Below are 56,722 nucleotides of genomic sequence, written 5' to 3'. Positions count from 1 at the left end.
GGCGCCGGACAGGATCAGCTCGTACCGGGTGTTGACGCTGTTGGTCCCGAGGCCGTTCCGCGGGCGGCCCTGGAACCACTTCAGGTCGGGCTCCGGGGTCTCCTGGCCCTTCTTCAGCGGCAGGTTGTAGGCCTGGCCGATGAGCGAGGAGCCGACGACCCTGCCGTCCGCCTCGATCTCCGAGCCGTTCGCCCTGCCGGGGAGAACACCCTGGGCGACACCGGTGACGGCCAGCGGATAGACGACGCCGGTGACCAGGGTCAGCACGAGCAGGGCCCGCAGACCGGCCCAGAGCAACCGGGCCGTGCTGGTTGCCGAGTTGTTCATGAGGATCAGCACGCTTTCAGGGAGTTACAGCCCGGGAAGGAGGGAGACGAGCAGGTCGATGATCTTGATGCCGACGAAGGGCGCGACAAGGCCGCCGAGTCCGTAGATCCCGAGGTTGCGGCGCAGCATCCGGTCGGCGCTCATCGGCCGGTAGCGCACACCCCGCAGGGCGAGCGGGACCAGCGCGATGATGATCAGTGCGTTGAAGACGACGGCGGAGAGGATCGCGGAGTCGGGCGAGGACAGGTGCATGACGTTGAGCTTGTCCAGGCCCGGATAGACGGCGGCGAACAGCGCCGGGATGATCGCGAAGTACTTGGCGACGTCGTTGGCGATGGAGAAGGTCGTCAACGCGCCCCGGGTGATCAGCAGTTGCTTGCCGATCTCGACGATCTCGATGAGCTTGGTGGGGTTGGAGTCCAGGTCCACCATGTTCCCGGCCTCCTTGGCGGCCGAGGTCCCGGTGTTCATGGCCACGCCCACGTCCGCCTGGGCCAGCGCGGGGGCGTCGTTGGTGCCGTCACCGGTCATCGCGACGAGTTTGCCGCCCGCCTGCTCCCGCTTGATGAGCGCCATCTTGTCCTCGGGGGTCGCCTCGGCGAGGAAGTCGTCGACGCCCGCCTCCTCGGCGATCGCCTTGGCGGTCAGCGGGTTGTCGCCCGTGATCATGACGGTCCTGATGCCCATGCGGCGCAGTTCCTCGAACCGCTCCCGCATACCGTCCTTGACGACGTCCTTCAGGTGGACGACGCCCAGCACGCGGGCGCCGTCCGTGTCCTCGACGGCGACCAGCAGCGGAGTGCCGCCCGCCTCGGAGATCCGGTCCGCCAGGACGCCGGCGTCCGGGGAGACCGTGCCGCCCCGCTCCCCGACCCAGGCGACGACCGAACCGGCGGCCCCCTTGCGGATCTTGCGTCCGCCGACGTCGACGCCGGACATCCGGGTCTGGGCGGTGAAGGCGATCCACTCGGCGCCCGCGAGTTCGCCCTGGTGGCGCTCGCGCAGCCCGTACTTCTCCTTGGCCAGGACGACGACGGAACGGCCCTCGGGTGTCTCGTCGGCCAGCGAGGAGAGCTGGGCCGCGTCCGCGACCTCGGCCCCGGTCGTCCCCGTGACCGGCACGAACTCCGACGCCTGCCGGTTGCCCAGCGTGATGGTGCCGGTCTTGTCCAGCAGCAGCGTCGACACGTCGCCCGCCGCCTCGACCGCGCGGCCGGACATGGCCAGGACGTTGCGCTGGACCAGCCGGTCCATGCCCGCGATGCCGATCGCGGAGAGGAGGGCGCCGATGGTGGTCGGGATCAGGCAGACCAGCAGGGCCACCAGGACGACCATCGTCAGACGCGTTCCGGCGTAGTCGGCGAACGGCGGCAGGGTCGCCACCGCGAGCAGGAAGGCGACGGTCAGGGAGGCGAGGAGGATGTTCAGCGCGATCTCGTTGGGCGTCTTCTGCCGTGCCGCGCCCTCGACCAGGGCGATCATCCGGTCGATGAAGGTCTCGCCGGGCTTCGTCGTGATCTTGACGACGATCCGGTCGGAGAGGACCTTCGTGCCGCCGGTGACGGCCGAGCGGTCGCCGCCGGACTCGCGGATGACCGGGGCCGATTCGCCGGTGATCGCCGACTCGTCCACGGACGCGACGCCTTCGACCACGTCACCGTCGCCGGGGATGACGTCCCCGGCCTCGCAGACGACCAGGTCGCCCACGCGCAGGTCGGTGCCGGGCACCCGTTCCTCGGATCCGCCGTCCCGGGAGAGCCGGCGGGCGACCGTGTCGGTCTTGGCCCTGCGCAGGGTGTCGGCCTGCGCCTTGCCGCGTCCCTCGGCCACCGCCTCCGCGAGGTTGGCGAAGACGACGGTGAGCCACAGCCAGGCGCTGATCGCCCAGCCGAACCCGTCGCCCGGGTTCTTGAAGGAGAAGACCGTGGTCAGCACCGAGCCGACGAGGACCACGAACATGACGGGCGACTTGACCATCACCCGCGGGTCGAGCTTGCGGAAGGCGTCCGGCAGCGACCTGAGGAGCTGCCCGGGGTCGAACAGACCCGCGCCGGCCCTCCCTTCGTCCTGGTGGCCGGTGGGCACGTCGTCGTGCGGCGCCCGGGCCGGGGTGACTGTGGACATCGCGTCCTCTTGGTTCTCCGTATGAGCGGTACGAGCGGTATGAGCAGTGCGAGGGGTGTGAGAGGTCATGACGCCAGCCCCTCGGCCAGCGGGCCCAGGGCGAGGGCCGGGAAGTAGGTCAGGCCGGTGATGATGAGGATCGCGCCCACCAACAGCCCCGCGAACAGCGGCTTCTCGGTGCGCAGGGTGCCCGCGGTCGCCGGGACCGGCTTCTGCCCGGCGAGCGAACCGGCCAGCGCGAGGACGAACACCATCGGTACGAAACGGCCGAGCAGCATGGCCAGCCCGATGGTGGTGTTGAACCACTGCGTGTCGGCGTTCAGGCCGGCGAAGGCCGAGCCGTTGTTGTTGGCGCCCGAGGTGTAGGCGTACAGGATCTCGGAGAAGCCGTGCGCGCCGCTGTTGGTCATCGAGTGGCCCGGGGTGGGCAGGGCCATCGCGGCGGCGGTGAAGACGAGCACCAGCGCCGGGGTGATCAGGATGTACAGGGCCGCGAACTTGATCTCACGGGTGCCGATCTTCTTCCCCAGGTACTCGGGGGTGCGGCCGACCATCAGACCGGCGATGAACACCGCGATGACCGCCATGATCAGCATGCCGTAGAGACCGGATCCGGTGCCGCCGGGCGCGATCTCGCCGAGCTGCATGCCCAGCATCGTGATGCCGCCGCCCAGACCGGTGAAGGAGGAGTGGAAGGAGTCCACCGCGCCCGTCGAGGTCAGGGTCGTCGCCACCGCGAAGATGGACGAGCCGCCGACGCCGAAGCGGGTCTCCTTGCCCTCCATCGCCCCGCCGGCGAGATCGAACGCCGGACCGTGGTGGTGGAACTCGGTCGCCATCATCAGCGCGGTGAACCCGATCCAGATGGTGACCATCGTGGCGAGGATCGCGTAACCCTGCCGGAGGCTGCCGACCATCCGGCCGAAGGTCCGGGTCAGCGCGAACGGGATCAGGAGGATCAGGAAGATCTCGAAGAGGTTGGTGAACGGGGTGGGGTTCTCGAAGGGGTGGGCGCTGTTGGCGTTGAAGTAGCCGCCGCCGTTGGTGCCCAGCTCCTTGATCGCCTCCTGGGAGGCGACCGCGCCGCCGTTCCACTGCTGCGAGCCGCCGAAGAACTGGCCCACCTCGTGGATGCCGGAGAAGTTCTGGATGGCACCGCAGGCGACGAGCACGATCGCGGCGATCACCGCGATCGGCACCAGGATCCGCAGCGTGCCGCGCACCAGGTCGGACCAGAAGTTGCCGAGTTCACCGGTGCGCGACCGTGCGAAGCCCCGTACGAGAGCGACGGCGACCGCCATGCCGACGGCCGCGGAGAGGAAGTTCTGCACCGCGAGGCCGCCAGTCTGCACGACGTGGCCCATGGCCTGCTCGCCGTAGTACGACTGCCAGTTGGTGTTCGACACGAACGACGCGGCGGTGTTGAACGCCTGGTCCGGGTCGATCGAGGAGAAGCCGAGCGAACCGGGCAGATGACCCTGGAGACGCTGGAGGAGGTAGAGGAAGAGGACACTGACGGCGGAGAAGGCGAGGACACCGCGCAGATAGGCGGGCCAGCGCATCCGCGCGTCCGGATCGGCGCCGATGCCCTTGTAGATCCACTTCTCCACGCGCAGGTGCCGGTCGGAGGAGTAGACCCGGGCCATGTGGTCGCCGAGGGGACGGTAGGCGAGTGCCAGTGCCGCTGTGAGAGCCAGCAACTGCAGCACGCCGGCGAGGACGGGGCTCATGTCGGCGCTCAGAACCTCTCCGGGAAGATCAGGGCGAGGACGAGATAGCCCAGCAGGGCGACGGCCACGATCAGGCCGACGCCCATCTCGAAATTGGATGCAGCCTCGGCGGTCACAGCTTCGTCACCCCCTTGGCGACGAGAGCCACCAGCGCGAACACCGCGATCGTGGTGACGACGAAGACCACGTCGGCCATCGCTTGCTCCAGGGGAGAGATTCGGAAAGGAAGGGAACGGTTAGAGAAGAACCCCTCCACGACCGGATTCGGCCGCCGTTGACGGCTCCCATACGGGACACGGCGGGCCTTTGACGCATCCCATACGAGCCACCGCCACGAGCACCTCGGAACCCCCACCGAGCCACCACCACGCGCACCTCGGAACCCCGGCCGAGCCCTGCCCAACGCGGCGCCGGAACCCCGACCGAGCTCTGTCCAAGGCGGCCCGGAGCACCGCGGGCGCCGCTCTCCTGGCGCTCCCGTGATGCGCGACCAGCGGGTCTTAACGCAAGCTTGACGCCTGGGGCCCCTTGGACGCGTGGGCCCATGGATCACTCTCTGCATACGCTGAGGCGCCGTCTCCTCGATGGCCGGAACCGATCGAAGAGCGCACGTCAGGAGAGTCACCGATGGCCAGCACCGAGCCCGCCCCGCCGAGCCGATTGCGGGCGTGGATGCTGGAAGGCCTGTCCGACATCGGCAAGGCCAAGGGCCGCCAGATGCCCAGACCGGCCGAGCCCGCGCCCGTGCACAAGGGGCAGCGCTGGTGGCGGGTCATGTGCCTGACCGGCGTCGACTACTTCTCCACCCTCGGCTACCAGCCGGGCATCGCCGCCCTCGCGGCCGGACTGCTGTCCCCCATCGCGACCATCGTGCTCGTCATCGTCACCCTGGCGGGCGCACTGCCCGTCTACCGCCGGGTCGCGGAGGAGAGCCCGCACGGCGAGGGCTCCATCGCGATGCTGGAACGCCTGCTCTCCTTCTGGAAGGGCAAGCTGTTCGTCCTCACCCTGCTCGGCTTCGCCGCCACCGACTTCCTGATCACCATCACCCTCTCGGCGGCCGACGCCTCCACCCACCTGGTGGAGAACCCCCATCTGAACAGCGCGCTGCACGACAAGCAGATGGTGATCACCCTGTTCCTCGTGGCCCTGCTGGGCGCGGTCTTCCTCAAGGGCTTCCTGGAGGCGATCGGCGTCGCGGTGGTCCTGGTGGCCATCTACCTCGGGCTCAACGTCGTGGTCGCGGTCGCGGGAGTCTGGCAGGTGATCACCCACGAGTACGTCGTCACCGACTGGACCACCGCCCTGACCGCCGAACACGGGAACGCCTTCGCGATGATCGGGGTGTCCCTGCTGGTCTTCCCCAAGCTCGCGCTCGGCCTGTCCGGCTTCGAGACCGGCGTGGCGGTCATGCCGCACGTGGAGGGCGACCCCGGCGACACCGAGGAGAAGCCGACCGGCCGTATCCGCGGCGCGAGGAAACTGCTGACGACCTCCGCCGTGATCATGAGCGTCTTCCTGATCGTGACCAGCTTCATCACCACCGTGCTGATCCCGGAGAAGGAGTTCGAGCCGGGCGGCCAGGCCAACGGCCGCGCCCTCGCCTATCTGGCGCACGAGTACCTCGGCAACGCCTTCGGCACGGTCTACGACGTCTCCACGATCTGCATCCTGTGGTTCGCCGGCGCCTCCGCCATGGCCGGGCTGCTCAACCTCATGCCGCGCTACCTCCCGCGCTACGGCATGGCCCCGCACTGGGCCCGCGCCGTCCGCCCCATGGTGATCGTCTTCACCCTGATCGCGTTCCTGGTCACCTGGATCTTCGACGCCGACGTCGACAAGCAGGGCGGCGCGTACGCCACCGGTGTCCTCGTCCTGATCAGCTCCGCCGCCATCGCCGTCACCATCGCCGCCCGCAAGGCGCGTCAGAAACACTGGACCATCGCCTTCGCCACCATCTCGGCGGTCTTCCTCTACACGACCGTCGTCAACATCATCGAACGCCCCGATGGTGTGAAGATCGGCGCCTGCTTCATCGCCGGCATCATGCTCGTCTCCTTCCTCTCCCGGCTCGCCCGCGCCTTCGAGCTGCGGGTGACCAGCATGACCATGGACGACATGGCCGAGCGGTTCGTACGGGACATCGCGAGCCGCCGCATCCGTTTCATCGCCAACGAGCCCGACCAGCGCGACATCACCGAGTACCGCGAGAAGATCGAGCAGATCCGCGCCGACCACGACCTCCCGCCCCAGGAGGACTTCGTCTTCCTGGAGGTCACCGTGCGCGACCCCTCGGAGTTCGAGTCGGTCATGACCGTACGCGGCGAAGTGCTGCACGGCCGCTACCGCGTCCTCACCCTGGAGTCGGCCTCCATCCCCAACGCCCTCGCCGCCCTGCTGCTGCACGTCCGCGACACCACGGGCTGCATCCCGCACATCTACTTCGAGTGGACCGAGGGCAACCCGTTCACCAACTTCCTGCGCTTCTTCCTCTTCGGGCAGGGCGAGGTCGCCCCGGTCACCCGCGAGGTGCTGCGCGAGGCCGAACCCGACCGAGCGCGACGGCCACGGGTGCACGTCGGCTGATCCCGCCCGCGGCCGGGCCCCCGCCACCCCGCCCGCCGGGGCGCGACCTTCCCCGGCGGCCGACACACGGGCAGGCGGTGAGAGGCCGGTAAGAAGGCCGGTGCCGGACCGCTCACCGGCGCGCACCCGCCCGAGGGCTTGGCAGACTGACGAGGTGCCCCAGAACGTGCTGCTCGCCGAGGACGACCGCGCCATCCGCCATGCTCTGGAAAGGGCACTGACCCTGGAGGGCTACGCGGTGACGGCCGTGGCCGACGGGGTGGAGGCGCTCGCCCAGGCCCACCGCACCCCGCCGGACGTCCTCGTCCTCGACGTCATGATGCCGGGCGTCGACGGCCTCCAGGTGTGCCGCGTACTGCGCGCCGAGGGCAACCGCACCCCGATCCTGATGCTCACCGCGCTCGTCGAGACCGCCGACCGTATCGCCGGCCTGGACGCGGGTGCCGACGACTACGTGGTCAAGCCGTTCGACGTCGAGGAGGTCTTCGCCCGGCTGCGGGCCCTGCTGCGCCGCACGGGGAACGGCGCCTTCGACGACGTACCGCCGTCCGCGCCGTCCGCGCCCCGGACGTCCGGGGCGCAGATCTCCGTGGCCGGGCTGCGCATGGACGTCCAGGCCCGCCGGGCCTGGCGCGGGACGCGCGAACTGGAACTGACCCGGACCGAGTTCGAACTCCTCGAACTGCTCATCCGCAACGCGGGCATCGTCCTCGACCACTCCACCATCTACGACCGGATCTGGGGCTACGACTTCGGCCCCGGCTCCAAGAACCTCGCGGTGTACGTGGGCTATCTGCGGCGCAAGCTCGACGAGCCGGGGGCCCCGGCCCTCATCCACACCGTGCGGGGCGTGGGATACGTCCTGAGGGAGGACTGAGTGCCCCCGGCCCTCCCCGGACCGGACGACCCACCGGACCCCGCCCCCACGGACGGCTCCGCCGATCCCACCGGCACGGACGCCTCCCGCGACCCCAACGGCACAGGCGGCCCGCCCCGCCCCACCGGCCAGGGACAGCCTGCCGGGGCCGCCGGGCCGGGCGGGCCGGGATCTCCCGAAGCGCCGGAAAGCGATGCCGGAGTGCCCACCGGGCGTGGCGACGCGGAGCCCACCGGGCCGGACACCCGCCACGGCCCCGGCGACGGCCAGGACGACCCGGGGCCGGACGGGCCCGGCGGGCGGTGGCCGAAGGCCCGGCGAGCCCGGCCCTCCCGGGAGGGCCGGTTCACCGGAGCGTCCCGTCGGCTGCGTCGGCTGTCCTCCCTGCGCGCCACCTTCACCCTGTCGTTCGCGGCCGTGGCCGCCGCCGTCACGGTCCTGGTCGGGTTCCTGAGCTACGACGCGGCCGCCCGGCTGGTGCGCGTCGACCAGCAGACCGTCTTCGCCGAGGTCGTCCAGGACCTGCGCGACCAGGTGCGTGAACACCCCCTGGGGCCGAGCGACTTCGCCCCCACCGACGCCGACCACGACGGCCCTCTCGACGAGATCATCAGGCCCAGCCGCACCGACGTCCAGGTGCTCGGTCCCCACGGCGCGATCGTCGGCCGCGGCAGTCCGCCCCTGCCCGTGAGCGACGGCGACCGGGTGATCGCCGACACCGGCGCGGCGGGGATGCTGGAGGAACACAAGGACGTCGACGTCGCCGGCGACCGCTACCGGCTGGCCACGGTCGCCCTCGGCGGCGGACACGGCGCGGTCCAGATCGCCCAGCAGTTCAGCGACACGGAGGACCTGCTCCGGGAACTCCAGCAGCGGACCGTCCTGCTCGTCGGGGGCGTCGTGATCGCCGCGGGGCTGTTCGGCTGGTGGCTGGCCCGGCGCATCACACGGCGCCTGGTGCGGCTCGCCGGGGCCGCCGAGGACGTGGCACGCACCGGACACCTCGGCATCCAGGTCCCGGTCACCGGGTACGACGAGGTGGCCCGGCTCGGCCGCTCCTTCGACCGGATGCTCGGCCGCCTCGCCCAGTCCGAGGACGACCAGCGCCGTCTGGTCCAGGACGCGGGACACGAACTCCGTACGCCGCTGACCTCCCTGCGGACGAACATCTCCATGCTCCGCCGGATCGACGAACTGCCGCCGGACGCCCGCGAGGAACTCGTCGCCGACCTGGCCCTGGAGTCCCGGGAACTGACGGATCTGGTCAACGAGCTGGTCGCTCTCGCGGCCGGCCGGTCCGACACCGAGCCCGTGCGCCGACTCGACCTCGCGGAACTCGCCGAGGACGCCGCGGTCGTCGCGCGCCGTCGCACCGGCCGGGAGATCACCGTCCGCGTCACCGGCGACACCGTCGTCGACGGCCGCCCGAACGCCCTCCAGCGCGCGATCTCCAACCTCGTGGAGAACGCCGCCAAGTTCGACCACGGCGACGGGTGCCCGATCGAGGTCGTGGTCGCGGGCCCCACCCCGCAGCCGGGAGTCCCCGCCGGACCGGTCCGGGTCGAGGTGCTCGACCGCGGCCCCGGGATCCGCGACGACGACCTGGTCCGCGTCTTCGACCGCTTCTACCGCGCCGCCGACGCCCGCAGCCTGCCCGGCTCGGGCCTGGGCCTGTCCATCGTCCGCGAGGTGGCGACAGCCCACGGAGGCACCCCGTTCGCCCACCCGAGAGAGGGCGGCGGCACGGTGATCGGGCTCACGGTCGGCAGCTGATCCGGAGCCGGGCCCCTTCAGCCCCCGGCCCGGGGAGATTCCAGCCCCTCCGGCGTTCTAGGAGCGGGGTCCGGGGCGGAGCCCCGGGTACGGGACGGGTAGGGGCGGAGGGGGCGAGACGCCCCTACGGCCGCAACGCCGCGAGCCGCTCCTCGAACGGCACGACATGGAACCCGTCCGAGCGCCGGGGCGCACTCCCCTGAGCGGGAACGGCCGAGCCGGACACCGCCCCGGCCGGCGCGGGACCGAGGTCCGGGACACCCGGGCCGACCTCCCCGGGGGCCGGACCCGGGCCGACCTCCCGAGCGGCCGTGCCGAGGCCCGGCACCGGAGCCAGGCCGGATGCAGGCCCGATGTCCGGGACCGAGCCGAGCCCCGGCACCGGAGCCGAACCCCCCGAAGCCGACCAGCCGGTCACCGCGGACATCAGCGACGCCAACTCCCCCGCCGCCCGCTCGACCCGCTCGGCGAGCCCCTCCGCGCCCCAGTCCTCCGAAGCCGCGTACACCCCGGTAGGCACGACCACCGCCCGCAGATACGCGAACAACGGCCGCAGCGCGTGTTCGAGGACCAGCGAGTGCCGCCCGGTCCCCCCGGTCGCCGCGATGAGCACGGGCTTGCCCGCCAGGGCGTCCTTGTCGAGCACGTCGAAGAACGACTTGAACAGGCCGCTGTAGGAGGCGGAGAACACCGGCGTGACGACGATCAGGCCGTCCGCCGAGGTCACCTCGTCGATCGCGGCGGAAAGCGCCCGCCCGGGGAAGCCGTTGGTGAAGTTGTGCGCGATCTCGACGGCGAGGTCGCGCAGTTCGACGACCCGCACGTCCACCGGTCCGGGCGCCCGGCCGGCGGTCGCGGCCGCCAGCCGGTCGGCCAGCAGCCGCGTGGACGACGGGACGCTCAGCCCCGCCGAGACGACGACGAGCTTCATACGGCGGTCACCTCTTCCTTGGCGGCGGCCACCCGGGCCGCGTGGGTCGGCGCGTCCGGAACACCGGCGGGCCGCCCCTTGGCGAACTCCTCGCGCAGCACCGGCACGACCTGCTCACCGAGGAGGTCGAGCTGCTCCAGCACGGTCTTGAGGGGCAGTCCGGCGTGGTCCATCAGGAACAACTGGCGCTGGTAGTCACCCGCGTAGTCGCGGAACGCCAGCGTCTTCTCGATGACCTGCTGCGGCGAGCCGACGGTCAGCGGGGTCTGCTCGGTGAAGTCCTCCAGCGACGGACCGTGTCCGTAGACCGGCGCGTTGTCGAAGTACGGCCGGAACTCCCGTACGGCGTCCTGCGAGTTGGGCCGCATGAAGACCTGGCCGCCGAGACCGACGATGGCCTGCTCCGCCGTGCCGTGACCGTAGTGCGCGTACCGCTCGCGGTAGAGCTCGACCATCTTCCTGGTGTGCTCGGCGGGCCAGAAGATGTTGTTGTGGAAGAAGCCGTCGCCGTAGTACGCGGCCTGTTCGGCGATCTCGGGCGAGCGGATGGAACCGTGCCAGACGAACGGCGCGACCCCGTCCAGCGGGCGCGGCGTCGAGGTGAACGACTGGAGCGGCGTACGGAACTTGCCCTCCCACGTCACCACGTCCTCGCGCCACAGGCGGTGCAGCAGCGCGTAGTTCTCGACGGCGAGGTTGATGCCCTGCCGGATGTCCTTCCCGAACCAGGGATAGACCGGCCCGGTGTTGCCGCGGCCCATCATCAGGTCGACCCGGCCGTCCGCGAGGTGCTGGAGCATCGCGAAGTCCTCGGCGATCTTCACCGGGTCGTTGGTGGTGATCAGCGTCGTGGACGTGGACAGCACGAGCTTCTCGGTGCGTGCCGCGATGTAGCCGAGCATCGTGGTCGGGGACGACGGCACGAACGGCGGGTTGTGGTGCTCACCGGTCGCGAAGACGTCGAGACCGACCTCCTCGGCCTTCTGCGCGATGGCGACCATGGCCTTGATGCGCTCGTGCTCGCTCGGCTCCCGGCCCGTGGTCGGGTCCGGAGTCACATCGCCGACGCTGAAGATCCCGAACTGCATGGTCGCTCACCCTCCATGTTGTTGATTGTTCAACTATACCCTCCCAACCACCACCCCGCCCCCGCTATTCCACGACCACCGACACCCCCGCCCCGACCCCCTCCCGGCACCCACACCCCACCCCTCACCCCCCGATCCCCCACCCCCTCGCGGCAAATCGTTTGACCGGACGGCACCCATGCCCGATATTTATCTGCGTGACGCAGATAATGCATGACGCAGACGTATCCACTGTGCCCCATCCCCCCGCCCGCACCCGCTGGGCGATCCTCGGCGTCGTCCTCGCCGCGGACGTCCTGGACCTCCTCGACGGCACCATCACGAACATCGCCGCCCCGACCATCAGCCACGACCTCGGCGGCGGCACCGCCCTCATCCAGTGGCTCGGCGCCTCCTACGCCCTCGCGCTCGGCGTCCTGCTCGTCCTCGGCGGACGGCTCGGCGACAAGTACGGCCGCCGCCGGCTCTTCCTGACCGGCCTCGCCGGCTTCACCGCGGCCTCGGTCGCCTGCGGCCTCGCACCGACACCGGGAACCCTCGTCGCCGCCCGCCTCGCCCAGGGCGCCTTCGGCGCGCTCGTCATCCCGCAGGGCTTCGGCATCCTCGGCGCCACCTGGCCCAGGAACCAGATCGGCAAGGCCTACAGCCTGTTCGGACCGGTGATGGGCCTGTCCGCCGTCGGTGGCCCGATCCTCGCCGGACTCCTCATCGACGCCGACCTCGGCGGCCTCGGCTGGCGCTCCATGTTCCTCATCAACATCGCGCTCGGCGGCGCCGCGCTCCTCGCGGCGGCCCGACTGCTCCCCCGCGACACCGGCGACCGCGCGACCACCGTCGACGTTCCCGGCTCCGCCCTCCTCGGCGCCACCATGCTCGCCCTGCTCACCGGCCTGATCGAGGGCTCGGCCCACGGCTGGACGGCGCTCCCCGCCCTTCTCCTGATCGCGGGCCTCGCGCTCTTCGCCGCGTTCTGCCACCGCCAGCGCACCGCGGCCGAACCGCTGATCCGGCCCTCACTGCTGCACAACCGCGGCTTCACCTCGGGCCTGGTCATCGGCGTCGTCTTCTTCGCCGCCGTCGCCGGCCTCCTCTACGTCGTCTCCCTCTTCCTCCAGCAGGGCCTCGGCCGCTCGCCGGCGGGCGCCGCGGTCGCCCTGATGCCCCTGTCCGCGGGCATCGTCATCGCCTCGATCGCCTGCTACCGGCTGATCGCCCGCCTGGGCCGCCGCCTGGTGCTCATCGGCTTCCTCGTCACGCTCACCGGAACGGCCCACCTCCTCGTCCTGGTCACCGTCTCCGGCACCGAGACCGGAAGCTGGGCCCTGGTTCCCCCGCTGCTCGTCATCGGTCTGGGCATGGGCGCCTGCTTCGGGTCGCTCTACGACGTCACCATCGGCGACATCGCACCCGAGGAGGCCGGCAGCGCGGGCGGCTCGCTCGGCGCGGTCCAGCAACTCGCCAACGCGACCGGAGCCGCCGCCGTCACCACCGTCTACTTCCGGGCGGGCGGCGGCGAGACCCACGCCACCACCGCGAGCCTCGTCGTCGTGGCCGCGATCACCCTCCTGTGCTGCCCCCTGGTACGCCTGCTGCCGCTCAAGGCCCAGGAGGAGCAGCACCACTAGCTTGATCCCGTAACGCTGTGTTGCGATCAGTTCCGAAGAACAGCCCCCGCTGCCGGTCGAGCGATGCTGCTCCGGGTACGTGGGCAAGGCAGCGAGCGCGAAGATCCCGTCGGAGTCAAGTCATCTGGACCAGCTTGTCACGGTGTACGACGGAGATGCCGGGCAGCGGGATCGGCTGCTGCCCGGTGACGACTGGTTGCGTCGGTGGAGTTCGACGTGGCAGGCGGGTGCGGGTGAGGTCTGCCGGCCGGTCCGGGATATGGCTCACGTACCGGTGCTGTCGTCCCGGCCGAGGCGAGGTGAGGAGCGCCCTCACGGCGTGCGCGGCCCGGCTCCCTCAGGTTGAGTTCATCACCGGGCCCCGCGCCAGACACCCCCGTCACCGTCCCGTCAGCTACGGCCGCGCGGCAGCATGAGGGCCGCGGCCGTGGTGGCTATCAGCATCACAACCGCGACGCACAAGGCGACCCGCAGACCCACGATGAACTCACCCCGGTCCGCGACCAAGGCTCCGAAGACGGCCACGGCGAGCGCGCCGCCCGTCTGCCGGAAGGAATTCAGGATCCCGGCGGCCATTCCGGCCCGATCCGCGGCGATGTCGTTCAGCAGGACGGCGGTCAGGGAAGGTACGAAGAAACCCAGGCCGAGGCCGACCGGGACGAGCATCGCCGCGATCACTGGTCTGCCGGTGCCCTCGTCGATCCAGAGCAGGCCGAACATCGCCAGCGCGAAGACCGCTTGTCCCACGGCGATCGGCATCCGCGGCCCGAAGCGTGCCGCAGCCCTGGCCGAGGCCAGGTTGGCTCCGGCGATCACGGCCATCATCGGCAGGAACATCAGCCCCGCGGCCATGACGGACAGGTTCAGAACGTCCTGGAAGAACAGGCTCAGCACGAACACCAGCCCGTAGAACGCGGCATTGCCGACGAAGCCGATCGCGACCGAAACCGTCACCGTGCGCGAACGGAAGAGGTCGAGCGGGACCAACGGCGCGGCGGTACGTGCCTCGATCATGATGAACGCGGCCGTCGCCACTGCGGCGAGCCCCAGGCAGCCCAGCACCACGGGCTCGCCGAAGCCCTTCTCCCCTCCGTCGATCACCGCGAAGGTGAGCGCCGCGAGCGCGACGATCGCCGTGAGCTGGCCGTACGGATCGAGCGGCGCGGCACGGCGCGGCGAGCGCTCCGCGCGGGTCAACACCGCGAGGGTGGCGATGCCGACGGGCAGGTTGACGACGAAGATCGCCCGCCAGCTCAGAGTGCTGGACAGCACCCCGCCGGCCACCGGGCCGGCGGCGACCGCGACGGCTCCGCCAACGGTCCACAGCGCGATGGCCCGTGCCCGTTCGGCCGTGTCCGGGAAGGCCTGCCGGACGAGGGCCAGCGAGGAGGGCAGCATGATCGCCGCCGCGCTCCCCTGGATCAGGCGGGCGGCGATCAGCTCGCCCAGCCCCGGCGCCAGTCCGCAGGCCGCCGAGGCGACCGTGAAGACCGCGACGCCGGCGCCGAACGCGCGGCTCGCCCCGATGCGGTCGGAGAGCGTGCCCGCGGAAAGCAGGAGTGCGGCGAACATCAGCGTGTAGGCGTCCACGATCCATTGCAGTCCCGCCGTGCTGCCGCCGAAGGTCCGCCCGATCCCGGGCAACGCCACGTTCATCGCCATGGTGTTGAGGTTGAGCAGAAAGATGCCCATGAACGTGGTCGCCAGGATCAGCTTCGGTGCGGCCGTGCGTTGCCGGGCATCCTGTGACGCGCGGGCTGGTTCAAGAGTGGTCATCCGTCCAGACTGGTGAGGCTCGCGAGGGCGAGGCAGACCGTGATCTTCCGGGGCGCGCCATAGGTGGGTGTGACAGGGCCAGGCTCCGGGCTGGACCCCTGATCACACGCTGACAGAATGACGGCATGACCGAGTTCGGGAAATTTCTGCGGGCTCGCCGTGGCGACATACGCCCGGCAGACGTCGGACTGCCCGCCGGAACCGGCACGCGCCGTACGCCGGGTCTGCGCCGGGAGGAGCTGGCGGCGCTGGCCGGTGTGAGCATCGACTACTACATACGTCTGGAACGCGGTAAGGAGACCCGTCCGAGCCCCTCCGTGGTCGAGGCGCTGGCCGACGCGCTCCGCCTCGACCAGGAGGAGAACGGCTTCCTGCACGAGCTGGCGGCGCGGGCGGCGCGGCGTGCGCCCGAGCCCCGTCCCCTGCCGTCACGGCGGGTCCGTCCGACCGTCACGCAGCTTCTGGAGACGCTCCGGCCCAACCCGGCGTACGTCGTGAGCCGCACCAACGACCTGCTGGCGGCCAATCCCGGCGGGCTGCGGCTGCTCCACGGCATCGCCGACTGGCCGGAGCGGCAGCGGAACACCGTCCGGTACACCTTCCTGCACCCAGCTGCCCGCGAGCTGTGGGCGGACTGGGAACAGAAGGCCAAGGGGTGCGTCGCCCAGTTGCGGGCGATCGCCGGCACCGATCCGGACGCCCCGGATCTCGCCGCACTCGTAGGTGAGCTGATCGTCAAGAGCCCCGACTTCAACCGGCTCTGGGAGCGGTACGAGGTGCACACGATCGGCGACGGCGAGAAGACGCTCCGACACCCGGAGGTCGGCACGATGACGCTCTCGCACGAAGGGCTGTCCCTCAACCGCGCACAAGGCCAGCGCCTCATCATCTACATGGCGCCGCCCGGCAGCCCGGACCACGACAAGATGACGCTCCTCGACCTCGCCGCCTCCGGCCCGTCCGTCGGTTCCGGCGAGACGGCGCCCGTCTCACCCTCCCGGAGACAGGGCTGAAAAGTGTTGCACAAGGTCATGATCAGGGCATTTCTCCTGTATGGGTGGGGTGTCGAGGGCTGATCCGCTGTGGGTGGAGACGTTCACCGGGCTGCGGATGGACCGGTTCGCGAAGCTGGTGAAGGTGGTGCGGGAACGGGCCGGGCGGCGGTCGGCCGTGGTGCCTGCCGCTGGCGGACCGGGTCCTGCTGGTGGCCGTCCACTACCGCACCAACCTCACGATGCGCCAGCTCGCCCCGCTGTTCGGCATCTCCTCGGCGACGGTCTGCCGGGTCGTCCAGCGGCTTGGCCCGCTGCTTGCCCTGGAGCCTGCGCCACGGCCGATGGCGGACATCGAACGTCTGTGGATCGTGGACGGCACCCTGATCCCGGTCCGTGACCGGAAGATCGGCGCCTCGAGCCGCAACTACCGGTTCTCGGCGAACGTGCAGGTCGTCATCGACGCCGACACGCGTCTGGTCATCGCCTCGGCCCGGCCCGCGCCGGGCAACAAGGCCGACGCCCACGTCTGGCGCGAGTCGGATCTGCTGGCCGCGGCGGCCGGAGTGACGGTGCTCGCGGACGGCGCCTACCTGGGCACCGGGCTGATCGTCCCGCACCGCAAGAGAGCCGGACGGCCCCTCCTGCGCGGGCAGGAGCAGGACAACGCCGAACACCGACGGGTGAGGGCCCGTGTCGAGCACACCTTCGCCCGCATGAAGAACTGGAAGATCCTTCGCGACTGCCGTCAGAAGGGCGACAGCCTCCACCACGCCGTCCAAGCCGTCGCCACCATGCACAACCTCGCCCTCACCGGGTGAAACACCAGGTCAAGCACCCACTCCGACCTGCTCGAGAAGGACCTTGTGCAACACTCTCCAGATCCCCAGCCACCACGGGCCCTTCCGGACTCGGTCACCCGGTCACTCAGGGAGTGAGCACCAGCCGGCCCCGCAGCCCGCCCTCCGAGAGGCGCGCGTGCGCCTTGACGGCCTCGTCGAGCGCGTACGTCCCGGCCACCCGGGTCGTCAGCGCCCCCTCGTCGACGAGCTCCACCAGCCGGGCGAGCCGGGCCCCGTCGGCGGCCACCTCCACGGCGCCGGTCCGCACGCCGCGCACGGACGCCGGGTGGGCCCCCGGGATGACCCCCAGGAACGCGCCCCCGTCCCGCACCCACTCCAGCGCGTCCGCACCCAGGATCGCCGCGTCGAGCACCGCGTCGACACTCCCCGGGGCCACCGCGCCCGACACGAACCGGTCGGCCCCCAGCGACCGTACGAGCTCCTCGTCGTCCTCCCTGGCCAGCGCGGTCACGCTCACCCCGAGCCGGGCGGCGAGCTGCACGACGTAGCCGCCGACCGCCCCCGCGGCACCCGTGACCAGCAGGCTCTGCCCCGGCTCCAGGGCCAGCCGGTCCAGGGCCTGGGCCGCGGTCAGGGCGTTCAGCGGCAGAGTCGCCGCATGGGCCGCGTCGACCGTGCGCGGGGCCGCGGCCACGGCATCGGCGTCGACCACCACGTACTCGGCGTGCGTACCGAGGGACTTGGCGGTCCCGTAGGCCAGCGCCACCACCTCGTCACCCGCGTTCCACCCCGAGGCGCCCCCGGCCGCCTCCACCACGCCCGCCACGTCCCAGCCGAGACCCAGCCGCTCGCCCGCGCCCCCGAAGACACCGGCACGCGTCCCGGCGTCCACCGGATTGACCGCGGCCGCCGCCACCTTGATCCGCACCTGCCGGGCCCCCGGCTCCGGCACGGCGACCTCGACGATCTCCACCGCTTCCGGACCACCGAACTCCGTCACCACCGCAGCACGCATACCTGCTCACCCCATCCGTAGGCCGTTCGTTCCGGGTCTCTCACCCGCTGCAACAACCCTAGGAAGAGTTACTATCCATAAGTAAGTAGGCACCTGGAAGTGCGTATGTCACCCGGAGGTGAGCCATGGCGACCACGACGGCGGCCGAGCGGCGCCAACAGGCCCGTGTCGAGTACGACGCGTTCATCAAGAGCTGCCCCACCAACCAGCTCCTGGACCGCATCAGCGACAAGTGGGTCAGCCTGATCGTGAGCGCGCTCGCCGACGCCGGCGGGCCCATGCGCTACAGCGGCCTCGGCCGCAAGATCGCGGGCGTCAGCCCCAAGATGCTGACGCAGACCCTGCGTTCCCTGGAGCGCGACGGCATCGTCTCCCGCACGGTCACGCCGTCCGTGCCGGTCCGCGTCGACTACGAACTCACCCCGCTGGGCGCCAACTTGAGCTGCCTGCTCACCGCCGTCAAGGACTGGGCGGAGCACCACATCGAGGAGGTCGTCGAGGCCCGCGAACGCTACGACGGCTCGCCCGAGGGCTCCTGAAACTCCCCGGAACGCAGCCGCGCGACCTGCTCGGCGCTGAAGTCGACGGTGCGCCGCATGTGCCCGATGATGAGGGCGATCTCGTCGTCGCCGAGGCCCTCGAAGAGGCCGTACCAGCCGCCGCCCAGCCGCCGCCACATCCGGCCGAACTCGGCGATCTTCTCGGGCACGGTCGCGACCAGCACGCGCCGCCGGTCGACCACGTCGCGCTCCCGAACGACGTAGCCCGCCTTCTCCAGCCGGTCCACCAGCCGCGTGGCCGACCCCGTCGTCAGCCCCGTCATCGCGGCGATCCGCCCGGTGGTCACCGGCCCTTCCTCCAGACTGAGCAGGTTCACGCACTGCACGTCCGTCGGATGCAGCCCGACATGGTCGGCGAGGGCCTGGTTGAAGAGGGCGTACGAGGCCATGTACCGCCGCGACACGACCGCCAGTTCCCCCAGCAGCCGCTCCCGCGCTTCCCCAGCCATGCCGCCCCTTCCACCGCACCGAACCAAAATCGTACGACGCCACCCCCCGCCCCACCGGCGCCGACCAATGCGGCGAGGGCCCTGCCCCTCCACCTTCCTTCGCCCCGCCGCCCCTGCCCGTCCCGTACCCGGGGCTCCACCCCGGACCCCGCTCCTCGAACGCCGGAGGGGCCGAACCACTCGGACAGCCCGCCACCACGACGCACCCGCGGTCGGGATCCGGCGCGAGGGGCCGTGCCGGTAGTGCATCGCAGGCCCGTCGCCACCGACGCCCCCACCTCACCCGACGGCGACGGGCGGATGCACCGGCACGGCCCCGCCCCAGCCGCCGACGTGAACCGGGCCCTGCCAGAGTGACCCCCATGCTGATCGCCCGCTCCGCGCTCCTCTTCGCCCTCGCCGCACTCCTGGAGATCGGCGGCGCCTGGCTCGTCTGGCAAGGGGTACGCGAACACCGCGGCCGGCTCTGGATCGGCGCCGGCGTGATGGCCCTCGGCCTGTACGGCTTCGTCGCCACCCTCCAGCCGGAGGGCGAGTTCGGCCGCGTCCTCGCCGCGTACGGCGGAGTGTTCGTGGCCGGCTCCATCGCCTGGGGCGTGGTCGCGGACGGCTACCGCCCCGACCGCTGGGACATCACCGGCGCCCTGATCTGCCTGGCCGGAATGGCCGTGATCATGTACGCCCCCCGCGGCGGCAACTGACCCGCCCCCGGAACGCCCGGCCCACGGCGCCCCAGCACCCCGCCCTCGCCCGCACCCCCGCCGATCGACCGCCCCGGCACCCCCACCCCCGCCCACCTATCCTTGCCGGAGAACACCCCGGAGCCACCCGAGCCACCGCCAAGGAGCAGCCGTATGACCCCCGCCGCCGCGTCCCGTATCGCCGTCGTCACCGGTGCAAGCAGCGGAATCGGCGCCGCCACGGCCCGGCAGCTGGCGGCCGCGGGCTACCGCGTCGTCCTCACCGCCCGCCGCAAGGACCGCATCGAGGCGCTGGCGGAGGAGATCACCGCGGCGGGCGGCCAGGCCACCGCGTACGCCCTGGACGTCACGGACCGCACGGCGGTCGACGAGTTCGCGTCGGCGTTCAAGACGATCGGCGTCCTGGTCAACAACGCGGGCGGCGCGCTCGGCGCCGACCCGATCGCGACGGCCGACCCGTCCCAGTGGCGCCAGATGTACGAGACGAACGTCATCGGCACCCTGAACATCACCCAGGCCCTCCTCCCGGCGCTCACCGCGAGCGAGGACGGCACGGTCGTCGTCCTCTCCTCCACCGCGGGCCACGGCACGTACGAGGGCGGTGGCGGCTACGTCGCCGCCAAGCACGCCGAGCACGTCCTCGCGGAGACGCTGCGCCTGGAGATCGTCGGCACGCCCGTCCGGGTCATCGAGGTCGCCCCCGGCATGGTCAAGACCGACGAGTTCGCCCTGACCCGGTTCGGCGGCGACACCGAGAAGGCCGCGAAGGTCTACGCGGGCGTGGCCCAGCCGCTCAGCGCCGACGACGTCGCCGAGACGATCACGTGGGCCGTCACCCGCCCCAGCCACGTGAACATCGACCTCCTCGTCGTCCGCCCCCGAGCGCAGGCGTCCAACACGAAGGTCCACAGGGAACTGTGATGCCGGCCCCGGCGTCCCCCGAGGAGCGCCCCCGCGCGGACGAGGGCGAACAGGCCCGCCTGGCCCTGGAGAAGAAGCGCGAACGGTACGTCTGGTACTACCTCGCGTACTTCCTCTTCGGCATCCACATCGTGGCCTTCGTCATGATCTACGCGGTCCTCCACGCGAAGTGACCCACCGTCAGGGCCACCGGACACCGCTCCGGAGCACACCCCCCGGACACCTGACGCGAAGGGCCCGAGCCGTCAACGGCTCGGGCCCTTCGGGCAGTTCGACTCCGGAAGACCGACTCCCGGCGCCTCAGCCCTTCACACAGACGACCTGCTTGAGCTTCGCCACGACCTCCACCAGGTCGCGCTGCTGCTCGATGACCTGCTCGATCGGCTTGTAGGCGCCCGGGATCTCGTCCACGACGCCGGAGTCCTTGCGGCACTCCACGCCCCGCGTCTGGTCCTCCAGGTCCTTCGTCGAGAAGCGCCGCTTCGCGGCGTTCCGGCTCATGCGCCGACCCGCGCCGTGCGAGGCCGAGTTGAAGGACTTCTCGTTTCCGAGGCCCTTCACGATGTACGAACCGGTCCCCATCGAGCCCGGGATGATCCCGAACTCCCCGGCCCGCGCGCTGATGGCTCCCTTGCGGGTGACGAGCAGGTCCATGCCGTCGTAGCGCTCGACGTTCACGTAGTTGTGGTGGCAGGAGATCTCCGGCTCGAAGATCGGCTTCGCCTTCCTGAACTCCTTGCGGACCACGTCCTTCAGGAGCGCCATCATGAGCGTGCGGTTGTGCTTCGCGTACTCCTGGGCCCAGAAGAGGTCGTTGCGGTACGCCGCCATCTGGGGCGTGTCCGCGACGAAGACGGCGAGGTCCCGGTCGACCAGGCCCTGGTTGTGCGGGAGCTTCTGCGCGACACCGATGTGGTGCTCGGCCAGTTCCTTGCCGATGTTCCGGGAACCGGAGTGCAGCATGAGCCATACCGAATCGGACATATCAACGCAAACCTCTACGAAGTGATTCCCCCCGCCCAGCGTCCCCATCTGCTTGACAGCCCGGTCCTGGCGGAACTTCACCGCCTCCGCCACCCCGTCGAACCGCCCCCAGAAGCCGTCCCACCCGGCCGTGGCGAGCCCGTGGAAGCGGTCCGGGGTGACCGGGGAGTCATGCATCCCCCGGCCCACCGGGATGGCCTCCTCGATCTTCGACCGGAGTCGCGAGAGGTCGCCGGGGAGGTCGTTGGCCGTGAGCGAGGTCCTGACCGCGGACATCCCACAGCCGATGTCGACACCGACCGCGGCCGGGCACACCGCGTCGCGCATCGCGATGACGGAGCCGACCGTGGCGCCCTTGCCGTAGTGGACGTCCGGCATGACGGCGAGCCCCTCGATCCAGGGCAGGGTCGCCACGTTCTGGAGCTGCCGGAGCGCGACATCCTCGACGGACGCGGGATCGGCCCACATGCGGATGGGAACCTTCGCGCCCGGAACCTCTACGTACGACATTTCGCCCTCTACCCCCACGGAAAACAACAGAAGTCTTAAATCGCAAAACCGGCGCCTAGGTCGACGTATGGGACAACGGACCAGCGTCCACGGCCGTGCGTGCGATACACATTGTCTCCAGGTGCCGCCCTCGTGCGGCAACCGAATAACCACAGGACACCCGGGCCGAAGCGCCGTCGGGAACCGTCGAGAGGAGCCTGACCGTGCAGCGGAAGGCGTACGTATCAGGCGCCGCCGTGCTCCTCGCGGCATTGCTCGCGGGCTGCACGGGCGGTTCGGGCGAGGGGAGTTCGGCCCCGGACTCCAAGAGCGGCGACTCCGGCACGACGGCTCCGGCGGCCCAGCCGGGCAGGTACCGCACCCTTCCGCAGGCGTGCGCGGCGGCCGATCACGACACCCTCGACACCCTGCTGCCGGGCATCGCGGAGAGCTCCGACGAGAGGCAGCAGGAGCGGCTGTACGCGGGTGAGGCGACCGTCACGTTCAACACGGACCGGCGTGACGGCTGCAACTGGAAGGTGGAGTCGGCCTCCGCCACCGACCACCTCTTCATCGACTTCGAGCGTGTGGTCTCGTACGACAACGCGGTGAGCGACGACGACAAGGCCGAGGAGCTCTACACCACCCGGCAGACGGCGGCCGACCTTCCCGAGCCCGACGCGTCCGCCTCCGAGGACGGCGCGAGCCCGAGCCCGAGCGACAGTGCCGGCAGCGGCGCGCCGGCCGCCGAAGAGAGCGGCGACAGCGGCGGTGCCGACGACGCCTCCGGCGCTCCTTCCGCGCCCGCCGGCTCCGCCTCCCCCTCGCCCACGCCCGCCGCCCTCCAGCCGCGCGTCCTCGAGAATCTCGGCGAGCAGGCCTACCTCGACGACAGGCTGAGCACCGGCTCCTCGACGGCCCATCAGCGCACGGTGACTGTGGTGTTCCGCACGTCCAACGTGATCGTGACGATCGAATACGCCGAGCAGCCGGCCTCCTCCACGGACACCCCGGACAGCGAAGAACTGCAGGACAGGGCGCTGAAACTGGCGCGGCGGCTGGCCGACGAACTCAACGACTAGCGGCTCGGGCGCACCCGCGGGGGCCCCGGCGCAAACCCCCCGAACAGGAAACGCCCAGGCACCTCACCGCGTACCGTGGCCCCTCGGACCTGACCGGTCGCACGTTCCATGTGCGGCCGTCATCACGAGCGCCACGAGTGAAGGAACCATGCACCGACCAGTACAGCGAGTAGGCCGATCACCGCGACTCACCCGCATCCTCGTCAGCGCAGCCGCCGTCCCGGTGATGCTCGTCGCCGCAGGCTGTTCCTCGGACTCCGACTCCGGTGGCGACGCGCAGAAGAGCGCGAGCGCGGCCCCGGGCGCGACGGTCTCCGAGAGTGCCACCGCCGAAGCCGTCCAGCCCGCCGCCTACGCGGCGCTTCCCGAGCCGTGCTCGGTGCTGTCGAAGAAGACCCTGGGCGAACTCGTCCCGAAGGGTAGCAAGTCGGGCAAGGAAGGCGCGTCGGACGACACGGCTCAGCGTGGCAACTGCAACTGGAGCAGCCTCGACAACAACGGGGTGAAGGGTTCTCAGTTCCGCTGGCTGAACGTCGCGCTGCTGCGGTTCGACTCGGACGCGCGCGGCACGGGCGAGGAGCAGGCGCACGCGTACTTCGCGAAGCAGGTCACCGGCGCGCAGTCGGTGACCGACGCGAAGGCCGTCAAGTCGGAGCCGGTCGCCGGAACGGGCGACGAGGCGACGGCCGTGCGGTACGACCTGAAGAAGAAGGAAGGCTCCTTCAAGCAGCAGACGATCGTGGCGCGCGTCGAGAACGTGGTCGTCACCCTCGACTACAACGGTGCCGGTCTCGCGGGCGAGAAGACCCCGGCCGCCGCCGATCTGCTGAAGGCCGCCGAGAAGGCCACGAAGGAGGCGGTCGCCTCGGTGGCCGCCGCGAACGGGGGCGGCGGCGCGGCGAGCGCGCCCTCCTCGGAATCGCCGTCGGCGTCCGCGTCGAAGAAGCCGTCCGCCTCGAAGGCGCCGTCGGCCTCGGCGTCCAAGGGCAGCGCCAAGAGCGGCTCCGGGAGCGCTTCGCCGTCGAAGTCGGCGACGAAGAAGGACTGACCCCCGCCCCGGCCTGGTCCGGGGCTCGACTCAGCACGCCGACAGGACAATTGTGGGCGCCCGGTCCGCTCGGGGGACCGGGCTCCTGCCATACCGCGCATCCGTACGCCACACACATGTGCCACTCTGTTGCGCGCAACAACACGCAAGCGGAGGGGAGTGCAGGTGGCCGGGCCCATACAGCTGACACGGATGCACAAGATTCTCATCGGCGTGGTCGTCGCCGGTGCGGTCGTCATCGCCGGGATCGGCTTCGCCGGTTCGTACGCGGCAGTCCGTGAGCTGGCGATCCAGAAGGGGTTCGGGAACTTCAGCTACGTCTTCCCGATCGGCATCGACGCGGGTATCTGCGTCCTGCTCGCTCTGGACCTGCTGCTCACCTGGATCCGCATCCCGTTCCCCCTGCTGCGCCAGACCGCCTGGGTGCTGACGATGGCGACGATCGCCTTCAACGGCGCGGCGGCCTGGCCGGACCCGCTGGGCGTGGGCATGCACGCCGTGATCCCGATCCTGTTCGTGGTCTCGGTCGAGGCGGCCCGGCACGCGATCGGCCGCATAGCCGACATCACGGCCGACAAGCACATGGAGGGGGTCCGCCTCACCCGCTGGCTGCTCTCCCCGGTCCCGACGTTCCTGCTGTGGCGCCGCATGAAGCTGTGGGAGCTGCGCTCCTACGAGCAGGTCATCAAGCTGGAGCAGGACCGCCTGATCTACCAGGCCCGTCTCCAGTCCCGCTTCGGCCGCTCCTGGCGCCGCAAGGCCCCGGTGGAGTCCCTGATGCCACTGCGCCTGGCCCGCTACGGCGTCCCCCTGTCCGAGACGGCCCCCTCGGGTCTGGCGGCGGCCGGCATCGAGCCCGCGCTGCTGCCGCCGGCACCCGCACCGGCGCAGGCGTCCGCCCCTGCCGCCGCCGCTCCCGTCGCCCCCGCGGCGCCCGGGCCCCTGGTGCTGGAGCCGACCGGATCCCCGGCGCGCCCGCTGCCGCCCGAGCCCGTCCAGCAGGGCCCACAGGGCCAGCAGGGCCAGCAGGACGGTCAGTACGCGGGCCAAGGCCGGTACCAGGGTCAGGGCCAGTACCAGGAGCCGTACCAGGGCCAGGCCGAGGTGCCGAACGCGAACCCCTGGTTCGCCACCCCCGCCGACCCTCAGGAGATCCCGTACGACGGCGGCTACGACCCGACGTACGCGCCGGAGGAGCAGTACCAGCAGTGGTTCGCCGAGCAGCAGGCGCAGGCGTACGAGCCCGGCCCCGAGGAGACGGGCACGTTCCCGATCCCGGCGGGTCCCGGCCGTACGCGCCAGCTGGGTGAGGGCGGCGGTCCCGAGCCGCTGAACATCCCGTCCCAGCGGGAGGAGCAGTCGCCGCTGGACGACGAGAAGTCCCGCGAGGAGAGCTTCTACCAGGTGTTCCGTCAGTCGATAATGCCCGGCCAGGGTCTGCCGACGAAGGGTGAGTTCGGCGGCAACGTCGAGGCCACGTTCGGTGTGACACTCACGGACGGCGAGCTGCGGCGCTACATGAACCGTTTCCAGAACCGTTTCAACGCGGAGCTGGAGGAGAACCACATCGCGTAGGCGGTGGGCGGGTGCCGGGCCGTCATGGGCCCGGCGCGTGGGCCCGGACGCGGATGCGGAAGACGAGGAAGACGAGAAGGGGGCCCGGTGATCACCGGGCCCCCTTCCTCGTATCCGCGTCCGGAGCCGCTACGCGCTGAGCAGCTTGCGCACCCGGTCCTGTCCGACGGCGAGCAGCAGCGTGGGCAGGCGCGGCCCGGTGTCGCGGCCGACGAGCAGGTGGTAGAGCAGCGCGAAGAAGGTGCGCTGGGCGACCTTGATCTCGGCCGGGAGTTCCTTGGCGGTGGCGTCGGCGGGGAAGCCGGCCTGGACCTTGGGAACGCCGTAGACGAGGTGGGTGAGGCCGTCCAGGGACCAGTTGGCCTCCAGTCCGTCGGCGAGCAGGCGCAGCGACTCGCGGCCCTGGTCGTCGAGGGACTTCAGCAGGTCGACGTCGGGCTCGTCGCGCACGACGGTGCGCTCCTCGGCCGGCACCTGGGTGTTGATCCAGGTCTCGGCCTTGTCGAGCCGGGGCCGGACCTCGTCCAGGGAGGTGAGCGGGTTCTCCGGGTCGAGCTCGCTCAGGATCCGCAGGGTCTGGTCCTCGGCGCCGGCGGTGATGTCGGCGACGGAGGCGAGGGTGCGGTACGCCATCGGGCGGGGGGTCGGAGGCAGCTCCCCGGCGGCGGTGCCCACGGCACGGCTGTACGCGGCGGCGTCGGCCGGGAGGACCGAGCCGTCGGCGACCTTGCCGGCGAGCTTGTCCCACTCGTCGTAGAGCCGCTGGATCTCCTGGTCGAAGGCGATCTTGAAGGACTGGTTGGGGCGGCGGCGGGCGTACAGCCAGCGCAGCAGCTGGGGCTCCATGATCTGGAGCGCGTCGGACGCGGTGGGGACCCCGCCCTTGCTGCTGGACATCTTCGCCATGCCGGAGATGCCGACGAAGGCGTACATGGGTCCGATGGGCTGCTTGCCGCCGAAGATCCCGACGATCTGCCCGCCGACCTGGAAGGAGGAGCCCGGGGAGGAGTGGTCGACGCCGCTCGGCTCGAAGATCACGCCTTCGTAGGCCCAGCGCATGGGCCAGTCGACCTTCCAGACGAGCTTGCCGCGGTTGAACTCGCTGAGCAGGACCGTCTCGGAGAAGTCGCAGGCGGTGCAGGTGTAGGTCAGCTCGGTCGTCGTGTCGTCGTAGGACGTGACGGTGGTGAGGTCCTTGCCGCACTGCCCGCAGTAGGGCTTGTACGGGTAGTACCCGGAGGTGGAGCTGCCGTCGTCCTCGGCGGCGGCGCCCGAACCCTCGGCGGCTTCCAGCTCGGCCTCGTCGACGGGCTTCTGGCCCTGCTGCTTCTTGGCGGGGGCCTTCTTGGTGCGGTACTGCTCCAGGATCGCGTCGATGTCGCCGCGGTGCTTCATCGCGAACAGGACCTGCTCGCGGTAGGCGCCGGAGGTGTACTGCTCCGTCTGGCTGATCGGGTCGTACTCGACGCCGAGTTCGGCGAGCGCCTCGGTCATCGCGGCCTTGAAGTGCTCGGCCCAGTTCGCGTACGCCGAGCCCGCGGGGGCCGGGACGGCGGTCAGCGGCTTGCCGATGTGCTCGGCCCACGACTCGTCGATGCCCGCGATGCCCGCCGGAACCTTGCGGTAGCGGTCGTAGTCGTCCCAGGAGATGAGGTGGCGCACGGTGTGCCCGCGGCGGCGGATCTCGTCGGCGACGAGGTGCGGGGTCATGACCTCGCGGAGGTTGCCGAGGTGGATCGGGCCGGACGGGGAGAGGCCGGACGCGACGACGACCGGTTTGCCCGGGGCCCGGCGCTCCGACTCCTCGATGACCTCGTCCGCGAAACGGGAGACCCAGTCGGTGGTCTCGGTGCTCTGAGCCACGATCGGCACGTCCTTCTTTCTCATACGCCAGTACGGCCTGACCCGACCATTCTCCCAGCTAGGACCTCAACCGCGAAAACGGCTTTTCACCACGTGGGATACTGGCTTTCCTTGTACTCAGATTCTTTGTATTCAGAGTCTCCGGAACCCGAGCAGAAACGGCAGCCACTCCATGGCCTCGGTCACGTCCATCACCGCTTCCGTCCATCAGCGCCTCGCGGACGCCCTCTCGGCAGCTCTGCCGGAGGCCGGTGCCGCGGACCCGCTGCTGCGCCGAAGCGACCGGGCCGACTTCCAGGCCAACGGGATCCTGGCCCTCGCCAAGAAGGCGAAGGCGAATCCGCGCGAGCTGGCGGCACAGGTCGTGGCGGGGGTCGTGGCGGGTGACGTGATCAAGGACATCGAGGTCTCCGGGCCCGGCTTCCTGAACCTCACCGTCACCGACCGGGCGATCACGATGAACCTGGCGGAGCGGTACGCGGACGGTGAGCGCCTCGGGGTGCCCCTCGCGGAGCACCCGGGCACGACGGTGATCGACTACGCGCAGCCGAACGTGGCGAAGGAGATGCACGTCGGGCATCTGCGGTCCGCGGTGATCGGTGACGCGGTGACGCAGATCCTGGAGTTCACCGGTGAGTCCGTCGTGCGGCGGCACCACATCGGCGACTGGGGCACCCAGTTCGGCATGCTCATCCAGTATCTGATCGAGCACCCCCACGAGTTGGACCACAAGGGCGGCGAGGTCTCCGGCGAGGAGGCCATGTCGAACCTGAACCGCCTGTACAAGGCGGCTCGTTCGCTCTTCGACTCCGACGAGGAGTTCAAGACGCGGGCGCGGCGCCGGGTGGTGGACCTCCAGGCGGGCGAGCCCGAGACGCTGGCCATGTGGCAGAAGTTCGTGGACGAGTCGAAGATCTACTTCTACTCGGTCTTCGACAAGCTGGACATGGAGATCGTCGACGCGGACGTGGTGGGCGAGTCCGGTTACAACGACATGCTGGACGAGACGTGCCGCCTCCTGGAGGAGTCGGGCGTGGCGGTCCGCTCGGACGGCGCGCTGTGCGTGTTCTTCGACGACGTGAAGGGCCCGGACGGCAATCCGGTGCCGTTGATCGTGAAGAAGTCGGACGGTGGTTACGGCTACGCGGCGACCGACCTGTCCGCGATCCGCGACCGTGTCGTCAACCTGAAGGCCGACAGCCTGATCTACGTCGTGGACGCCCGGCAGTCCCTGCACTTCAAGATGGTCTTCGAGACCGCGCGCAGGGCCGGCTGGCTGAACGACGACGTGAAGGCGCACCAGTTGGCCTTCGGCACGGTGCTGGGCAAGGACGGCAAGCCGTTCAAGACCCGTGAGGGCGAGACGGTCCGGCTGGTGGACCTGCTGGACGAGGCGATCGACCGGGCGACGGCCGTGGTGCGGGAGAAGGCCGAGAAGGTGGGCCTGAGCGAGCCGGAGATCGAGGAGAACGGCCGGTACGTCGGCATCGGCGCCGTGAAGTACGCGGACCTCTCCACGTCCGCCGTGCGGGACTACAAGTTCGACCTGGACCAGATGGTCTCGCTGAACGGCGACACGTCCGTGTACCTCCAGTACGCGTACGCCCGTATCCGGTCGATCTTCGGAAAGGCGGGCGATCGTACGCCGGTCGCCCACCCGGAGCTCGAACTGGCCCCGGCGGAGCGGGCGCTGGGCCTGCACCTGGACCGGTTCGGCGAGACGCTGGAGGAGGTCGCGGCCGAGTACGCCCCGCACAAGCTGGCGGCGTACCTGTACCAACTGGCCTCGCTCTACACGACGTTCTACGACCAGTGCCCGGTCATCAAGCCGGCCCCGGCGCAGGAGGTCGCGGAGAACCGCCTCTTCCTGTGCGACCTGACGGCCCGCACGCTCCACCGGGGCATGTCCCTGCTGGGCATCAGGACGCCCGAGCGGCTCTGACCGCCCGTGCCCGGGTACTCCGGGCCGGAGTGACGCGGGGGCGGCCCCGGCGGGACGGTGGACATCACCGTTCCGCCGGGGCCGCCCGTCTGTCAGGCGTAGGAAGGGATCGTGCCGTGCAGCGCGGCTGCGCCGCCGTCGCCCCGAACCCGCCCGGCCCCCGGTCCCGCTGTCAGTGGCGGCCCCTACAGTCACCGGCATGGCGACACTTCCCAATGCGCTGCCGCGGCTGACGGCAGATCCGAGCGGGCGCGCGCTCGGACTGGACCTCCCGCCCGGGAGACTGATCGACGCGACAGACGACGGCCCGTGGCACGAGCCGCTGCTGTGGCACGCCGAGGACACGGCGGCACCCGGGGCCTGGTCGGCGCTGGCCGGCCCCGCGCGGGCGTCCGGTCTGCTCCCGGTGGTCGTCGACGCGGGCGGCGCGCGGAACGGCCCGGGGGACTGGGAGTTGATGCCCGACGAGATGTCGTACCCCGGTGACCACGACGCCGACGACGTGCTGGCCGAGTACTGGGAGGAGTACGTGGCCGACGAGCTCGACTCGGACCAGGACTACCCGGGCAGGGCGCGGGTCGTCGAGGTCTTCGGGGAGCAGCCGGGCCTCGACGAGACGATCGCGCCGTACGGGCCGGTGTGGCCCGGCCTGGCCGCCGCCCCCGTGCCGGAGGCGGACCCGGACGCCCGCGCAGCGGAGATCGCGGAGCACCTGGCGGGCCCCGGCTCCTGGCTGAAGCGGCCCCGGCTGGCCCTGGTTCCGGCGCGCCGCAGCGCCGACATCCCCGCGGCCCTCGGCTGGACCGGCCCCATGAACCACGAGAACGACGTGGCGCGCCTGTGCGCCGTCCTCCGCTCATGGGAGGACCGCTTCGGCATACGCGTGGTGGCCCTCACCTTCGACCAGCTGGTGCTGTCCGTGGCGGCCCCGCCGACCACCCTCGCGGAGGCCGAGGCGGTCGCCGCGGAGCACTTCGCCTTCTGCCCGGACAACATCACCCAGGGCCACCACACGACCCTGAAGGCGTACGCCGAGCAGGAGGTGCTGGACGAGGAGGTGTGGTCCTTCTGGTGGGACTGAGCGGGCTCAGCCGCGCAGCCCCAGGGCGAGCCGGCGCAACCCCTCCGCGATCTCGGCCGGGGTCTGCGTGACGAAGCACAGGCGCAGGGTCGCCGTGTCCGGCGTGCCCGCGTGGAAGGGCGCGCCGGGCACGTAGGCCACCCCGCGTTCCACGACGCTCCGGAGCAGGGCCGTGGTGTCGTACGACTCGGGCAGGCGTGCCCAGAGGAACATGCCGCCCTCCGGCCGGGTCCACGTCGAACCGGCCGGGAGGGCGTCGCCGATGCCCGTGAGCATGGCGTCGCGGCGCTCGCGGTAGACGGCGGCGACGCGGGCCACATGGGCGTCCAGGTCGCGGTCGGCGAGATAGCGGGCGGCGGCGAGCTGGTTGACGGTCGGGGTGTGCAGGTCGGCGGCCTGCTTGGCGACGGCGCACGCGCGCCGCAGGGCCGCGGGGGCCCGCAGCCAGCCCAGCCGCAGGCCGGGTGCCATCACCTTGGAGAAGGATCCGAGCAGCGCGGTCCGGTCCTCGGCACCCTCGTAGGAGGCGATCCACGGAACCCGCTCGCCCTCGAAGCGCAGCTCTCCGTAGGGGTCGTCCTCGACGATCCACAGCCCGCGGGCGGCGGCGACGCGGGCGACGGCGGCCCGCCGGTCGGCCGACAGGGTGCGTCCGGTCGGATTCTGGAAGGTGGGCACGGTGTAGAGCAGCTTCGGCCGCTCCCGGGCCACCAGTTCGTCGAGTGCCACCGGGTCGATGCCGTCGTCGTCGCCCGGCACGGCCAGCACCCGTGCCCCGGCGAAGGCGAACGCCTGAAGTGCCGCCAGGTAGCAGGGACTTTCGACCAGGACGGTGTCGCCGGGTTCCAGCAGGGCGGTGGCCAGCAGCGACAGCGCCTGCTGCGAACCGGTGGTGACCAGGACGTCGTCGGGGCCGGTCGGCAGTCCGCGGACGGCGGTCCGCTCGGCGAGCGCCGCCCTCAGCACGGGTTCGCCCTCGGTCGTCGAGTACTGGAGGGCCCGCTCGGGCTCCTCGGCGAGGACGTCGCGGTACGCGGCCGCGATGCCGTCCGCGTCGAACAGCTCCGGGGCGGGCAGCCCGCCCGCGAAGTTGATCACCTCGGGGCGTGCCGTGACCGCGAGGATGTCCCGCACCGGCGAACCGCCGATCGCGGTGGCCCGGGCGGCGAGCGGGGGCACGGGGGCGGTCGTGGCGGCGGGTTCGGTGACGGTCACGGTGACGGCTCCTTGTCCTGGCGGGCGGTCCCGTCGCCGGGCCCGGCTCGTACCCGCACCCTAGGCGGATGCGTGCCCTCTACACCCGCCAATTCCGTTATACGGACGGCCAGTCGGCGCCGGGTGCCTCCGGGCCGGAACCGGACCTTCTCGATGCAGTCCGTGCGCCCCTCGGGCCCGCTGGTGAACAGGGCGCGCGTGGGCGAGGACCACCGGGTCGTCGTCGACGTACACGACCCTCGCGTCCGGGGTGATCCGCTGGCCGATCTGGTGGACGTTCTCCTGGGCGGGCAGCCCGGTGCCGAACTTCTGAAGGGACTTGGTGGCGTCCCGATCACTCGGAGGGAGCCGGTACCCACTCGCTGCCGCCCAGCGGATGGTTGTACGCGGGCCGGCCTGTGTTCCCGCTCGTCCGGAACGGCTTCCCGTGGTCGTCGACGCGCACCGTGCCGCTCTTCGTCCCGCTGGACCAGTCGAGTTCCAGGTACCAGCTCACGTCGTGCGCCTGTGCGTCCGCGAACACGTAGAAGACCTCAGGGTCGGACTCGCTGACCTTGTACGGGAAGTCCCGCTGTCCGCCCTTGAGCGCGGTCCCGGGCTGCCCCGCGTCGAGGTCCACGGTGAACGACTTCGTCTCGACACCTCCGCCGCAGCCCACGCCCATCACGTAGTCGTTCCAAGCGAGTGGAACGTCCTTCCGCACCACCCGCACGTGCAGTGCTTCCACGACGACGGTCGCTCTGCCCGTGCCCTGCACCGTCAGGGCGAGCATCTGCTCCCCGCTCGCGACCCCGCCGAGCGCGGTGACCCAGCCGCGCGCGTCCGACTCGTTCGGCGGCGGCGGCGGCACCTGCGGGGCGTCCCGGTTCACCAGGTAGTGCTGGCTGCACGGGGTGTCCCACTTGTACGCGTCGGCGACGACGGCCGGTGCGCCCGCGCCGTCCTCGGCCGCGCCGCCCCCGGCCGCGCTGTCCTGCGGGACGGGTCCACCGATCGACGGGGCGGATGCCTTGGGACTGCCACCGTGCGAGGCGGACGCCGAGGCCGATCCCTGGTGGGCCTCGGGCGTCGAACGGGCGCCCTGCCCGCCCCGGGTCCCCGCGGTCTGCGGCACGCCGAGGGCGGTGGCCTCTCCCTTGGAGTCGTCGTCGCCTCCGCCCGACCCGAAGTGAACGGCCAGTGCGGTGGACACGATCGCGGTCAGCGCGACGGCGACGGCACCGGCGAGCAGCAGAGCCCGCCGGTTCCGTTTCGTCGGCTCCTGCGCCGACACCGGCACGCGCACCGGCTCCGACCCGGGCACGGACGCCGAAGCCGGATCCGGGGCCACGGCCTCCCGCCCCACCCGTGGCACCGAACCCGTCGTGCTCCCGGCCGCCGCCCCGTCACCCGGGGCAGAGCCGGCTCCCTCGTCCGTGCCCGCCTCGGCGCCGTCCCCGTCGCCTCCCGGGACCGCGGCCGGCGCCGTCGCCGCTGCCGCTGCCGATCCTGGCGGGGTCCCCGCGCCCGGGGTCTTCTGCCTCCGCAGCGCGTCCGCGAGGACCCAGCTCCGGTGCAGCTCGATCAGCTCCTCCGGAGTTGCCCGGCACATACGCGCGAGGCGCTCCACGGGCGCGTAATCCGTCGGTACGGCATCCCCGTTGACGTACCGGTGCAACGTGGACGTGCTCACGTGCAGCCGTTTGGCGAGCACCCCGTAACTGAGCCCGGACCGCGCCTTCAGCTCCCGCAGTAATCCCGCGAACTCGTCCCCCGCCACCGTTCCTCCATCCCCCGCGTCCCGGACCGTGTTCCAGGGCGACACTGTTTTCCCAGCTCAGACCCTGCGCGAACGTTCCGGCGTCCCGAACACCCCGGCGATGGTGGTCGCCGGGACGGAACACCGCACAAGCTTCGGTCATCCAAGCACGCCGCTCCCGCCGACCGGTCGAGCGGCCGACCCACCAGCGACACCCCAGGGGGATCACCATGTCCGCACGCACCGCACGCACCGCCCGTACCCGCTTCCTCGCCGCCACGGCGGTCGCACTCGCCGCGCTGACTCTGACGGCGTGCAACGACGGCAACGGCGTACGCGGCGAAGGCCCGGCCGACACGTCCGTTTCCTCGGCGCAGCCGAGCGGACCGACGGCAGACGCGGGTTCGACGGCGAAGCCCGCGGACAACGGCACCGCGAGCTCGACCGGAGGCTCGGGCGGCTCGGGCGGCTCGAAGAGCACGTCCCCGGCCGTCGGCTCCACACAGGGCTCCGGCAAGAAGAACGGCACCGGCTCCAAGACCGGCTCCACCGGGCAGGCCGGCACCAGGAACGTCGTCTGCGACGGCTCCACGACGAAGGCCACCGCGACCGCGGTGTCCCGTCCGCTCAACCACCTGCTGCTCACCGTCACCAACACCGGCACGAGGAACTGCGACCTGACCGGCTATCCGATCGCCCGGTTCGCCGAGGCCCAGGCCGTCCCGCCGGTCGCGGAGGAGACACACCCGCAGGCGGTCGTGACCCTCGCCCCCGGCGAGTCCGGATACGCGGGTGTACTGCTGTCGGCCGCCGACGGCAGCGGGGGCAACGGCTACACCGCCAAGACTCTGGAGATCGGCTTCGACAAGGGCCGCAGCGCCACTCCGGCCCTCCCCGCAAAGGGCGTCTACATCGACGACAAGCTCACGGTGACGTACTGGCAGCAGGGCCTGGACGACGCGCTCGCGTACTGAGCGGGCGCGGCCCCGGCCACGGTCGCGCGGAACCGCCCCGCCCCGCGGGGAGGCTAGCGGAGGTTCCGCGCGACCTCGGTCGCCCAGTACGTGAGAATGTTCTGCGCACCGGCGCGCTTGATGCCGGTCAGGGACTCCAGGATGGCCTTGTCCCGGTCGATCCAGCCCTTCTCCGCGGCGGCCTCGACCATCGAGTACTCGCCGGAGATCTGGTAGGCGACGACCGGCACGTGGGACACGTCGGCGACGCGGGCGAGGATGTCGAGGTAGGGACCGGCGGGCTTCACCATCACCATGTCGGCGCCCTCCTCCAGGTCCAGCGCCAGCTCCCGCATGGACTCCCGTGCGTTCGCCGGGTCCTGCTGGTACGTCTTGCGGTCCCCCTTGAGGGACGAGCCGACGGCCTCCCGGAAGGGCCCGAAGAAGGCGGAGGCGTACTTGACCGTGTAGGCGAGGATCGCCACGTCCTCGCGCCCGATCTGGTCGAGCGCGTCGCGGACGACACCGATCTGTCCGTCCATCATGCCGCTCGGGCCGACCACGTGGGCGCCGGCGTCCGCCTGCACCTGGGCCATCTCGGCGTACCGCTCCAGGGTCGCGTCGTTGTCGACCCGGCCCTGGTCGTCGAGCACACCGCAGTGCCCGTGGTCGGTGGTCTCGTCCAGACACAGGTCGGACATCACCAGCAGGTCGTCGCCGACCTCGGCGCGCACGTCGCGCAGGGCCACCTGGAGAATCCCGTCCGGGTCGGTACCCGGCGTCCCCTGCGCGTCCTTCTTCGACTCCTCGGGCACGCCGAAGAGCATGATCCCGGAGACTCCGGCCTCCACCGCCTCGAGCGCCGCCTTCTTCAGGCTGTCCCGCGTGTGCTGCACCACCCCGGGCATCGACCCGATCGGCACCGGCTCGCTCACACCCTCGCGGACGAACGCGGGGAGGATGAAGTCGGCCGGGTGCAGCCGGGTCTCGGCGACCATGCGCCGCATGACGGGGGTGGTCCGCAGTCGACGCGGACGCGAACCGGGGAAGGATCCGTACTTCGTCATGACATCTACGCTACGCCCGCCACGGGGGCCCCTTTACCGACTGGGCGTCGGAGCGCGAAGGACATCTGGGCCCGGAGGACGACAAGCGATCGGGGCCTTCGGACTCAGCCGAGGACGGTGACGTCCGCCGGAGCCACGGGCGCCTCCCCGGGCCGGGCGGCACGGCAGTCACGGCACCACGCTCCCCGGAACGGTGCTCTGAAGGCCCTGTCGCAGCCGCCTTCGCAATCCGTCATGGCGGATGGCCGGGGCGGTTGCCGATTCGGGAGCGGCCCGCCCTCGCCGGTCCCCGGAGGGGACGGCAGCGCCGGTGGAAGCGAGTCCAGCAGCCGGTTGCGGAGGAAGCCGGCCGGGTGCCGCACATGAGGGGGAAGGTCGTCGGTCAGGGCGTGGATCACCGACGCCCTGCCCAGACCGTTCTCGAACCAGGCACCGACCAGGGGAGCCAGCCGCCGGACCTCCCGCCCGGACAGGGTCAGCCGGATGTCGGTCCGGCGCAGCCCGGCGAGCAGCGCTTCGGCCTGGTCGCGGTGCTCGCCGCGGGACGGCCCCGGCTCGGCGGCGGCCCCATCGGTGGACTCGGCGAATGCGGGATCGGCGCCGGTGGCCGGTCCTCGGACGCCTGCGGCGTCGGATGCCTCGTCCGGTACGGGCACGGCACCGGAGGCGGGAAGGCCCGGCACCGGGAGGTCCATGACGGGGAGGCTCGGGACCGGGAGGTCCGGGACCATTGCGCAGGAGGGCGTTGCGTACGGGACCGCGAGGTTCGAGGGCGGTGTCACCGCCACCGCCGGGGATGTCAGGGCGGCCGGGGATACCGGGGGCGCCTGGGCCGCCGGGGCCGGGGCCGCATCCCGCCGGGCCCGGGTCAGCGCGGGGGCGTGGAAGGCGTACGTACGCGTGACCATCTGCCCGGAGGGGAGCCGTTCGCGCACCCGATCGACATAGCCGCGCGCCTCCAACTCCCGCAGCGCGCAGGCGATCCGGGCCCGCCCCTCGGGGAACCGCTCGGCGAGGCTGCGGATGTCGACCCGTGCGCCCTCGGGCAGCGACAGGATGTGCACGGCGATCCCGATCGCGGTCGCGGAGAGCCCCCGGTGCTGGGCGAGGTGGTTGCCGACGATCGTGTACCGGTCGGGCTGGTACTCACGTACGTGGGTGACACCGGAGTGGGTGGCGTTGCGCCGTAGTCCCTGACTCGGGCGCAGGGCATCGATAAGCTTGGACACAGCCATGGGGAAGGGTTTCGCTTCCTCGTTGGTCAGGCCCTCGCACTGGGATTGCCGTCCCGGCGGGGGCCGAAGCATGTGTGGGGATGTGGAGTTGTGGATGGTGCCTGCGGCGAGCGTGCACGTCCGAACCACCCGAGCGCCACCCGTACCGGCCCGTTTCACCCGCTCGTGTGAAACGAGCCGGGTTTGGTTGGTTGGAGGGTCTTTTCTCCGGATTCTTTGGTCCTTTACCGCCCGCCGCCCCGGCCCCTCCGGCACCGGAGGACGCCTCACCGGGCTCCGGTCCGGGCGTCACCGGCAAGGGCCGAGATCGAGTTCCGCCCACACCGTCTTGCACGGCACCGGCCCCGCCCTCACACCCCACCGATCCGCGAACTCCTCCACGAGCAACAGCCCGTGGCCGGACTCGGACCACTCATCGCCGCCGTCCCGCACCCGGGTGGGCCACCGTTCGCCCCGGGCGTCGGCGACCTCCACGCTCAGCGTCCGGGGAACGCGGAGGGAGAGAGTGAGCCGGAAACTGCGGCCGGGGACGCGGCCGTGCAGCACGGCGTTCGCGGCGAGTTCGGCGACGACGAGCCGGGCCGGGTCCAACGGCAGCCCCCAGCCGTGCAGTTGCTCGGCCGCGAGCAGCCGGGCCAGGCGGGCACCACGCCGGGTGGCGGACAGCGGCACCGAGAAGTGACGGAGCGGAGAGTGCGCAGTTCGCTGATTCACATCACTCAGCGTGTTCATTCGTACGTACCTTGTGAAGAGAGGCGGCCCGTGCGGACGGTGTCTGTCCGGGTGGCGGCCGATTCTGTCCGGGCTGTACGGGGTGACCGGGGAGCCGAGGTCGGGGTTGGGCGGGGAAGGGCGCGGCTGGAGGGCGGCGGGCGTGAACGAGTGGGACGCGGGGCTGGAGGACGACGAAGAGGCCAGTGCGGTGATGAGGACCGTCCAGCGTCAGCTCAAGCTGTGGCGGGAGTCGGCCGGCCTCACCCAGGCCGAGTTCGGGGCGGCCATCGGGTACGGGGAGGAACAGGTCTCCTCCGTCGAACGAGGGCGGCGCATCCCCCGGCCCGAGTACCTGGACCGCGCTGACGAGATCCTCTCGGCGGGCGGCCGACTCGCCGCGCTGAAGGAGGACTTGACCGAGGTCCGCTACCCGAAGAAGGTGCGGGACCTGAAGAAACTGGAGGCGGACGCGATCGAGCTCTGCGCCTACAACAACTCGGTGATTCATGGGTTGTTGCAGACCGTGGAGTACACACGGGCGATTTTCGACGCACGCCGACCACCGTTCACCGAGGACCAGGTGGAACAGCAGGTCGCGGCGCGATGTGCCCGTCAGAAGATCCTCGATCCATCGACCGGACCGCGCGTTTTCAGCTTCGTTCAGTGCGAGTCGACGTTGCGCAGACCCATCGGGGGCAGGATGGTGCTACGACGGCAACTCGAACGGCTTTTGGAGGTGGGCCAGTTGCGCAACGTAGACCTTCAGGTCCTGCCCCTCGACCGCGAGGAGAACGCGGGGACCGACGGTTCGTTCAGACTCCTCAAGCTCAGAGACGGGGCCACCGTTGCGTTCAGTGAGGCGCCTCTCAGCAGTCGGGTCATGACCGACCCCAAGGAAACGACGGTCCTCGACATCCGCTACGGAGTCCTTCGCGCGCAGGCTCTCAGCCCTCAGGAGTCGCTGGCCTTCATCGAGAAAGTGCTGGGAGACACAAAGACATGACGCTCAAAGTTTCCGCGGCCGACGCCGGGCCGGAGTGGATAAAAAGCAGCTACAGCACAGCTGACGGCCCCGACTGCGTCGAGGTGGCCGCCGCTCCGGACGGGATCCTCGTCCGGGACTCCAAGGACCCGGACGGCCCCCGCCTCACCCTCGCCCCGGCCGCCTGGGCGGCCTTCCTGCCGTCCGCCTGACCTGGCGTACGACGAAGCACGCCCCGCCGTCTCTCGTGAGAGACGGCGGGGCGTGCTTGCCTGGCTGTGTCAGGTGGTCCGGCGCCTGCGCGAACCCGGGCGTCGCTCGCTCGGCCGGGTGACCGGGTCCCCGGCGTCCAGCGCGGCGGCGCGGCGCCGCAGACCGAAGTCGGCCAGCGCCTCCGCCAGCTTGTGCACGGAGGGCTCCGGAGCCATGACGTCGACCCGCAGGCCGTGCTCCTCGGCCGTCTTGGCCGTCGCGGGGCCGATGCAGGCGATCACCGTCACGTTGTGCGGCTTGCCGGCGATGCCGACCAGGTTCCGCACGGTCGACGACGAGGTGAACAGGACCGCGTCGAAGCCGCCGCCCTTGATCGCCTCGCGGGTGTCCGCCGGCGGCGGCGACGCGCGCACGGTGCGGTACGCCGTGACGTCGTCGACCTCCCAGCCCAGCTCGATGAGCCCGGCGACGAGGGTCTCCGTGGCGATGTCGGCGCGCGGCAGGAAGACACGGTCGATCGGGTCGAAGACCGGGTCGTAGGGCGGCCAGTCCTCCAGGAGACCCGCGGCCGACTGCTCGCCGCTCGGCACCAGGTCCGGCTTCACGCCGAAGGCGATCAGCGCCGTCGCGGTCTGCTCGCCGACGGCCGCGACCTTGATGCCCGCGAAGGCACGGGCGTCGAGCCCGTACTCCTCGAACTTCTCCCGCACGGCCTTGACCGCGTTCACCGAGGTGAAGGCGATCCACTCGTAGCGGCCCGTCACCAGGCCCTTGACCGCGCGCTCCATCTGCTGGGGCGTGCGCGGCGGTTCGACGGCGATCGTCGGAACCTCGTGCGGCACGGCCCCGTAGGACCGCAGTTGGTCGGAGAGCGACGCCGCCTGCTCCTTCGTCCGCGGTACGAGCACCTTCCAGCCGAACAGCGGCTTGGACTCGAACCACGACAACTGGTCGCGCTGGGCGGCGGAGGAACGCTCACCGACCACGGCTATGACGGGGCGGCCGCCGTCCGGGGACGGCAGCACCTTCGCCTGCTTCAGCGTCTGCGCGATCGTGCCGAGCGTGGCCGACCAGGTGCGCTGCCGGGTCGTGGTACCGGCGATCGTCACCGACAGCGGGGTGTCGGGCTTGCGGCCGGAGGCCACCAGCTCGCCCGCGGCCGCGGCCACGGAGTCGAGCGTCGCCGACACGACGACGGTGCCGTCGGAGGCGCCGACCTCGGCCCAGCAGCGGTTCGAGGCGGTCCGCGCGTCGACGAACCGGACATCCGCGCCCTGCGCGTCCCGCAGCGGCACACCCGCGTAGGCGGGCACACCGACGGCGGCCGCGATGCCGGGCACGACCTCGAACGGCACGCCCGCACGGGCGCAGGCCAGCATCTCCTCAGCGGCGTACGTGTCGAGCCCGGGGTCACCGGTCACCGCGCGCACGACCCGCTTGCCGCCCCGTGCGGCCGTCATGACAAGATTGGCAGCGTCCCTCGACGCGGGGTCACCAACGGTCGTTGACGTGCTGTCAACAACCGTCAGCTGAGGCGTGCCTGTGGTCTGGTACGGAACCGGCGAAGTGTCCGGATCCGTGTTCAGAACGGCGACGCCCTGTCTGGCGTGGACGCGTACGACGTCGAGCACATCGTGCTCGGCGACGAGGACGTCCGCGTTCGCCAGCGCCTCTACGGCGCGCAGTGTCAGAAGTCCTGGATCTCCGGGTCCGGCACCCAGGAAGGTGACGTGCCCGTGATCCGGAGCGGCGGGAAGGTTGGTGGGGCTCACAGTGCTCGCTCCCCCATCAGACCGGCCGCGCCCTTGGCAAGCATCTCGACGGCGAGTTCACGGCCGAGCGACATCGCTTGGTCATGTGTCTCGGGCACGGGACCGGTGGTGGACAGATGCACCAGCGTCGAGCCGTCGGTCGTGCCGACGACGCCGCGCAGGCGCATCTCCTTGACAATCTGCCCGTCGGCCAGCAGGTCGGCGAACGCGCCCACGGGAGCGCTGCAGCCGGCCTCCAGGGCGGCGAGCAGGGATCGCTCGGCGGTCACGGCGGCCCGCGTGAACGGGTCGTCGAGCTCTCCGAGCGCAGCGACGAGGTCCGCATCGGCTGCGGCACACTCGATCGCGAGGGCCCCCTGGCCGGGGGCGGGCAAAACGGTGTCGACCGGCAGGAAGTCGGTGACCTCGTCGATCCGGCCCATCCGGCTCAGTCCGGCGGCGGCGAGCACGACGGCGTCGAGCTCCCCGGCACGGACGTACCCGATGCGGGTGTCGACGTTCCCACGGATGGCGACCGTCTCGATCGTCATGCCGTGGCTGCGCGCGTACGCGTTCAGCTGGGCCATGCGGCGCGACGAGCCGGTACCCACCCGGGCACCGTCCGGCAGCTCCGCGAAGGTCAGTCCGTCACGGGCGACGAGCACGTCGCGCACGTCCTCGCGCACCGGCACGGCGGCCAGCGCGAGGTCCTCGGGCTGCGCGGTCGGCAGGTCCTTGAGGGAGTGCACGGCGAAGTCGACCTCCCCGCGCACCAGTGCCTCACGCAGCGCGGTCACGAAGACGCCCGTGCCGCCGATCTGCGCGAGGTTCTCACGGGAGGTGTCGCCGTACGTCGTGATCTCAACGAGCTCGACGGGCCGTCCGGTCACCCGGCTCACGGCTTCCGCCACCTGCCCGGACTGGGCCATGGCGAGTTTGCTGCGCCTGGTCCCGAGCCTCAAAGCCTGCTCACTCATGCTCGCCCTCGGTTCTTGGCGTTCTCGGTGTTGTTCTCGGCCCGCGAGACGGCGGCGACCGTCTCCGGGTCCAGGTCGAACAGGGTCCGCAGCGCGTCCGCGTACCCGGCACCGCCGGGCTCGGCGGCCAGTTGCTTGACCCGTACGGTCGGCGCGTGCAGCAGCTTGTCGACGACGCGCCGCACGGTCTGGCTGATCTCGCCGCGCTGCTTGTCGTCGAGGTCCGGCAGCCGCCCGTCCAGGCGCGCGATCTCGTTCGCGACGAGATCGGCGGCCATGGCGCGCAGCGCCACCACGGTCGGCGTGATGTGCGCGGCCCGCTGGGCGGCACTGAACGCGGCCACCTCGTCGGAGACGATCCGGCGCACCATGTCCACGTCAGCGGCCATCGGCGCGTCCGCGGAGGCCTCGGCCAGCGACTCCAGGTCGACGAACCGTACACCGAGCAGCCGGTGCACGGCCGCGTCGATGTCACGGGGCATCGCCAGGTCGAGCAGCGCGAGCACCGGCGCGGGGCGGGGTGCCTCGGCCACGGGTTCGGGCCTGCGGCGCTCGGGGATGCGGCCGACCGTCACGGCGGTGGCGGCCAGCGCGGTGATGAGGTCGGCCTCGGCCTCGACGTCGGGCGTACGACGGCCGTCACGGCGCTCGACGGTCCCGGTGCCCTTGTCCACCCAGACCGCGTGCTGCTCCAGGGTGGCGGCGTCCATGCCGGCGACGGCCGCCTCTCCCATGACGGAGAAGCCGGGGGCGCCCTGGACGGCGGACAGGTCCAGCGGACAGTTGTCGTCGACGCCCGAGGGAGCGAGGTGCCCCGCCGGGCCGGTCGACGCCTCGTCGCGCAGGGCCGCGGGCGTTCCCGTACGTCCTTCGACGGCGGCCGCGACGGACTCGGCGGTCAGGACGAGCCCGGTCGCTCCGGTGCAGGAGACGGCGATGTCGGCACGTGTCAGCTCGACCGGCACCGAGTCCATCGGTACCGCGCGGGCCAGCACGTCCGTGTCGTCGCCGCCGTTGAGGATCTCGGCGAGGCGCTCGGCGCGGTCGTGGGTGCGGTTGGCGATCACGATCTCGCCGACGCCGACGCGCGCGAGGGTCGCGGCGGCCAGCGAGGACATCGATCCGGCGCCGATCACGAGCGCCTTCTTGCCCTTGGCCCAGGCCTCGACGGCCCGCCCGGCGGACAGCTGCTCCAGGCCGAAGGTGACCAGGGACTGTCCGGCGCGGTCGATGCCCGTCTCGGAGTGGGCGCGCTTGCCGACCCGCAGGGCCTGCTGGAACAGGTCGTTCAGGAGGCGGCCCGCGGTGTGCAGTCCCTGCGCGGTCGCGAGCGCGTCCTTGATCTGGCCGAGGATCTGGCCCTCGCCGACGACCATCGAGTCCAGGCCGCAGGCCACCGAGAAGAGGTGGTGGACGGCCCGGTCCTCGTAGTGCACGTACAGGTGGGGCGTGAGCTCCTCCAGCCCGACCCCGCTGTGCTGGGCGAGCAGGGTGGACAGCTCGGCGACGCCCGCGTGGAACTTGTCCACGTCGGCGTACAGCTCGATGCGGTTGCAGGTGGCGAGCACCGCGGCCTCGGCGGCCGGTTCGGCGGCGAGGGTGTCCTGGAGCAGCTTGACCTGCGCGTCCGGAGACAGCGCGGCGCGCTCCAGAACGCTGACCGGAGCGCTGCGGTGGCTCAGCCCGACGACGAGGAGACTCATGCCGGCATCACGGCGGGGAGATCCCCGTCGGGCCCTTTGCCGTTGTCCTCCTGCGCGGCGGAGGCCGTGGCAGCCTGCGCCTCGGCCTCCTCGCCGGCCTTGCGCTGCTCGTGGAAGGCGAGGATCTGCAGCTCGATGGAGAGGTCGACCTTGCGCACGTCGACGCCGTCCGGAACGGTCAGGACGGTCGGCGCGAAGTTCAGGATGGAGGTGACTCCGGCGGCCACGAGCCGGTCGCAGACCGGCTGGGCGGCTCCCGCCGGGGTCGCGATGACACCGATCGAGACACCGTTCTCGTCGATGATCTTCTCGAGCTCGTCCGTGTGCTGGACCGGGATCCCGGCGACGGGCTTGCCGGCCATCGCGGGGTCGGCGTCGATGAGCGCGGCCACCCGGAATCCGCGGGACGCGAACCCTCCGTAGTTGGCCAGCGCCGCACCGAGGTTGCCGATGCCGACGATCACTACCGGCCAGTCCTGGGTCAGGCCCAGTTCGCGGGAGATCTGGTAGACGAGATACTCGACGTCGTACCCCACACCGCGGGTCCCGTAGGAGCCGAGGTAGGAGAAGTCCTTGCGCAGCTTCGCGGAGTTGACCCCCGCGGCGGCCGCGAGTTCCTCGGATGAGACCGTGGGTACCGAGCGCTCCGACAGTGCGGTGAGGGCTCGGAGGTACAGCGGAAGCCGGGCGACGGTGGCCTCGGGAATTCCTCGGCTGCGGGTCGCCGGTCGGTGAGTTCGGCCAGTTGCCACGGTGCTCCTGCGGGTAGAGCGGGGCTGTAGGCGGTCACACGTTCCCAGACCGCCCCGTCGAATGCAGGCTATGTCTTTGTGAACGCGTGCACAAAGACGGTGTCCGATTTGCCCGGCCAACGTGACCGGGGTCACGCATGCCCGGCACGCCCGTATGCAACCGGCGCGCGGACGACTCCGCTGCGCATCTGAAGGGGGCAAAACCGCACACTCTCCTCAACGAATCCCGCCCCCGAGACCAATCGCCGTCGATCCTAAGCGACTTTCCCGGCCACCTGGGCTGTTCGGTCAGGTCACAAGTCGGGACACATCACGGGCGCGACGGGCGGTCCCGCGCGGATCTCACCGCGCGAGGGCTTTGCGAAGGCGTTCCTCGTTCACGCGCCAGAAGGTGTGCTGGGCGCCGTCCACCAGCACGACGGGGATCTGTTCCCAGTACTGACGGTGCAGTTCCTCGTCCTCGGTGATGTCCTTCTTCTCCCAGGGGACGCCGAGATCGGAACACACCTTCTCGATCACCTCCTGTGCGTCATCACACAGATGGCACCCGGGCTTCCCGATCAACGTGACCAGACGCTCCCCGGGCGCCCTGTTCTCCGTACGGCGGTCGCTGCGCCGGAACATGGGACTCATACGCGCCATTCTCCCGCCCCGGACACCCCGACGGGCCCGCTCCGCGCTTTACGCGCCACCGCCCTCCCGCACGGGGCCGACGCGCCGCGACGCGACGGATCGGATCGCGGGTTTAACGGCCCGGTCGCGCAGAGTTCACAGCGTCGAATCCTCTCGACTCCGGAAGCACCTGACGGACTGGCTATGCTCACGACATGGCCGCTCTCGGATGGCTCACTCCCCGTAGGCGCTCCGCCACGGCGCGGAGCGTGTTGGCAGGCGAGGCCTCGGCGGAGGCAGCTCGCAAGTCCTCGCAGGAACAGGAAGAACTGGCACCGCCGAACGCCCCGGACGAACCCGACTTCCCGGTGATCGGCGACGACAGGGCCGCCGCGTTCTTCGATCTCGACAACACCGTGATGCAGGGCGCCGCCCTCTTCCACTTCGGACGCGGCCTGTACAAGCGGAAGTTCTTCGAGACCCGCGATCTGGCCCGGTTCGCCTGGCAGCAGGCGTGGTTCCGGCTGGCCGGCATCGAGGACCCCGAACACATGCAGGACGCGCGTGACTCCGCGCTGTCGATCGTGAAGGGCCACCGGGTCTCCGAGCTGATGTCGATCGGCGAGGAGATCTACGACGAGTACATGGCCGAGCGGATCTGGCCCGGGACCCGGGCGCTCGCCCAGGCGCACCTGGACGCGGGACAGAAGGTGTGGCTCGTCACGGCGGCGCCGGTCGAGATCGCCACGGTGATCGCGCGGCGGCTCGGCCTCACGGGCGCCCTCGGCACGGTCGCGGAGTCGGTCGACGGGGTCTACACCGGCAAGCTGGTCGGCGAACCCCTGCACGGTCCGGCGAAGGCGGAGGCCGTGCGGGCGCTGGCGTCCGCGGAGAGCCTGGACCTGTCCCGCTGCGCCGCGTACAGCGACTCGCACAACGACATCCCGATGCTCTCGCTGGTCGGACACCCGTACGCGATCAACCCGGACGCGAAACTGCGCAGGCACGCGCGGGACTTCGACTGGCGCCTGCGGGACTACCGCACGGCACGGAAGGCCGCGAAGGTCGGCATCCCCGCCGCGGCCGGAGTGGGCGCGGTGGCCGGCGGCACGGCCGCCGCGATCGCGCTCCACCGCCGTCGCCGCTGAGCCCCGCCCCCGGCCCCAGTCCCTGCCTCGACCTCGTCCAGGCCTTCGTCCACGTCTTCGAAGGGCCGTGTCGGTACATCCCCGATGTACCGACACGGCCCTTCCGTGCGTGCGTCTCGGCCCGTCGGGCGCTCGAGGAGCCGGACCCGGGGCGGAGCCCCGATGAAGGCGGGGCGGGACCGAGGGGGCGAAAACCTGTCCGAGCTGGGACGGGACCGTCGCGCCGGGACCATTCCCCGGGTCCTACCCATGCCGTGGGCGGCCCAGTCGCGTTCGCCGCAGGCGGGCACAACACGCCCCGCACTCAGACGGAACACGAACCGAATCGATCAACAAGCAACCATCGCGCGGCACTTGAACGGGCACCAATCCGCCCCAAAGGCGCCGTAATCGATGATTTTAGCAACTGGGTGTAGCGCTGCCTGTACGAAGCGTTATTCTCCTCAGACGCAATCCGGTACCCCTCCGTCGCTACGACGGGTGAAAGGTCCCGCACTGCACGTGATGGAAGCTCTGCCTCTGGGAGTCCCGTGTACTCACACGTCGGGGTTGACGCCTCGGGCCTGGCTACGCTGCGCGCGACGGTCCTCGACCGTCTTCGCGGCTTCGTCCCCACCGCGTACGCCGTCCCCGCCTTCGCCGCCACCGCGCCCGTCGGTCCTTGCTATGCCCTGGCCGACAGCAACGCGACGGTCGGCCGGCGGGGCCGCTCAGGCTCGGCCACCACCGCACGCCGTCCGGCCGCCGACAGCGACAGCGCCCGGATGATGGATCTCGTGGAGCGCGCCCAGGCCGGCGAGGCCGACGCCTTCGGACGGCTCTACGACCAGTACAGCGACACCGTGTACCGCTACATCTACTACCGGGTGGGAGGTAAGGCGACCGCCGAGGACCTCACCAGTGAGACCTTCCTGCGGGCGCTGCGACGCATCGGCACCTTCACCTGGCAGGGGCGCGACTTCGGCGCCTGGCTCGTGACCATCGCCCGGAACCTGGTCGCCGACCACTTCAAGTCCAGCCGATTCCGGCTGGAAGTGACCACCGGCGAGATGCTCGACGCCAACGAGGTCGAGCGCTCCCCCGAGGACTCCGTCCTGGAGTCCCTCTCGAACGCCGCGCTGCTGGACGCCGTGCGCCGGCTCAACCCTCAGCAGCAGGAGTGCGTCACGCTCCGCTTCCTCCAGGGGCTCTCGGTCGCCGAGACCGCCCGGGTGATGGGCAAGAACGAGGGTGCCATCAAGACCCTCCAGTACCGGGCGGTCCGCACCCTGGCGCGGCTCCTGCCGGACGACGTCCGCTGAACCCCATCGCCCCGCAGCACCCCCGCCCGACCCCTGACACTCAACTCACCTTCTGTAAAGGTCTGTTGACTTAGCGGTCCGATCATCCATCGTCCGTAACCCAAGTGCCGTGACGCTCGTTGTGCGGGATACAGGCTCCCTGTGGTCACGCCTTGGCCATCGCCGATCACCCGATCGTGTGGACACGGCCAGGGGGTGCAACCCTCAGGATCCCCTGGGGAGTCGACCGTCATGACGAGAGGAGGTGCCGCCAGTGATCGCGAACGTATCGGCACACCGGCGGGCGAACGCCTTCGCCCAGGCCCTGGAGGAGTCCGACCAGGGCACGGCGGCCGAGCAGCCCGATGGGTCGGCACCGTCCCGGGCTGCTGCGGAACAGACCGAGCAAGGGTTGCTGATGGCCCTCGCCAACGGTCTCGGCGAGCTGCCCAAACCGGAGCTGGACCCCGAGGTCAAGATCGTGCAGCGAGCCCAGCTCGTCGCCGCGATGGAGGCCATGCTGCTGGAAGGCACCGCCGCCGGAGGCGAGGGTCTGGACCGTGCACTGCCCGTGCAGCGGTCGCATCGGGCCAAGGGCACACACCGGGCGACCGGACTGGGCAAGCTGCGACCCCGATCCCGGCTGTCCAAGGGGCTCGCCGCGGGCGGGCTCACCGTGGGAGTGGCCGCCGGAGCCTTCGGCGGCGTGGCCGCCGCGAGCACCGACGCCCTGCCCGGCGACTCGCTCTACGGGCTCAAACGCGGCATGGAGGACATCAAGCTGGGTCTGGCCCAGGGCGACAGCGACCGGGGCGAGCTCTACCTCGACCAGGCCTCGACCCGCCTGAGCGAGGCCCGCCGACTGATGGAGCGCGACCGCTCCGGACAGCTCGACCACGAGTCCCTGGGCGAGATCCGGCGCGCCCTGTCCGGCATGCAGCACGACGCCTCAGAAGGGCACCGCCTGCTGCACGAGGCGTACGAACAGGACGGCTCACTGGGCCCGATCCAGGCCCTGTCCGCCTTCTCCCGGTCGCACCGCGAGGCCTGGGGCACACTGCGCGACCGGCTGCCCGTGCAGCTCGGCGATGTCAGTGACCAGGTCTCGTCGGTCTTCAAGGCCATAGACGAAGAGGTCGCCCCGCTGCGCTCCATGCTGCCCAGGACGCCCGCCCCCGAGGGCACCGGACGTCATCGGGGCAGGAGCGAGGAGTCCACCGAGTCGCCCGGCAAGGACACCCCGACACCCAGCGCGAGCAGCGGCTCCACGAGCGGAAGCCACAGCAGCGGCAAGCCCAGGCCCACCAAGTCGGACAGCGGCGACGGCCTGCTCGGCGGCAACACCGGCGGCCTGCTCGACCCGCCGCAGGACGACACCAGCTCCTCCCCGTCGTCCAACAGCAGCAAGGGCAGCGCGACGAGCCAACCCGACGTCACGCTGCCGCCGCTCCTGCCCGGCCTCCTGCCGGGCCTCGGCATCGACACGGAGGACAGCGGCTGACACCCACCCCTCCCCTACGCCGATGGGGCGCCCTTCTCGGGAAGGGCGCCCCATCGGCGTATCCGCGTCTCTGGTCTCTGGTGAGCACGGCATGAGCAGCAGAACCGTAACTGCATGATCAGAAGAACACGGACCTGCGCTGCACCAGCAGCTTGTACAGGGTGTGCTGGATCTGCTCCCTGACCTGGTCGGTCAGGTTGAACATCAGCATCGGGTCCTCGGCCGCCTCCGGCGGATAGCCGTCCGTGCGGATCGGCTCCCCGAACTGGATCGTCCACTTGGTGGGAAGCGGGATCGCGCCGAGCGGGCCGAGCCACGGGAACGTCGGGGTGATCGGGAAGTAGGGGAACCCCAGCAGCCGCGCGAGGGTCTTCGCGTTGCCGATCATCGGGTAGATCTCCTCCGCGCCCACGATCGAGCACGGAATGATCGGGGTGCCCGCGCGCAGCGCCGTCGAGACGAAGCCGCCCCGGCCGAACCGCTGGAGCTTGTACCGCTCGCCGAACGGCTTGCCGATGCCCTTGAAGCCCTCCGGCATCACACCGACCAGTTCACCGCGTTCCAGGAGCCGCTCGGCGTCCTCCGCGCAGGCCAGCGTGTGACCGGCCTTGCGGGCCAGCTCGTTGACGACCGGCAGCATGAAGACCAGGTCGGCGGCGAGGAGACGGAGGTGCCGGTTCGCCGGGTGGTTGTCGTGCACGGCGACCTGCATCATCAGGCCGTCCAGCGGAAGGGTGCCCGAGTGGTTGGCGACGATCAGCGCGCCGCCCTCGGACGGGATGTTCTCGACGCCCTTCACCTCGACGCGGAAGTACTTCTCGTACAGCGGCCGGATCAGCGACATCAGGACCTGGTCGGTCAGCTCCTGGTCGTAACCGAACTCGTCGATCTCGTAGTCACCCGTGAGCCTGCGGCGCAGGAAGGCCAGGCCCCCGGCGATCCGCTGCTCCAGGCCGCCGTCGGCCGGCTCGGACGGTCGGGGCGGCTCTTGCTCATGCGTCACGGGAACATCCTGCGGCACGGCCCGTCCGGGCAGCGGCTGGACGTCGCGTACCACCACAGGCTCGCCCTTGCGTCGGCTGCCGGCGGACCGGCGCCGCGACGGGCGCTGTGCGGCGGCCCCGCGCGAGCGGTCGTCGTCGAACGGAATGACCTTGGCGTCCGGCATCGTTGATGCGCTCCTCAGTTGGCGCTCTGCGTCGGGGACTGGCCGCCGCCCAGAACAGGCAGTGCGGCGATACGGTCCACGGCCCCCGCAAGGGCCTCGGGGGGCAGGAGTCCGGGCCCCCGGCTGTGGGCGAAGTCCGCGAAGGTCTCCGCCGTCGTGTACTTCGGCTGGTAGCCCAGGGTTTCGCGCATCTGGACCGTCGCGACCACCCTGCCGTGCGTGAGCAGCCGCAGCTGCTCCGGAGAGAAGTCCGTCACCCCCAGGGTACGCACGGCCGTACCGGCCCAGCTGAGCGCCGGCAGCAGGAGCGGGACCGTGGGCCTGCCGAGTCGTCGCGCGCACTGCGAGAGCAGCAGGACGCCGTCACCGGCGATGTTGAACGTGCCGCTGTTGAGCGTGCCCCGCTGCGGTTCGTGCGAGGCGAGCCGCAGCACCTCGATCACGTCCCCCTCGTGGACGAACTGGAGCCGCGGGTCGTAGCCGAACACCGTGGGCAGGACCGGCAGCGAGAAGTACGAGGCGAGCGGCGAGTCCGCGCTCGGGCCGAGGATGTTGGCGAACCGCAGCACGCACACGGCGACGTCGGGCCTGCGCCGCGCGAAGCCGCGCACGTAGCCCTCGACCTCCACCGTGTCCTTCGCGAAGCCCCCGCTGGGCAGCGACTTGGGCGAGGTGGTCTCGGTGAAGACGGCGGGGTCGCGGGGCGCCGAGCCGTAGACGTTGGTGCTGGACTTCACCACGAGCCGCTTGACCGTCGGGGACTTCTGGCAGGCGCCGAGCAGCTGCATGGTGCCGATGACGTTGGTCTCCTTGACCGTGGTCCGGCTGCCGGAACCCAGCGCCGTGCCCGTCACGTCCATGTGCACGACCGTGTCGACCGAGTACTCGGCGAGCAACCGCGCGATCGTGGGCTGCCGGATGTCGGCCTGTACGAAGTCGGCGCCGCCGATGTGGTGCGCGGGTGGCACCGCGTCGACGGCGATCACCCGGTCCACCTGCGGGTCACGCTGGATCCGTCGTACGAACCGGCCCCCCAGCTGACGGGCCACCCCGGTCACGAGCACGACCTTCCCCAAGATCAGCGCCTTCCTTCCAGAACTGGACGTAGCTCCGCTCGTACCTGCCGCGTACCCCGTGTGCGGCCAACTTAGCGGGTCGATGTTGCGCTGTGATGACCGCCCGATGCACGAAGTGACGACAGCCACAGACGTACGACCAGAGCCAGCCATTCGGCCTACAGTCCCACGCGGCGCGCGTGGCTGAGGACATTCGATGGTCGAGCGGCTTTTCGGACTCTTCCGCTCCCGGATACGGCCCGCGCCGGCCGCCCTCGCTCCGCTCCGGACGCCGTGACGGCCTTCGCCCCGCGCCGCTCCGGGTACCCCCGCGACCGGGTCCACGCGTCGGTCCGGCGCCCAGCCCGTCCCCGCCGACCTCTTCGTCGGCCGGCCGCCGACTTCATGGTCGGCTTCTCGACGGCACCCGCCGCCCCGGGGCAACCCTTCGGTGGCCCTGCGGCCGTCCCCCGGGCGCCCACAAGGCCTGTGCGCGGCCTTCCCCCGGCTCCCGGCCCTCTTCCCGGCCCCGGCGTGGCCGGATACGCCTGTGGCCCCTCACCGCTGGTGAGGGGCCACAGTACGCGTTTCCGCGGCGCCGCTTACTTCTTGTTGCGACGCTGAACGCGAGTGCGCTTGAGCAGCTTGCGGTGCTTCTTCTTCGCCATCCGCTTGCGCCGCTTCTTGATAACAGAGCCCACGACTACCCTCGCTCACTTCTCTTTACTCGGTGCTGGGCTGCATGGGCCCACACGACCTATGAGGGGCCAGCCTACCCGTCCGAGAGCCGAGGTCGTAATCGAGGTGTTTCCGGGAGATCGCGAACGGTCTCCCGGGAACGTCGTCAGGCGGTCTCCACCCCCACATAGCTCTCACGGAGGTACTCGTGAACCGCTTGCTCCGGCACCCGGAAGGACCTCCCCACCCGGATCGCCGGCAGATGACCGCTGTGCACCAAGCGGTACACGGTCATCTTCGACACTCGCATCACCGAGGCGACTTCCGCCACGGTAAGGAACTGAACCTCGTTCAGAGGCCTCTCGCCTGCAGCCATGACACACCTGAACCTTCCGCACTCGACGGTCACCGGCTTCCCCTTCCGGTGACTCTTCGTCGTTGCGTGCTCACTCCCCAATGTAGGGGCGGGTGATGCGAGTGGGGAAGAGGGGATGCCGTCGGCCGCCTACTGTGACAGACACGCTCGATTGACTACATAGCGAGTAATCGGTCGGTAGTAATCAGACCGCACAGCGTCATCAAGCGGAACGACGACGGACACCCGCCCCTCCGCCTCTCCGACGAACAGCGCCGGATCGTCCGTATCGGCGAGACCAATGGCCTCGAACCCCAGCTGACCTGCTCCGCAGACCCATCCGTGGTCCCCGATGACGAGCTCCGGGAGGGGCCCTCCGGACTCGGCCGCGGCCGCCAGAACGGTCCGAACCGGGAGCGGGGAATGGGTGTGTGCGCCGGTCGCACGACCGGTGGCCCCGCCTTCGGGTTCGCGCACCAGCGCGACCCCTTGTACGTAGTCGAGGTTGTACGTGCGTAGACCGAACCGGGTCGTTATGTCGACAGAGCTACCCTGCGCCGGGGTGAGAACGGCACACCCCGCCGCCGACAGCGCGTCCGCGAGAGCGGCGTAGAAGGTGATCAGCCGGTGCGGGTGACCCGTACCGAGAAGCACAGGGTGACGATGCCGGGCGGCTTCGGCGAGCCGATCCGCGAAGGCGTCGAGAGCCGCCAGGGTCCGCTCCGGGTCGATCACATCATGCCCCGAAGTGTGCGCCGGGTCGGCCGAAACCCCGCATTTGTCGGCCATCAACTCGATCAGATCCCGCTGCCGCCAGGTCCATTCGGGATCGAGCCCGAGCAGCAGGCGGGGGTCGCGGGCGGCGAAGAGCCGGTAGCTGCGCAGACTCTCCTCGCGCGAGGTGGCCACGGGCCCGGCCAGCCGGGCGGCCAGCAGATGTGCACGCAAAGCTCCGGTGCTCAACACGTCAGTGATGCTGACGCATTCACCGACAGCACATGAACAAAAAGCGGGAAAAGCCCCACAGTTGGCCTAATGGGCCATCAAGACGCCCCGATCGGGCGGCGGCAGAGCACCCACGGTCACCGCCGTCGCCGCCACCGGACCCACAACCTGCGCGATCCGGGCTCCAGTTGACCTCGCCCCCGGCCGTCACCCACAAGACGCGACACGCGACCGAGCACCAAGCACCAAGCGGGTGTCTCGTCCCGCTCCGGGCTCAGGCCAGCATCCCCCGCAGCGGGAAGACGGCCCGCCGGGTCGCCAGGACCGCCTGATCGAGACGGTCCGCCGGGTCGTACCCCGACTCCCAGTCCTTCCAGGACACCGGCCAACGCCCGTCCGTCATCCGCGTCGGAGCCAACTGCCGCGTCCGCGCGAAGACTTCCTGCCGCCAGCTCTCGGGGATCACCGTCTCGGGCTCGATGGGCCGGCCCGCCGCGACGGCCACGAGATGGGTCCACGAACGCGGCACCACCTCCACCACCGCGTACCCGCCACCCCCCAGCGCGACCCAGCGCCCGTCGGCGTACCGGTGCGCCAGGTCGTGACAGGCGACCTGCACGGCCCGCTGCGCGTCGAGCGAGACGGCGAGGTGCGCGAGCGGGTCCTCGAAGTGCGTGTCCGCGCCGTGCTGGGTGACCAGCACCTGCGGCCGGAAGTCGGCGATCAGCTCGGGCACCACGGAGTGGAAGGCCCGCAGCCAGCCCGCGTCCCCGGTACCGGCCGGCAGCGCGACGTTGACGGCCGACCCCTCGGCGCTGTCGCCCCCCGTTTCCTCGGGCCACCCGGTCCCCGGGAACAGCGTCCGCGGATGCTCGTGCAGGGAGATCGTCAGCACCCGCGGGTCCTCCCAGAACGCCGCCTGGACACCGTCACCGTGGTGCACGTCGACATCGACGTACGCGACCCGCTCGGCACCCAGCTCCAACAGCCGGGCGATGGCCAGCGAGGCGTCGTTGTAGATGCAGAACCCGGAGGCGCCACCGGGCATCGCGTGATGCAGCCCGCCCGCGAAGTTCACCGCGTGCAGGGCCTCCCCGCGCCACACCGCCTCGGCGGCCCCCACCGACTGCCCGGCGATCATCGCGGACACCTCGTGCATCCCGGTGAACGCGGGGTCGTCCGTGGTCCCGAGACCGTACCGCAGGTCGGCCGACCGGGGATCGGCGGACGCGGCCCTGACCGCCTCCACGTAGTCCTCGCGGTGCACCAGCCGCAGGGTCGACGCCCCCGCGGGCTTCGCCTGGACGACGGTGACGTCCCGGTCGAGCCCGAAGGCGTCGACGAGTCCCCGGGTCAGCGCGAGCCGGACCGGATCCATCGGATGGTCCGGGCCGAAGTCATATCCCGTTACTGCCTCGTCCCACATCAGCTGTGCGCGGCCGCTCATGCAGGTCACCGTATCGGTCCGGTTCGGGAGCGAACGAGCGGGCGTACCCGAGGGTCGCGAGCACCAGCACCATGGGTACGAGCATGGCGCCCCGGTAGTTCCAGGCGTCACCCAGCGCGCCCACCAACGGGGACCCGATCAGGAACCCGACGTAGTTGAAGATGTTCAGCCGAGCGATCGCCGCGTCCGAGGCCCCGGGGAAGAGCCTCCCGGCCGCCGCGAAGGTCTGCGGCACGATCACACACAGCCCGAGCCCCAGCAGGGTGAACCCCAGCATGCCCACCCAGGCACCCGGCGCGAGCGCCACCACCCCGAACCCGAGCGCGGCGACGACGGCACCCAGCCGCACCACCGCCACGGCCCCGAACCGCCGCACCCCGAGGTCCCCGACGGCCCGTCCCACCAGCGTCATCACCATGTAGACGTTGTACGGAACGGTCGCCAGCTGCTCCGAACTGCCCAGCACGTCCTGCAGGTACTTCGCACTCCAGTTGGAGACCGTCGAGTCCCCGATGTACGCGAACGTCATCACCAGGCACAGCGGCAGCAGCAGCTTGAAGACGAGCGGCCCACCGCCGGCACCTTCCTCGGCAGCCCCGTCCTTGCCGGCCGCGGCGGACCCGCCGTCGACGTACCACCGGCTCCCCACCAGGGCGAGCGGGAGCAGGATCAGCACGACCGGCAGGTACGACGCGAAGAGGGCCAGGTGCCAGTGCGCCCCCGCCCACGCCAGCGAGGCGCCCACGATTCCGCCCAGGCTGTACGTGGCGTGGAAGCCGAGCATGATGCTGCGCCCGTACGACCGCTGGAGGTTCACCCCGAGCATGTTCATCGAGGCGTCGAGCGCGCCGACCGCCAGGCCGAAGGCGGCGAGCGCGATCGCCACCTCGACGAGCTGGTCACCGGCGCCGACCCCGAGCAGGGCGAGCAGCACGACGGGCTGCGACCACCGCAGGACGACGCTCGGGGGTATGCGCTTGACCAGGTGTTCGGTGGTGACGCTGCCGACCCCGGCGAGGACCGGGACGGCCGCCAGGAACGCGGGCAGCAGCGCGTCCGAGATCCCGTAGCGGTCCTGGATGGCCGGGATGCGCGTCACGAGCAGCGCGAAGGCGGCGCCCTGAGCGAAAAAGCTGAAAGCCAACGAGGCCCTACCGCGCCGCAGCACATCTGTCATGGCGGCGAGCGTAGGGCCCCGGCTTACCCGTGGGTAGATCCAACCGAAGATGAATTCTGCTCAACTCTTGGCCGAGCGGCTGTTCAGCCGTCCGTTCCCGCGCCGGTGGCGAGCTCGTGCTCCAGCATCTTCTGCATCGGGACGACCCCGAAGCGCCCGCTGACGAGGAAGGCGAGAACCATCGAGACGATCGCACCGACCGAGCCGAGCCACACCATGGTGTCGACCGGCAGCGTGTAGGCGCCCACCACCCGGGCGACGCACTCGCCCAGCAGGACCGTGCCCCACACGAGCGAGAAGGCCCGCTCGGCCTTCCGGAACCGCTCGGAGCCGGCCGCCAGCCGGTCCCAGGCCGCGCTCCTCGCCGCGTCCCCCTTCACGAGGAACGGCTTCATCGCCTCGGTCATCATCGGGCGCCCGAGCTTCACGGACACCAGGATGCCGATACCCACGACGCTGCTGACACCGCTGTCCTTGGCCAGCATCAGCCGCGGGTCACCGGCGACGAGGCTGAGGCCGAGGCCGACCAGGTTGACGAGGAGGATCAGCCCGGCCAGGGCGTTGACCCTGCGTTCCTTCGCCACGCTCCACGCGGTCCGCAGGGCCGGCACGACGCTGCTCCAGCCGAGCGCCGCCATCGTGCTCATCCCGAACCCGTTCTTGAACAGGTAGTACGACCCGACGGGCACCGCCACGTCCACGATGAGCGGCAGGAAGCTCGGCCGGGACCCCGCGGCCGGCACGGTGGTCTCCACGGCCGCCGCGGTGACCGCCGTGGCGGCGGGGCCGGTGCTGCCGTTGCTGACCTCGGTGGCGGTGATGCTCATGATCGGGTCCCTCCGTCGTCACTGTGTACGTCCCGTTCCGATGTACTCAGCTTCGCGGTCGGACCCCACCCGCCGACAGAAACGATCGTCCGGTGCTCGGCATGACAGATGTCAGCCCCCGCCGATGGGCGCCGTCATACCAGCAGGTCAGCCAACTGCCCCATGTCCGAGAAGAGTTGAGTGGCGCCGGCCAGCCTGTCGGCGGGTGTCATCGCGGTGAATCCGTACACGTCCATGCCGGCCGCGTTGGCCGCCCGAACACCCAGCGGGCTGTCCTCGACGACGGCGCACCTCTCCGGCCGTACGCCCATGCGCTCGGCCGCGTGGAGAAACAGATCGGGCGCCGGCTTGCCCCGGCCCACGTCCTGCGAGCTGAAGACCCGCCCGTCGTCGAACCACCGGTCGAGCCCCGTCGTCCGATGCCCGACCCTGATCCGCTCATGGCTCCCGGAGGAGGCCACGCAGTACGGCACCCCGTCCGCGGCCAGCTTCTCCAGCACCTGCCCGGCCCCGGGAACCGGCTTCAGTTCCCGTTCGAAGGCGGCGAAGACCCGCGCGTGGAACACGTCGTCGAAGTCGTCGGGCAGGCGCTCACCGGTGCGTTCCAGCACGATGTCGTGGATGCGGTGCATCGCGGAGCCCATGTAGTCACGCAGCGAGTCCTCGTACGAGGTGGGGTGCCCCAGTTCGGTGAGATACGCGGCCAGCAGGGTGTTGGAGATCGGTTCGCTGTCCACAAGGACACCGTCGTTGTCGAAAATGATGAGGTCATAGCGCATGACAAAGACCCTAAACGCAGAAAACCCCCGTACCGGATTCCCGGTACGGGGGTTTTCTTCAAAATTTGTTCGGCGGCGTCCTACTCTCCCACAGGGTCCCCCCTGCAG

General features: G+C 70.9%; 51 protein-coding genes and 2 pseudogenes (1 of these 53 cut by a window edge). 21 read left to right on the top strand and 32 right to left on the bottom strand.

Going from position 1 to position 56,722, the window contains the following annotated elements; all coding sequences use genetic code 11:
- The 5 genes from ACFYW7_RS30155 to ACFYW7_RS30135 all read right to left on the bottom strand — a co-directional run.
- Window positions 1-327: the 5' portion of a potassium-transporting ATPase subunit C gene (locus ACFYW7_RS30155; RefSeq protein ID WP_389508576.1), read on the bottom strand. It extends 342 nt beyond the left edge of the window; only the first 327 of its 669 coding nucleotides appear in the window; its start codon is at window positions 325-327; its stop codon lies beyond the left edge, outside the window.
- Window positions 328-351: 24 nt separating this feature from the next.
- Window positions 352-2,451: a potassium-transporting ATPase subunit KdpB gene (kdpB, locus tag ACFYW7_RS30150; RefSeq protein WP_389508100.1), complete on the bottom strand. Its 2,100-nt coding sequence runs from the start codon at window positions 2,449-2,451 to the stop codon at window positions 352-354.
- 65 nt (window positions 2,452-2,516) lie between these two features.
- The gene (gene kdpA, locus ACFYW7_RS30145; RefSeq protein ID WP_389508098.1) at window positions 2,517-4,181 is read right to left on the bottom strand and encodes a potassium-transporting ATPase subunit KdpA; all 1,665 of its coding nucleotides are present in this window, start codon (window positions 4,179-4,181) and stop codon (window positions 2,517-2,519) included.
- 8 nt (window positions 4,182-4,189) lie between these two features.
- Complete coding sequence (gene kdpF, locus ACFYW7_RS30140; RefSeq protein ID WP_151470798.1) at window positions 4,190-4,267, bottom strand: K(+)-transporting ATPase subunit F; 78 nt, start codon at window positions 4,265-4,267, stop codon at window positions 4,190-4,192.
- Window positions 4,268-4,293: 26 nt separating this feature from the next.
- On the bottom strand, window positions 4,294-4,437 hold the full coding sequence (locus ACFYW7_RS30135) for a hypothetical protein (RefSeq protein ID WP_389508096.1): 144 nt from the start codon (window positions 4,435-4,437) through the stop codon (window positions 4,294-4,296).
- A 371-nt stretch (window positions 4,438-4,808) separates the two neighbouring features.
- On the opposite strand from ACFYW7_RS30135, the gene ACFYW7_RS30130 reads away from it, so the two are divergent.
- The 3 genes from ACFYW7_RS30130 (at window position 4,809) to ACFYW7_RS30120 (ending at window position 9,417) form a co-directional block, all read left to right on the top strand.
- A complete protein-coding gene (locus ACFYW7_RS30130; protein ID WP_389508094.1) occupies window positions 4,809-6,767 on the top strand; it encodes an amino acid transporter in 1,959 nt (652 codons plus the stop codon).
- 154 nt (window positions 6,768-6,921) lie between these two features.
- Window positions 6,922-7,644 (top strand): response regulator transcription factor, encoded by a 723-nt coding sequence (locus ACFYW7_RS30125; RefSeq protein WP_389508092.1) that lies wholly within the window; start codon window positions 6,922-6,924, stop codon window positions 7,642-7,644.
- A 366-nt stretch (window positions 7,645-8,010) separates the two neighbouring features.
- Complete coding sequence (locus ACFYW7_RS30120; protein ID WP_389508573.1) at window positions 8,011-9,417, top strand: ATP-binding protein; 1,407 nt, start codon at window positions 8,011-8,013, stop codon at window positions 9,415-9,417.
- 124 nt (window positions 9,418-9,541) lie between these two features.
- Here the strand turns inward: ACFYW7_RS30120 and ACFYW7_RS30115 are convergent, their stop codons facing one another.
- Complete coding sequence (locus ACFYW7_RS30115) at window positions 9,542-10,348, bottom strand: FMN reductase (RefSeq protein WP_389508090.1); 807 nt, start codon at window positions 10,346-10,348, stop codon at window positions 9,542-9,544.
- On the bottom strand, window positions 10,345-11,436 hold the full coding sequence (locus tag ACFYW7_RS30110; RefSeq protein WP_389508087.1) for an LLM class flavin-dependent oxidoreductase: 1,092 nt from the start codon (window positions 11,434-11,436) through the stop codon (window positions 10,345-10,347). Before ACFYW7_RS30110 ends, ACFYW7_RS30115 begins: the two co-directional genes overlap by 4 nt.
- Window positions 11,437-11,669: 233 nt before the next feature.
- Here ACFYW7_RS30110 and ACFYW7_RS30105 point away from each other — a divergent pair, with 233 nt between their 5' ends.
- A complete protein-coding gene (locus tag ACFYW7_RS30105) occupies window positions 11,670-13,061 on the top strand; it encodes an MFS transporter (RefSeq protein ID WP_389508084.1) in 1,392 nt (463 codons plus the stop codon).
- Between the two features lie 390 nt (window positions 13,062-13,451).
- Here the strand turns inward: ACFYW7_RS30105 and ACFYW7_RS30100 are convergent, their stop codons facing one another.
- On the bottom strand, window positions 13,452-14,837 hold the full coding sequence (locus tag ACFYW7_RS30100; protein ID WP_389508082.1) for an MFS transporter: 1,386 nt from the start codon (window positions 14,835-14,837) through the stop codon (window positions 13,452-13,454).
- Window positions 14,838-14,962: 125 nt separating this feature from the next.
- On the opposite strand from ACFYW7_RS30100, the gene ACFYW7_RS30095 reads away from it, so the two are divergent.
- A complete protein-coding gene (locus ACFYW7_RS30095; RefSeq protein WP_389508080.1) occupies window positions 14,963-15,850 on the top strand; it encodes a helix-turn-helix transcriptional regulator in 888 nt (295 codons plus the stop codon).
- Between the two features lie 40 nt (window positions 15,851-15,890).
- Window positions 15,891-16,650: pseudogene (locus ACFYW7_RS30090) on the top strand (transposase family protein).
- Between the two features lie 106 nt (window positions 16,651-16,756).
- On the opposite strand, the gene ACFYW7_RS30085 reads toward ACFYW7_RS30090, so the two are convergent.
- On the bottom strand, window positions 16,757-17,647 hold the full coding sequence (locus tag ACFYW7_RS30085; protein ID WP_389508078.1) for an NADP-dependent oxidoreductase: 891 nt from the start codon (window positions 17,645-17,647) through the stop codon (window positions 16,757-16,759).
- Window positions 17,648-17,772: 125 nt separating this feature from the next.
- Here ACFYW7_RS30085 and ACFYW7_RS30080 point away from each other — a divergent pair, with 125 nt between their 5' ends.
- Entirely contained in the window at window positions 17,773-18,186 is a 414-nt protein-coding gene (locus tag ACFYW7_RS30080; protein ID WP_389508076.1) for a winged helix-turn-helix transcriptional regulator, read from the top strand.
- Here ACFYW7_RS30080 and ACFYW7_RS30075 read toward each other — a convergent pair.
- Window positions 18,159-18,656: a MarR family winged helix-turn-helix transcriptional regulator gene (locus tag ACFYW7_RS30075; protein WP_389508074.1), complete on the bottom strand. Its 498-nt coding sequence runs from the start codon at window positions 18,654-18,656 to the stop codon at window positions 18,159-18,161. The genes ACFYW7_RS30080 and ACFYW7_RS30075 overlap by 28 nt on opposite strands.
- A gap of 362 nt (window positions 18,657-19,018) precedes the next feature.
- Between ACFYW7_RS30075 and ACFYW7_RS30070 the strand changes: the two genes are divergently transcribed.
- From ACFYW7_RS30070 to ACFYW7_RS30060, 3 genes are all read left to right on the top strand, one after another.
- Window positions 19,019-19,357 carry a YnfA family protein gene (locus ACFYW7_RS30070; RefSeq protein ID WP_389508071.1) on the top strand — a complete coding sequence of 113 codons (339 nt, stop codon included), beginning with the start codon at window positions 19,019-19,021 and terminating at the stop codon, window positions 19,355-19,357.
- 153 nt (window positions 19,358-19,510) lie between these two features.
- Window positions 19,511-20,278 carry an SDR family NAD(P)-dependent oxidoreductase gene (locus ACFYW7_RS30065; protein ID WP_389508068.1) on the top strand — a complete coding sequence of 256 codons (768 nt, stop codon included), beginning with the start codon at window positions 19,511-19,513 and terminating at the stop codon, window positions 20,276-20,278.
- A complete protein-coding gene (locus ACFYW7_RS30060) occupies window positions 20,278-20,451 on the top strand; it encodes a hypothetical protein (protein WP_389508066.1) in 174 nt (57 codons plus the stop codon). Before ACFYW7_RS30065 ends, ACFYW7_RS30060 begins: the two co-directional genes overlap by 1 nt.
- A 127-nt stretch (window positions 20,452-20,578) precedes the next feature.
- Here the strand turns inward: ACFYW7_RS30060 and ACFYW7_RS30055 are convergent, their stop codons facing one another.
- Window positions 20,579-21,772 carry an RtcB family protein gene (locus tag ACFYW7_RS30055; protein WP_389508064.1) on the bottom strand — a complete coding sequence of 398 codons (1,194 nt, stop codon included), beginning with the start codon at window positions 21,770-21,772 and terminating at the stop codon, window positions 20,579-20,581.
- 203 nt (window positions 21,773-21,975) lie between these two features.
- Between ACFYW7_RS30055 and ACFYW7_RS30050 the strand changes: the two genes are divergently transcribed.
- From ACFYW7_RS30050 to ACFYW7_RS30040, 3 genes are all read left to right on the top strand, one after another.
- The gene (locus ACFYW7_RS30050) at window positions 21,976-22,833 is read left to right on the top strand and encodes a DUF3558 domain-containing protein (RefSeq protein WP_389508062.1); all 858 of its coding nucleotides are present in this window, start codon (window positions 21,976-21,978) and stop codon (window positions 22,831-22,833) included.
- Window positions 22,834-22,981: 148 nt separating this feature from the next.
- Window positions 22,982-23,881, top strand: coding sequence for a DUF3558 family protein (locus ACFYW7_RS30045; RefSeq protein ID WP_389508060.1), 900 nt, complete (start codon window positions 22,982-22,984; stop codon window positions 23,879-23,881).
- A gap of 165 nt (window positions 23,882-24,046) precedes the next feature.
- Complete coding sequence (locus ACFYW7_RS30040) at window positions 24,047-25,456, top strand: DUF2637 domain-containing protein (RefSeq protein ID WP_389508058.1); 1,410 nt, start codon at window positions 24,047-24,049, stop codon at window positions 25,454-25,456.
- Between the two features lie 129 nt (window positions 25,457-25,585).
- On the opposite strand, the gene lysS is transcribed toward ACFYW7_RS30040, so the two are convergent.
- A complete protein-coding gene (gene lysS, locus ACFYW7_RS30035) occupies window positions 25,586-27,328 on the bottom strand; it encodes a lysine--tRNA ligase (RefSeq protein ID WP_389508056.1) in 1,743 nt (580 codons plus the stop codon).
- 163 nt (window positions 27,329-27,491) lie between these two features.
- Here lysS and argS point away from each other — a divergent pair, with 163 nt between their 5' ends.
- Both argS and ACFYW7_RS30025 read left to right on the top strand, forming a co-directional pair.
- Window positions 27,492-29,261 (top strand): arginine--tRNA ligase, encoded by a 1,770-nt coding sequence (gene argS / locus ACFYW7_RS30030; protein WP_389508054.1) that lies wholly within the window; start codon window positions 27,492-27,494, stop codon window positions 29,259-29,261.
- A gap of 199 nt (window positions 29,262-29,460) precedes the next feature.
- On the top strand, window positions 29,461-30,342 hold the full coding sequence (locus tag ACFYW7_RS30025) for a DUF4253 domain-containing protein (protein ID WP_389508052.1): 882 nt from the start codon (window positions 29,461-29,463) through the stop codon (window positions 30,340-30,342).
- Between the two features lie 6 nt (window positions 30,343-30,348).
- Here ACFYW7_RS30025 and ACFYW7_RS30020 read toward each other — a convergent pair whose 3' ends face one another.
- The 3 genes and pseudogenes from ACFYW7_RS30020 to ACFYW7_RS30010 form a co-directional block, all read right to left on the bottom strand.
- Window positions 30,349-31,557, bottom strand: a complete 1,209-nt coding sequence (locus ACFYW7_RS30020) for a PLP-dependent aminotransferase family protein (RefSeq protein WP_389508050.1) — start codon at window positions 31,555-31,557, stop codon at window positions 30,349-30,351.
- Window positions 31,558-31,706: 149 nt separating this feature from the next.
- A pseudogene (locus ACFYW7_RS30015) lies at window positions 31,707-31,863 on the bottom strand (SAM-dependent methyltransferase); the annotation flags it as partial.
- 28 nt (window positions 31,864-31,891) lie between these two features.
- The gene (locus ACFYW7_RS30010; protein ID WP_389508048.1) at window positions 31,892-33,316 is read right to left on the bottom strand and encodes a helix-turn-helix domain-containing protein; all 1,425 of its coding nucleotides are present in this window, start codon (window positions 33,314-33,316) and stop codon (window positions 31,892-31,894) included.
- A 209-nt stretch (window positions 33,317-33,525) separates the two neighbouring features.
- Here ACFYW7_RS30010 and ACFYW7_RS30005 point away from each other — a divergent pair, with 209 nt between their 5' ends.
- Window positions 33,526-34,269 carry a DUF4232 domain-containing protein gene (locus tag ACFYW7_RS30005; protein ID WP_389508046.1) on the top strand — a complete coding sequence of 248 codons (744 nt, stop codon included), beginning with the start codon at window positions 33,526-33,528 and terminating at the stop codon, window positions 34,267-34,269.
- A gap of 53 nt (window positions 34,270-34,322) precedes the next feature.
- Here the strand turns inward: ACFYW7_RS30005 and hemB are convergent, their stop codons facing one another.
- The 3 genes from hemB to ACFYW7_RS29990 all read right to left on the bottom strand — a co-directional run bounded on the left by hemB (window position 34,323) and on the right by ACFYW7_RS29990 (window position 37,264).
- Window positions 34,323-35,315, bottom strand: coding sequence for a porphobilinogen synthase (gene hemB / locus ACFYW7_RS30000; protein ID WP_389508044.1), 993 nt, complete (start codon window positions 35,313-35,315; stop codon window positions 34,323-34,325).
- 104 nt (window positions 35,316-35,419) lie between these two features.
- Entirely contained in the window at window positions 35,420-36,550 is a 1,131-nt protein-coding gene (locus ACFYW7_RS29995; RefSeq protein ID WP_389508042.1) for a helix-turn-helix domain-containing protein, read from the bottom strand.
- A 288-nt stretch (window positions 36,551-36,838) separates the two neighbouring features.
- Window positions 36,839-37,264, bottom strand: a complete 426-nt coding sequence (locus ACFYW7_RS29990) for an ATP-binding protein (protein WP_389508040.1) — start codon at window positions 37,262-37,264, stop codon at window positions 36,839-36,841.
- A gap of 160 nt (window positions 37,265-37,424) precedes the next feature.
- Here ACFYW7_RS29990 and ACFYW7_RS29985 point away from each other — a divergent pair, with 160 nt between their 5' ends.
- Together ACFYW7_RS29985 and ACFYW7_RS29980 are read left to right on the top strand one after the other, a co-directional pair.
- On the top strand, window positions 37,425-38,267 hold the full coding sequence (locus tag ACFYW7_RS29985; protein WP_389508571.1) for a helix-turn-helix transcriptional regulator: 843 nt from the start codon (window positions 37,425-37,427) through the stop codon (window positions 38,265-38,267).
- Entirely contained in the window at window positions 38,264-38,458 is a 195-nt protein-coding gene (locus ACFYW7_RS29980) for a DUF397 domain-containing protein (protein ID WP_389508038.1), read from the top strand. Before ACFYW7_RS29985 ends, ACFYW7_RS29980 begins: the two co-directional genes overlap by 4 nt.
- Window positions 38,459-38,527: 69 nt before the next feature.
- Here ACFYW7_RS29980 and ACFYW7_RS29975 read toward each other — a convergent pair whose 3' ends face one another.
- The 5 genes from ACFYW7_RS29975 to ACFYW7_RS29955 form a co-directional block, all read right to left on the bottom strand.
- Window positions 38,528-40,231, bottom strand: coding sequence for a uroporphyrinogen-III synthase (locus ACFYW7_RS29975; RefSeq protein WP_389508036.1), 1,704 nt, complete (start codon window positions 40,229-40,231; stop codon window positions 38,528-38,530).
- Entirely contained in the window at window positions 40,228-41,187 is a 960-nt protein-coding gene (hemC, locus tag ACFYW7_RS29970; protein ID WP_389508034.1) for a hydroxymethylbilane synthase, read from the bottom strand. Before hemC ends, ACFYW7_RS29975 begins: the two co-directional genes overlap by 4 nt.
- The gene (locus ACFYW7_RS29965; protein ID WP_389508032.1) at window positions 41,184-42,890 is read right to left on the bottom strand and encodes a glutamyl-tRNA reductase; all 1,707 of its coding nucleotides are present in this window, start codon (window positions 42,888-42,890) and stop codon (window positions 41,184-41,186) included. Before ACFYW7_RS29965 ends, hemC begins: the two co-directional genes overlap by 4 nt.
- Window positions 42,887-43,642, bottom strand: coding sequence for a redox-sensing transcriptional repressor Rex (locus ACFYW7_RS29960; RefSeq protein ID WP_389508030.1), 756 nt, complete (start codon window positions 43,640-43,642; stop codon window positions 42,887-42,889). The genes ACFYW7_RS29965 and ACFYW7_RS29960 overlap by 4 nt, the downstream gene beginning before the upstream one ends.
- A gap of 342 nt (window positions 43,643-43,984) precedes the next feature.
- A complete protein-coding gene (locus ACFYW7_RS29955; protein ID WP_389508028.1) occupies window positions 43,985-44,284 on the bottom strand; it encodes a glutaredoxin family protein in 300 nt (99 codons plus the stop codon).
- Between the two features lie 185 nt (window positions 44,285-44,469).
- Between ACFYW7_RS29955 and ACFYW7_RS29950 the strand changes: the two genes are divergently transcribed.
- From ACFYW7_RS29950 to ACFYW7_RS29940, 3 genes are all read left to right on the top strand, one after another.
- Window positions 44,470-45,402 (top strand): HAD family hydrolase, encoded by a 933-nt coding sequence (locus ACFYW7_RS29950; protein WP_389508026.1) that lies wholly within the window; start codon window positions 44,470-44,472, stop codon window positions 45,400-45,402.
- Window positions 45,403-45,932: 530 nt separating this feature from the next.
- Window positions 45,933-46,703: an ECF subfamily RNA polymerase sigma factor, BldN family gene (locus ACFYW7_RS29945; protein ID WP_389508024.1), complete on the top strand. Its 771-nt coding sequence runs from the start codon at window positions 45,933-45,935 to the stop codon at window positions 46,701-46,703.
- Window positions 46,704-46,956: 253 nt separating this feature from the next.
- Entirely contained in the window at window positions 46,957-48,183 is a 1,227-nt protein-coding gene (locus ACFYW7_RS29940; protein WP_389508022.1) for a DUF5667 domain-containing protein, read from the top strand.
- Window positions 48,184-48,301: 118 nt separating this feature from the next.
- On the opposite strand, the gene ACFYW7_RS29935 is transcribed toward ACFYW7_RS29940, so the two are convergent.
- From ACFYW7_RS29935 to ACFYW7_RS29895, 9 genes are all read right to left on the bottom strand, one after another.
- Window positions 48,302-49,351, bottom strand: a complete 1,050-nt coding sequence (locus tag ACFYW7_RS29935; RefSeq protein WP_389508020.1) for a lysophospholipid acyltransferase family protein — start codon at window positions 49,349-49,351, stop codon at window positions 48,302-48,304.
- Window positions 49,352-49,365: 14 nt separating this feature from the next.
- A complete protein-coding gene (locus ACFYW7_RS29930) occupies window positions 49,366-50,427 on the bottom strand; it encodes an NAD-dependent epimerase/dehydratase family protein (RefSeq protein ID WP_389508018.1) in 1,062 nt (353 codons plus the stop codon).
- Window positions 50,428-51,008: 581 nt separating this feature from the next.
- A complete protein-coding gene (locus ACFYW7_RS29925; RefSeq protein WP_003948845.1) occupies window positions 51,009-51,107 on the bottom strand; it encodes a 30S ribosomal protein bS22 in 99 nt (32 codons plus the stop codon).
- Between the two features lie 143 nt (window positions 51,108-51,250).
- Window positions 51,251-51,460, bottom strand: a complete 210-nt coding sequence (locus ACFYW7_RS29920; protein WP_093781815.1) for a helix-turn-helix domain-containing protein — start codon at window positions 51,458-51,460, stop codon at window positions 51,251-51,253.
- A 129-nt stretch (window positions 51,461-51,589) separates the two neighbouring features.
- Window positions 51,590-52,405 (bottom strand): phosphatase, encoded by an 816-nt coding sequence (locus tag ACFYW7_RS29915; RefSeq protein ID WP_389508016.1) that lies wholly within the window; start codon window positions 52,403-52,405, stop codon window positions 51,590-51,592.
- A 253-nt stretch (window positions 52,406-52,658) separates the two neighbouring features.
- Window positions 52,659-53,831: an acetoin utilization protein AcuC gene (locus ACFYW7_RS29910; RefSeq protein ID WP_389508014.1), complete on the bottom strand. Its 1,173-nt coding sequence runs from the start codon at window positions 53,829-53,831 to the stop codon at window positions 52,659-52,661.
- Window positions 53,782-55,008: an MFS transporter gene (locus ACFYW7_RS29905; protein WP_389508012.1), complete on the bottom strand. Its 1,227-nt coding sequence runs from the start codon at window positions 55,006-55,008 to the stop codon at window positions 53,782-53,784. The genes ACFYW7_RS29910 and ACFYW7_RS29905 overlap by 50 nt, the downstream gene beginning before the upstream one ends.
- An 83-nt stretch (window positions 55,009-55,091) precedes the next feature.
- Entirely contained in the window at window positions 55,092-55,835 is a 744-nt protein-coding gene (locus ACFYW7_RS29900; RefSeq protein ID WP_389508010.1) for a VC0807 family protein, read from the bottom strand.
- Between the two features lie 134 nt (window positions 55,836-55,969).
- A complete protein-coding gene (locus ACFYW7_RS29895; RefSeq protein WP_389508007.1) occupies window positions 55,970-56,614 on the bottom strand; it encodes an HAD family hydrolase in 645 nt (214 codons plus the stop codon).
- Window positions 56,615-56,722 lie beyond the last annotated feature (108 nt).

Source organism: Streptomyces sp. NPDC002580 (genome assembly GCF_042889485.1).
Lineage (GTDB): Bacteria > Actinomycetota > Actinomycetes > Streptomycetales > Streptomycetaceae > Streptomyces.
This window is presented reverse-complemented; position numbering and strand designations above follow the sequence as displayed.

Coding starts and splice junctions, on each gene's coding strand:
- ACFYW7_RS30080 (WP_389508076.1), top strand. CDS start 17,773: ATGGCGACCACGACGGCGGCCGAGCGGCGCCAACAGGCCCGTGTCGAG.
- ACFYW7_RS29935 (WP_389508020.1), bottom strand. CDS start 49,351: ATGCCGGACGCCAAGGTCATTCCGTTCGACGACGACCGCTCGCGCGGG.
- ACFYW7_RS30110 (WP_389508087.1), bottom strand. CDS start 11,436: ATGCAGTTCGGGATCTTCAGCGTCGGCGATGTGACTCCGGACCCGACC.
- ACFYW7_RS30045 (WP_389508060.1), top strand. CDS start 22,982: ATGCACCGACCAGTACAGCGAGTAGGCCGATCACCGCGACTCACCCGC.
- ACFYW7_RS30005 (WP_389508046.1), top strand. CDS start 33,526: ATGTCCGCACGCACCGCACGCACCGCCCGTACCCGCTTCCTCGCCGCC.
- ACFYW7_RS29995 (WP_389508042.1), bottom strand. CDS start 36,550: ATGGCTGTGTCCAAGCTTATCGATGCCCTGCGCCCGAGTCAGGGACTA.
- ACFYW7_RS29955 (WP_389508028.1), bottom strand. CDS start 44,284: ATGGCGCGTATGAGTCCCATGTTCCGGCGCAGCGACCGCCGTACGGAG.
- ACFYW7_RS29910 (WP_389508014.1), bottom strand. CDS start 53,831: ATGAGCGGCCGCGCACAGCTGATGTGGGACGAGGCAGTAACGGGATAT.
- ACFYW7_RS30100 (WP_389508082.1), bottom strand. CDS start 14,837: ATGACCACTCTTGAACCAGCCCGCGCGTCACAGGATGCCCGGCAACGC.
- ACFYW7_RS30095 (WP_389508080.1), top strand. CDS start 14,963: ATGACCGAGTTCGGGAAATTTCTGCGGGCTCGCCGTGGCGACATACGC.
- ACFYW7_RS30075 (WP_389508074.1), bottom strand. CDS start 18,656: ATGGCTGGGGAAGCGCGGGAGCGGCTGCTGGGGGAACTGGCGGTCGTG.
- ACFYW7_RS29980 (WP_389508038.1), top strand. CDS start 38,264: ATGACGCTCAAAGTTTCCGCGGCCGACGCCGGGCCGGAGTGGATAAAA.
- kdpA (WP_389508098.1), bottom strand. CDS start 4,181: ATGAGCCCCGTCCTCGCCGGCGTGCTGCAGTTGCTGGCTCTCACAGCG.
- ACFYW7_RS29895 (WP_389508007.1), bottom strand. CDS start 56,614: ATGCGCTATGACCTCATCATTTTCGACAACGACGGTGTCCTTGTGGAC.
- ACFYW7_RS30025 (WP_389508052.1), top strand. CDS start 29,461: ATGGCGACACTTCCCAATGCGCTGCCGCGGCTGACGGCAGATCCGAGC.
- argS (WP_389508054.1), top strand. CDS start 27,492: ATGGCCTCGGTCACGTCCATCACCGCTTCCGTCCATCAGCGCCTCGCG.
- ACFYW7_RS30085 (WP_389508078.1), bottom strand. CDS start 17,647: ATGCGTGCTGCGGTGGTGACGGAGTTCGGTGGTCCGGAAGCGGTGGAG.
- ACFYW7_RS29900 (WP_389508010.1), bottom strand. CDS start 55,835: ATGAGCATCACCGCCACCGAGGTCAGCAACGGCAGCACCGGCCCCGCC.
- ACFYW7_RS29920 (WP_093781815.1), bottom strand. CDS start 51,460: ATGGCTGCAGGCGAGAGGCCTCTGAACGAGGTTCAGTTCCTTACCGTG.
- ACFYW7_RS30065 (WP_389508068.1), top strand. CDS start 19,511: ATGACCCCCGCCGCCGCGTCCCGTATCGCCGTCGTCACCGGTGCAAGC.
- ACFYW7_RS29905 (WP_389508012.1), bottom strand. CDS start 55,008: ATGACAGATGTGCTGCGGCGCGGTAGGGCCTCGTTGGCTTTCAGCTTT.
- hemC (WP_389508034.1), bottom strand. CDS start 41,187: ATGAGTGAGCAGGCTTTGAGGCTCGGGACCAGGCGCAGCAAACTCGCC.
- ACFYW7_RS30055 (WP_389508064.1), bottom strand. CDS start 21,772: ATGTCGTACGTAGAGGTTCCGGGCGCGAAGGTTCCCATCCGCATGTGG.
- ACFYW7_RS30070 (WP_389508071.1), top strand. CDS start 19,019: ATGCTGATCGCCCGCTCCGCGCTCCTCTTCGCCCTCGCCGCACTCCTG.
- ACFYW7_RS30060 (WP_389508066.1), top strand. CDS start 20,278: ATGCCGGCCCCGGCGTCCCCCGAGGAGCGCCCCCGCGCGGACGAGGGC.
- ACFYW7_RS29950 (WP_389508026.1), top strand. CDS start 44,470: ATGGCCGCTCTCGGATGGCTCACTCCCCGTAGGCGCTCCGCCACGGCG.
- ACFYW7_RS30115 (WP_389508090.1), bottom strand. CDS start 10,348: ATGAAGCTCGTCGTCGTCTCGGCGGGGCTGAGCGTCCCGTCGTCCACG.
- ACFYW7_RS30130 (WP_389508094.1), top strand. CDS start 4,809: ATGGCCAGCACCGAGCCCGCCCCGCCGAGCCGATTGCGGGCGTGGATG.
- ACFYW7_RS29965 (WP_389508032.1), bottom strand. CDS start 42,890: ATGAGTCTCCTCGTCGTCGGGCTGAGCCACCGCAGCGCTCCGGTCAGC.
- kdpB (WP_389508100.1), bottom strand. CDS start 2,451: ATGTCCACAGTCACCCCGGCCCGGGCGCCGCACGACGACGTGCCCACC.
- kdpF (WP_151470798.1), bottom strand. CDS start 4,267: ATGGGCGTCGGCCTGATCGTGGCCGTCGCCCTGCTGGGCTATCTCGTC.
- hemB (WP_389508044.1), bottom strand. CDS start 35,315: ATGACGAAGTACGGATCCTTCCCCGGTTCGCGTCCGCGTCGACTGCGG.